Annotated in this window: 49 protein-coding genes and 1 pseudogene (1 of these 50 running past the window's edge); 25 read left to right on the top strand and 25 right to left on the bottom strand. The window is 73.3% G+C overall.

Features of this window, described 5'->3' with window-relative positions; translation table 11 throughout:
- On the top strand, positions 1–119 hold the 3' portion of the coding sequence (locus tag ACIBKX_RS34965) for a sigma-70 family RNA polymerase sigma factor (RefSeq protein ID WP_363274800.1). The gene continues 481 nt to the left of window position 1, outside the view; the window shows 119 of its 600 coding nt (coding positions 482–600); the start codon falls outside the window, past its left edge; its stop codon occupies positions 117–119.
- A 40-nt stretch (positions 120–159) separates the two neighbouring features.
- Here the strand turns inward: ACIBKX_RS34965 and ACIBKX_RS34960 are convergent, their stop codons facing one another.
- Positions 160–2,064, bottom strand: coding sequence for a BTAD domain-containing putative transcriptional regulator (locus tag ACIBKX_RS34960; RefSeq protein WP_363274799.1), 1,905 nt, complete (start codon positions 2,062–2,064; stop codon positions 160–162).
- A gap of 222 nt (positions 2,065–2,286) precedes the next feature.
- Between ACIBKX_RS34960 and ACIBKX_RS34955 the strand changes: the two genes are divergently transcribed.
- Complete coding sequence (locus tag ACIBKX_RS34955) at positions 2,287–2,865, top strand: hypothetical protein (RefSeq protein WP_363274798.1); 579 nt, start codon at positions 2,287–2,289, stop codon at positions 2,863–2,865.
- Here ACIBKX_RS34955 and ACIBKX_RS34950 read toward each other — a convergent pair.
- On the bottom strand, positions 2,819–3,727 hold the full coding sequence (locus ACIBKX_RS34950; protein ID WP_363274796.1) for a MarR family transcriptional regulator: 909 nt from the start codon (positions 3,725–3,727) through the stop codon (positions 2,819–2,821). The genes ACIBKX_RS34955 and ACIBKX_RS34950 overlap by 47 nt on opposite strands.
- A 258-nt stretch (positions 3,728–3,985) precedes the next feature.
- On the opposite strand from ACIBKX_RS34950, the gene ACIBKX_RS34945 reads away from it, so the two are divergent.
- Positions 3,986–4,834 (top strand): ABC transporter ATP-binding protein, encoded by an 849-nt coding sequence (locus ACIBKX_RS34945; RefSeq protein ID WP_363274893.1) that lies wholly within the window; start codon positions 3,986–3,988, stop codon positions 4,832–4,834.
- A complete protein-coding gene (locus tag ACIBKX_RS34940) occupies positions 4,831–5,715 on the top strand; it encodes an ABC transporter permease (RefSeq protein WP_363274795.1) in 885 nt (294 codons plus the stop codon). The genes ACIBKX_RS34945 and ACIBKX_RS34940 overlap by 4 nt, the downstream gene beginning before the upstream one ends.
- A 272-nt stretch (positions 5,716–5,987) precedes the next feature.
- Here ACIBKX_RS34940 and ACIBKX_RS34935 read toward each other — a convergent pair whose 3' ends face one another.
- Both ACIBKX_RS34935 and ACIBKX_RS34930 read right to left on the bottom strand, forming a co-directional pair.
- The gene (locus ACIBKX_RS34935; protein WP_363274794.1) at positions 5,988–6,395 is read right to left on the bottom strand and encodes a CoA-binding protein; all 408 of its coding nucleotides are present in this window, start codon (positions 6,393–6,395) and stop codon (positions 5,988–5,990) included.
- A gap of 35 nt (positions 6,396–6,430) precedes the next feature.
- Entirely contained in the window at positions 6,431–7,006 is a 576-nt protein-coding gene (locus tag ACIBKX_RS34930) for a TerD family protein (protein WP_363274793.1), read from the bottom strand.
- A 228-nt stretch (positions 7,007–7,234) separates the two neighbouring features.
- Between ACIBKX_RS34930 and ACIBKX_RS34925 the strand changes: the two genes are divergently transcribed.
- On the top strand, positions 7,235–7,663 hold the full coding sequence (locus ACIBKX_RS34925) for a BlaI/MecI/CopY family transcriptional regulator (RefSeq protein ID WP_363274792.1): 429 nt from the start codon (positions 7,235–7,237) through the stop codon (positions 7,661–7,663).
- A 7-nt stretch (positions 7,664–7,670) separates the two neighbouring features.
- On the top strand, positions 7,671–8,639 hold the full coding sequence (locus ACIBKX_RS34920) for a M56 family metallopeptidase (protein WP_363274791.1): 969 nt from the start codon (positions 7,671–7,673) through the stop codon (positions 8,637–8,639).
- A 10-nt stretch (positions 8,640–8,649) separates the two neighbouring features.
- Here the strand turns inward: ACIBKX_RS34920 and ACIBKX_RS34915 are convergent, their stop codons facing one another.
- Positions 8,650–9,105: a TerB family tellurite resistance protein gene (locus tag ACIBKX_RS34915; RefSeq protein ID WP_363274790.1), complete on the bottom strand. Its 456-nt coding sequence runs from the start codon at positions 9,103–9,105 to the stop codon at positions 8,650–8,652.
- A 124-nt stretch (positions 9,106–9,229) separates the two neighbouring features.
- On the opposite strand from ACIBKX_RS34915, the gene ACIBKX_RS34910 reads away from it, so the two are divergent.
- Together ACIBKX_RS34910 and ACIBKX_RS34905 are read left to right on the top strand one after the other, a co-directional pair.
- Positions 9,230–9,919: a transcriptional regulator gene (locus ACIBKX_RS34910; RefSeq protein ID WP_363274789.1), complete on the top strand. Its 690-nt coding sequence runs from the start codon at positions 9,230–9,232 to the stop codon at positions 9,917–9,919.
- Between the two features lie 218 nt (positions 9,920–10,137).
- Complete coding sequence (locus ACIBKX_RS34905) at positions 10,138–11,787, top strand: amidohydrolase (protein WP_363274787.1); 1,650 nt, start codon at positions 10,138–10,140, stop codon at positions 11,785–11,787.
- On the opposite strand, the gene ACIBKX_RS34900 is transcribed toward ACIBKX_RS34905, so the two are convergent.
- Positions 11,765–12,469: a 4'-phosphopantetheinyl transferase superfamily protein gene (locus ACIBKX_RS34900; RefSeq protein WP_363274786.1), complete on the bottom strand. Its 705-nt coding sequence runs from the start codon at positions 12,467–12,469 to the stop codon at positions 11,765–11,767. The two genes, ACIBKX_RS34905 and ACIBKX_RS34900, sit on opposite strands and share 23 nt — an antisense overlap.
- A 142-nt stretch (positions 12,470–12,611) precedes the next feature.
- Here ACIBKX_RS34900 and ACIBKX_RS34895 point away from each other — a divergent pair, with 142 nt between their 5' ends.
- The 4 genes from ACIBKX_RS34895 to ACIBKX_RS34880 are packed head-to-tail and all read left to right on the top strand — an operon-like array spanning position 12,612 to position 17,308.
- Positions 12,612–13,238: a YigZ family protein gene (locus ACIBKX_RS34895; protein ID WP_363274785.1), complete on the top strand. Its 627-nt coding sequence runs from the start codon at positions 12,612–12,614 to the stop codon at positions 13,236–13,238.
- Positions 13,239–13,266: 28 nt separating this feature from the next.
- Entirely contained in the window at positions 13,267–15,627 is a 2,361-nt protein-coding gene (locus tag ACIBKX_RS34890; RefSeq protein ID WP_363274783.1) for an FHA domain-containing protein, read from the top strand.
- 14 nt (positions 15,628–15,641) lie between these two features.
- Complete coding sequence (locus tag ACIBKX_RS34885; protein ID WP_363274781.1) at positions 15,642–16,292, top strand: hypothetical protein; 651 nt, start codon at positions 15,642–15,644, stop codon at positions 16,290–16,292.
- A complete protein-coding gene (locus tag ACIBKX_RS34880) occupies positions 16,292–17,308 on the top strand; it encodes a serine/threonine-protein kinase (RefSeq protein WP_363274780.1) in 1,017 nt (338 codons plus the stop codon). Before ACIBKX_RS34885 ends, ACIBKX_RS34880 begins: the two co-directional genes overlap by 1 nt.
- A gap of 111 nt (positions 17,309–17,419) precedes the next feature.
- On the opposite strand, the gene ACIBKX_RS34875 is transcribed toward ACIBKX_RS34880, so the two are convergent.
- A complete protein-coding gene (locus ACIBKX_RS34875; protein WP_363274779.1) occupies positions 17,420–18,706 on the bottom strand; it encodes a streptophobe family protein in 1,287 nt (428 codons plus the stop codon).
- A gap of 175 nt (positions 18,707–18,881) precedes the next feature.
- Here ACIBKX_RS34875 and ACIBKX_RS34870 point away from each other — a divergent pair, with 175 nt between their 5' ends.
- The 3 genes from ACIBKX_RS34870 (at position 18,882) to ACIBKX_RS34860 (ending at position 24,487) form a co-directional block, all read left to right on the top strand.
- Positions 18,882–20,171 carry a DUF6777 domain-containing protein gene (locus tag ACIBKX_RS34870; protein ID WP_363274778.1) on the top strand — a complete coding sequence of 430 codons (1,290 nt, stop codon included), beginning with the start codon at positions 18,882–18,884 and terminating at the stop codon, positions 20,169–20,171.
- 117 nt (positions 20,172–20,288) lie between these two features.
- On the top strand, positions 20,289–21,452 hold the full coding sequence (locus ACIBKX_RS34865; protein ID WP_363274777.1) for an exonuclease SbcCD subunit D: 1,164 nt from the start codon (positions 20,289–20,291) through the stop codon (positions 21,450–21,452).
- Complete coding sequence (locus ACIBKX_RS34860) at positions 21,449–24,487, top strand: SMC family ATPase (protein WP_363274776.1); 3,039 nt, start codon at positions 21,449–21,451, stop codon at positions 24,485–24,487. Before ACIBKX_RS34865 ends, ACIBKX_RS34860 begins: the two co-directional genes overlap by 4 nt.
- A 16-nt stretch (positions 24,488–24,503) precedes the next feature.
- Here ACIBKX_RS34860 and ACIBKX_RS34855 read toward each other — a convergent pair whose 3' ends face one another.
- Positions 24,504–24,950, bottom strand: coding sequence for an Lrp/AsnC family transcriptional regulator (locus ACIBKX_RS34855; RefSeq protein WP_363274775.1), 447 nt, complete (start codon positions 24,948–24,950; stop codon positions 24,504–24,506).
- Between the two features lie 185 nt (positions 24,951–25,135).
- Between ACIBKX_RS34855 and ACIBKX_RS34850 the strand changes: the two genes are divergently transcribed.
- Complete coding sequence (locus tag ACIBKX_RS34850) at positions 25,136–25,660, top strand: rhodanese-like domain-containing protein (RefSeq protein WP_363274774.1); 525 nt, start codon at positions 25,136–25,138, stop codon at positions 25,658–25,660.
- A 98-nt stretch (positions 25,661–25,758) separates the two neighbouring features.
- Positions 25,759–26,604, top strand: coding sequence for an SDR family oxidoreductase (locus ACIBKX_RS34845; protein ID WP_363274773.1), 846 nt, complete (start codon positions 25,759–25,761; stop codon positions 26,602–26,604).
- 19 nt (positions 26,605–26,623) lie between these two features.
- Here ACIBKX_RS34845 and ACIBKX_RS34840 read toward each other — a convergent pair whose 3' ends face one another.
- The gene (locus ACIBKX_RS34840; RefSeq protein WP_363274772.1) at positions 26,624–28,327 is read right to left on the bottom strand and encodes a DUF885 domain-containing protein; all 1,704 of its coding nucleotides are present in this window, start codon (positions 28,325–28,327) and stop codon (positions 26,624–26,626) included.
- Between the two features lie 35 nt (positions 28,328–28,362).
- Entirely contained in the window at positions 28,363–28,875 is a 513-nt protein-coding gene (locus ACIBKX_RS34835) for an Lrp/AsnC family transcriptional regulator (protein WP_363274771.1), read from the bottom strand.
- Between the two features lie 60 nt (positions 28,876–28,935).
- Here ACIBKX_RS34835 and ACIBKX_RS34830 point away from each other — a divergent pair, with 60 nt between their 5' ends.
- Complete coding sequence (locus ACIBKX_RS34830) at positions 28,936–30,258, top strand: PLP-dependent transferase (protein ID WP_363274770.1); 1,323 nt, start codon at positions 28,936–28,938, stop codon at positions 30,256–30,258.
- On the opposite strand, the gene ACIBKX_RS34825 is transcribed toward ACIBKX_RS34830, so the two are convergent.
- Positions 30,230–31,705, bottom strand: coding sequence for a GNAT family N-acetyltransferase (locus ACIBKX_RS34825; RefSeq protein WP_363274769.1), 1,476 nt, complete (start codon positions 31,703–31,705; stop codon positions 30,230–30,232). The two genes, ACIBKX_RS34830 and ACIBKX_RS34825, sit on opposite strands and share 29 nt — an antisense overlap.
- Before the next feature lie 153 nt (positions 31,706–31,858).
- A complete protein-coding gene (locus ACIBKX_RS34820) occupies positions 31,859–33,442 on the bottom strand; it encodes an alkaline phosphatase D family protein (protein WP_363274768.1) in 1,584 nt (527 codons plus the stop codon).
- A gap of 282 nt (positions 33,443–33,724) precedes the next feature.
- On the opposite strand from ACIBKX_RS34820, the gene ACIBKX_RS34815 reads away from it, so the two are divergent.
- A complete protein-coding gene (locus ACIBKX_RS34815; protein ID WP_363274767.1) occupies positions 33,725–34,135 on the top strand; it encodes a VOC family protein in 411 nt (136 codons plus the stop codon).
- A gap of 35 nt (positions 34,136–34,170) precedes the next feature.
- On the opposite strand, the gene ACIBKX_RS34810 is transcribed toward ACIBKX_RS34815, so the two are convergent.
- Positions 34,171–35,574: a PLP-dependent aminotransferase family protein gene (locus ACIBKX_RS34810; RefSeq protein WP_363274766.1), complete on the bottom strand. Its 1,404-nt coding sequence runs from the start codon at positions 35,572–35,574 to the stop codon at positions 34,171–34,173.
- Between the two features lie 156 nt (positions 35,575–35,730).
- Between ACIBKX_RS34810 and ACIBKX_RS34805 the strand changes: the two are divergent.
- Positions 35,731–36,567, top strand: a pseudogene (locus tag ACIBKX_RS34805) (EamA family transporter); the annotation flags it as partial.
- A gap of 24 nt (positions 36,568–36,591) precedes the next feature.
- Here the strand turns inward: ACIBKX_RS34805 and ACIBKX_RS34800 are convergent.
- Positions 36,592–37,437, bottom strand: a complete 846-nt coding sequence (locus ACIBKX_RS34800; protein WP_363274765.1) for an alpha/beta fold hydrolase — start codon at positions 37,435–37,437, stop codon at positions 36,592–36,594.
- A 194-nt stretch (positions 37,438–37,631) separates the two neighbouring features.
- Here ACIBKX_RS34800 and sigJ point away from each other — a divergent pair, with 194 nt between their 5' ends.
- Both sigJ and ACIBKX_RS34790 read left to right on the top strand, forming a co-directional pair.
- Positions 37,632–38,519: an RNA polymerase sigma factor SigJ gene (gene sigJ / locus ACIBKX_RS34795; RefSeq protein ID WP_363274764.1), complete on the top strand. Its 888-nt coding sequence runs from the start codon at positions 37,632–37,634 to the stop codon at positions 38,517–38,519.
- 266 nt (positions 38,520–38,785) lie between these two features.
- Entirely contained in the window at positions 38,786–39,547 is a 762-nt protein-coding gene (locus tag ACIBKX_RS34790; protein WP_363274763.1) for a GntR family transcriptional regulator, read from the top strand.
- A gap of 430 nt (positions 39,548–39,977) precedes the next feature.
- Here the strand turns inward: ACIBKX_RS34790 and ACIBKX_RS34785 are convergent, their stop codons facing one another.
- From ACIBKX_RS34785 to ACIBKX_RS34775, 3 genes are all read right to left on the bottom strand, one after another.
- Positions 39,978–41,135 carry an ROK family transcriptional regulator gene (locus ACIBKX_RS34785; RefSeq protein WP_363274762.1) on the bottom strand — a complete coding sequence of 386 codons (1,158 nt, stop codon included), beginning with the start codon at positions 41,133–41,135 and terminating at the stop codon, positions 39,978–39,980.
- Positions 41,136–41,241: 106 nt separating this feature from the next.
- On the bottom strand, positions 41,242–41,904 hold the full coding sequence (locus ACIBKX_RS34780; RefSeq protein WP_363274761.1) for a response regulator transcription factor: 663 nt from the start codon (positions 41,902–41,904) through the stop codon (positions 41,242–41,244).
- Between the two features lie 14 nt (positions 41,905–41,918).
- Positions 41,919–43,133 (bottom strand): histidine kinase, encoded by a 1,215-nt coding sequence (locus ACIBKX_RS34775; protein ID WP_363274760.1) that lies wholly within the window; start codon positions 43,131–43,133, stop codon positions 41,919–41,921.
- A 108-nt stretch (positions 43,134–43,241) separates the two neighbouring features.
- Between ACIBKX_RS34775 and ACIBKX_RS34770 the strand changes: the two genes are divergently transcribed.
- From ACIBKX_RS34770 to ACIBKX_RS34760, 3 genes are all read left to right on the top strand, one after another.
- Positions 43,242–44,174: an ATP-binding cassette domain-containing protein gene (locus ACIBKX_RS34770; RefSeq protein ID WP_363274759.1), complete on the top strand. Its 933-nt coding sequence runs from the start codon at positions 43,242–43,244 to the stop codon at positions 44,172–44,174.
- A gap of 2 nt (positions 44,175–44,176) precedes the next feature.
- Positions 44,177–44,914, top strand: coding sequence for an ABC transporter permease (locus ACIBKX_RS34765; RefSeq protein ID WP_363274758.1), 738 nt, complete (start codon positions 44,177–44,179; stop codon positions 44,912–44,914).
- Positions 44,915–44,990: 76 nt separating this feature from the next.
- Complete coding sequence (locus ACIBKX_RS34760; RefSeq protein WP_363274757.1) at positions 44,991–45,461, top strand: hypothetical protein; 471 nt, start codon at positions 44,991–44,993, stop codon at positions 45,459–45,461.
- Here the strand turns inward: ACIBKX_RS34760 and ACIBKX_RS34755 are convergent.
- The 8 genes from ACIBKX_RS34755 to kdpB form a co-directional block, all read right to left on the bottom strand.
- Entirely contained in the window at positions 45,439–45,984 is a 546-nt protein-coding gene (locus ACIBKX_RS34755; protein ID WP_363274756.1) for a GNAT family N-acetyltransferase, read from the bottom strand. The two genes, ACIBKX_RS34760 and ACIBKX_RS34755, sit on opposite strands and share 23 nt — an antisense overlap.
- On the bottom strand, positions 45,981–47,087 hold the full coding sequence (locus tag ACIBKX_RS34750) for an enoyl-CoA hydratase/isomerase family protein (protein ID WP_363274755.1): 1,107 nt from the start codon (positions 47,085–47,087) through the stop codon (positions 45,981–45,983). Before ACIBKX_RS34750 ends, ACIBKX_RS34755 begins: the two co-directional genes overlap by 4 nt.
- A gap of 133 nt (positions 47,088–47,220) precedes the next feature.
- The gene (meaB, locus tag ACIBKX_RS34745) at positions 47,221–48,234 is read right to left on the bottom strand and encodes a methylmalonyl Co-A mutase-associated GTPase MeaB (RefSeq protein ID WP_363274754.1); all 1,014 of its coding nucleotides are present in this window, start codon (positions 48,232–48,234) and stop codon (positions 47,221–47,223) included.
- Between the two features lie 13 nt (positions 48,235–48,247).
- The gene (scpA, locus tag ACIBKX_RS34740; protein ID WP_363274753.1) at positions 48,248–50,455 is read right to left on the bottom strand and encodes a methylmalonyl-CoA mutase; all 2,208 of its coding nucleotides are present in this window, start codon (positions 50,453–50,455) and stop codon (positions 48,248–48,250) included.
- Positions 50,455–52,305 (bottom strand): methylmalonyl-CoA mutase small subunit, encoded by a 1,851-nt coding sequence (gene mutA, locus ACIBKX_RS34735; RefSeq protein ID WP_363274752.1) that lies wholly within the window; start codon positions 52,303–52,305, stop codon positions 50,455–50,457. Before mutA ends, scpA begins: the two co-directional genes overlap by 1 nt.
- A gap of 97 nt (positions 52,306–52,402) precedes the next feature.
- Entirely contained in the window at positions 52,403–53,056 is a 654-nt protein-coding gene (locus tag ACIBKX_RS34730; RefSeq protein ID WP_363274751.1) for a hypothetical protein, read from the bottom strand.
- A 111-nt stretch (positions 53,057–53,167) separates the two neighbouring features.
- Positions 53,168–53,980: an SDR family NAD(P)-dependent oxidoreductase gene (locus tag ACIBKX_RS34725; RefSeq protein WP_363274750.1), complete on the bottom strand. Its 813-nt coding sequence runs from the start codon at positions 53,978–53,980 to the stop codon at positions 53,168–53,170.
- 170 nt (positions 53,981–54,150) lie between these two features.
- Positions 54,151–56,316: a potassium-transporting ATPase subunit KdpB gene (kdpB, locus tag ACIBKX_RS34720; protein ID WP_363274749.1), complete on the bottom strand. Its 2,166-nt coding sequence runs from the start codon at positions 56,314–56,316 to the stop codon at positions 54,151–54,153.
- Positions 56,317–56,468: the final 152 nt, after the last annotated feature.

Below are 56,468 nucleotides of genomic sequence, written 5' to 3'. Positions count from 1 at the left end.
CGCTGCGCACCGGCTGCCCGGTGGGCACCGTCCGCTCACGGGTGGCGCGGGCCCGGCTGTCGCTGATCGAGCGGCTGCGGGACGCCGAACGCCCCGCGCTGGCGGGCGCGGCGGCCTGAGGGCGGCGACGGCCGCCGGGCACCCGCTGCCCGGCGGCCGTCAGCCCGCGTGCCGTGCGGCCAGCTCGGCGCGGGCCGTCCGCACCTCGTCGACCGCCTGCCGGTGGCCGCCCTCGTGGGCGCACCGCTCGGCGCGGTCGAGGAGGGCGCGGGCCCGGTCCGGATCGGCCGCGGCCCGCACCCGGGCGAGCGCCGTCAGCGCGAAGGCGAGCACGGTCCCGCCGAACGGCTCGGCGAGCCCGACGGCCGCGCCCGCCAGCTGCTCGGCCTTGTTCGCCTCGCCGAGCAGCAGATGCAGCTCGGCGAGATTGGCGCGCTCGAAGGCGGTCGCCGTGGGCCGCCCGGCCTGCTCGGCGAGGGCGAGGGCCCGCCGCCCGTGCTCCAGCGCCTTGCGGTGCTGCCCCGCGCGACGGGCGTTCTCGCGCAGCACGGAGAGGACGTTGGCGAGCAGCGCCGGGTCCCCGGACTCCTCGGCCGGCGCGAGCGCCTGCTCGGCGGGCGCGATGGCTTCTTCGTGGCGGCCCAACAGCCCATGGCAGGCGGCCTGTTGGGCGAGGGACCGGGCGAGCAGGGCGGCGTGCTCGGTGTGTTGGGCGGGGTTGTCGGCGTGCGGGGCGGGGTTGTCGGTCGGGTGCGGGGGTGGTGGTGAGGCTTCGGCCGTGTGGGGATCGTTGGCTGTGCGGGGATCTTCGACCGTGCGGGCTTCCACGGCCGTCGGGGACTTCTCGGCGGTCGGCGACTTCCCGGTCGCCGGAGACTCCGCCGCCCTCAGGGACTCCCCGGCCCTCAGCAAGCCCTCCGCCCTCAGCGATTCCTCCGTCCTTAGCAATTCCTCCGTCCTCAGCAATTCCTCCGCCTCGCGCGCAGCCGACAGGCCGTCCTCGTACGCGCCCGCGTTGAAGAGGATCACCGACTCGGCCATGCGGTGTGCGGCGTGTACCTCCGGGGCGGCGTTCGGGCGTGGGGGATGGGCGACGAGGGCCGTGCGGGCCTTCTCGGGTGTCGTTGTGCGTGAGAGGACTTCCGCCAGCCGCGCGGCCGTCAATGTGCAGGCGTCGGGGCTGTGCTGGAGCTCGTACGACGCGAGTGCCTCTCGCAGGACGTGGATCGCGTCGGTGTAACGCCCCGAGCGCTCCAGGGTTCTGGCCAGCGTCACCCGGACCCGTGCCGCGTCCGCCTCCGGCTCCGGCTCCGCGGGGCGGCCGAGCGCCAGGCGGGTCGTCTCCGGGGCGGGGCGTGCGCCGGGCTCGGCGTCGTCGAGGGCCGTCGCGCAGCGCTCGTACTGACGGGCCGCCTCGCCGCGCATCCCCTGCCGTAGATACGCCCCGATCAGCACACGGTGGGCCCGCTCGTCGGCGGGGTTCGACTCCAGGAGAAGTCGCGCGGTCGCCGCCGCTTCCTCCGCGTCGCCCGCCTCGAGCCGGGCCTGCGCGAGGGCGAGCGCCACTCGGGACCGCAGCTCGGCCAGGCGGGTGCGGTGCGGCTCGGTCCAGGGCGCGTAGCGGTCCTCGGGGAGCAGCTCGCCGGTGAACGAGCCCAGCGCTGCGGCCAGTTGGGCCGGGTCGCCGTCCGAAAGGGCGCGCTCCGCGAGGGCGGCGGCCAGGTCCGTGTCGATCAGGACGCTCCCGGGGGCCAGGCGCAGCAACGCCCCGTCGGTCACGACGTACGACGATGCGGCGCGCGGAGTGAGTTCGGGCTCCAGGGCGTGGCGCGCGGCGTGCAGGGCCACCCGCAGACTCCGCTGGGCGGCCGGGAGTTCGGCGTGCGGCCAGCACTGCGCCATCAGGTGCTCGCGGTGCAACTGGTGCCCCGGCGCGAGGGCGAGCAGCTTGACGACGGTCCTGGCGCTCGGCCGCTGCCACCGCTCGGCGGGCGGCACCCCGGCGGCCCGTTCCGTGCGGAATCCGCCGAGCAGGCTGATGCGGAGAGTCGGAGGGGCGCCCATGAGAGCAGCACTGTAACCGCTTGCCCCCACCGGCCTGTTACCGGTGGATTACTGGCCGGAACTCGCCCCTCGTCGCGGCACGTCACACGCGTGCCCCGCGTGTGATCGCGTCGACTTCGCGGCAGTCTCCCAGAGCCCGCCGCACCGCGTTGACCTGCGCAGAAGGCCTCCTGAAGATATCTCCGAGCACCCCGCCGACCCGTGTCCCCCGCAGGAGGAAACATGAAGCGTTCCCGAGCCCTCGTCGTGGGCATCGCGCTGCTGCTCTCGGGCAGTGCCGCCGTGGCGGCCAACGCCGCCGACAGCCCCGCCGCGCCCGCCGTAACGCGGCAGTCCGCCGACGCCAAGTGGTGCGAGGAACAAGGAGGCGCCGCGCAGAAGCAGGTCCCGTACTACACCAAGACCGGAACCCAGATCGTGCAGCTCGGCGGCGAGCGGGAGATGTGCGTGTTCACCGGCGAGGACGGCACGAAGATCACGATCGGCGCCGACACACTCGCCGCCGACAAGCCCACGCTGGCCGCGCTCGCCTACGTCCACAAGCCCGCCGACCCGGGCGGCCACCCCGGCAACCCGTCCATCGGCTACTGCAAGTCCATCAACGGCACGGCCATGTACGGCCCGAAGGCGACGGACGGTGGCGGCTGGGGCAAGAAGGGCGAGACCAGCCCCGAGAAGACCGTCGCCGCCTGCATGTTCGGCGACGGATCGGTGATCGACGCGTGGGGCCTCAAGTACCACACGGGCGGCGTGATCAGGGGCGCCGACCTGACGAAGAAGTTCCGCGCGGACATCCCGTAGCGGCGGCCCGCCCCAAGGCATCGAGCTGCGCCGGATCGAGCCGGTCCGGTCCGGCGCGGCGCAGGGCTCCGGCGACGCGGTCCGGGGGCCAGCCGAGGGCGGCGGCCAGCTGAGGCTCCGTGAGAGCCGCGCCCGCGTGCCGCAGCGCGGCGAGGACGGTCAGCGCGTCGTCGACGGCTTCCGTGCCGCCGCCGCTCATGTCGTCGCTGAGGGTCGCGAAGAACCGGCTCATCTGGGCGAGCCGGGCCCCCGCGGGCGTCGCCGCGTCGAGCACGTCGACACCCCGCTGCGCGATGTCCGCCCACATCGCGTGCTGCTGGGCGCTCGTCAGCCAGGCCTGGAGCCAGACGTCGTCGTCGATGACGTACCGCTCGCGCCGCCGGCCGGGCGGCCGTACGCGGCGGATCACCTCCAGCGTCTCCAGATAGCCCACGGCCTTGGACACCGACGCGGGACTGACCCCCAGCCGCCGCACGAGGTCCGCGGCGGTGAGGCTCCCGGAGTCGTCGGTGATCAGCCCGGCGAGGACGCGCGCCGCCATCCGCGGGACGCCGGTCTCGACCATCAGCGCGGCGAGCCGCTCGGCGAAGTCGCGCACGACCTCGGGCGCCCGCCCGTATGCGTCGGGAGCGGCAGGGGGCTTTGCGGCCGGACGCGGCGCGCGCCGCCTCGCCCGCCGTTCGGTGGCGAGGTGCGCGTGGTCCACCCGGTACGCGGCGGGCCCGCCGTTGCGGGACACCTCCCGGCTGACGGTGGACGTCGGCCGGCCGAGCCGCCGTGCGATCTCGGCGTATCCGAGTCCCTCGGCGAGGCCCGCGCCGATGTCGCGCCGGTCCTGATGGGTCAGTCTGCCGCCGGGCACCCGCACCACCTCTCCTTGCGTTTCCCGGCAATCCCATTGCAATGATGTCCGAGAATCCCTTGTTGGAACAGCCTACTTGGCCACTTTTACGTTGAAGGAGCAGTGAACGCAACATAGCTTCGCCGGTGTCCACAGAGATCTGGGGTCCACAGCGATCCGGGGTCCACAGAGACCCAGGGTCCACAGCGATCCGGCGAGGAGTTGAAGCAAGTGACCACGAACGGGGAGGACGTCGTGCTCGACGTCCAGGGGCTGCGCATGCGGTACGGCCCCACGGACGTCCTGCACGACGTGACGTTCCGGGCGCACCACGGCGAGGTGGTGGCGCTGCTCGGCCCGAACGGCGCGGGCAAGAGCACCACCATCGAGATCCTGGAGGGCTTCCGGATCCGCTCGGCGGGCCGGGTCGCGGTGCTCGGCACCGACCCGGCACACGGCTCCGAGGCGTGGCGCGCCCGGATCGGGGTCGTCCTGCAGTCCTGGCGGGACCACGGCAAGTGGCGGGTGCGCGAGCTGCTCGCCCACCTCGGCACGTACTACGCCCCCTACTCCACCGCCGCGCGCCGCCGCCCGTGGGACACCGACGACCTCGTGGCCGCCGTCGGCCTCACCGCGCACGCGGGCAAGAAGATCAAGACGCTGTCCGGCGGGCAGCGGCGCAGGCTCGACGTGGCGATCGGCATCGTGGGCCGCCCCGAACTGCTCTTCCTGGACGAGCCGACGGCGGGCTTCGACCCGCAGGCCCGCCAGGAGTTCCACGCTCTCGTGCACCGCCTCGCGGCCGACCACGCCACGACGATCCTGCTCACCACGCACGACCTCACCGAGGCGGAGAAGCTCGCCGACCGCATCATGATCCTGTCCGGCGGACGGATCATCGCGGACGGCTCCGCGGACCAGCTCGCCCGCCGGATCGCGGGTGAGGACGAGGTGCGCTGGACGCGCGACGGGCGGCGGTTCGCGGCGGCCACGCCCCAGTCCACGGCGTTCGTCCGCGAACTCCTCGGCCGGTACGGCGAGTCCATCGGCGAACTGGAGGTCCGCAGGGCCTCGTTGGAGGACACGTATCTCTCGCTGGTGCGCGAGGGAGAGGCGGCGGCCCGATGAGCGCGTCGAGTGTCCTGAAGGCGGCCGCCGTCCCGCGACCGACGGGCGTGGTGCTGCGGGCCGGCCTGACCCGTGGCCTCATCGAGCTGCGGCAGTCGTTCACCAACGGCGCCGACCTGCTGTCCCATCTGCTCTGGCCGGTCCTGATGCTCGTCGTCATGTTCTTCATGCGGGACACGGCATTCGGTACGAGCGGACTGCTGCTCGGCACCCTCGCCCTGCCCAGCATCCTGGGCATGAACGCCGCGATGGGCATGGTCAGCATGAGCCAGGCGCTGACCGCGGAGCGCGAGGACGGCACCCTGCTGCGGGCCAGGTCCACCCCGAACGGGATGCGCGGCTACCTCGTCGGCAAGGTCGTCTCCGTGGCGGGCGGACTCCTCGCCGACCTCGCGATCCTGCTCGTCCCCGGCCTGCTGCTCATCGACGGACTCGCGGTCGGCGGCGCGGGCTCCTGGCTGACGCTGGCCTGGGTGCTCGTCCTCGGGATGCTGGCGACGCTGCCCATCGGCGCCGTACTCGGCTCGGTCTTCACCAGTACGCGCAGTCAGGGGCTGATCCAGCTGCCGGTCCTCGGCCTGATCGCGATCTCCGGGATCTTCTATCCGGTCACCGCGCTGCCGCAGTGGGTGGAGTGGACCGCCCAGGTGTTCCCTGTCTACTGGCTGGGACTCGGCATGCGGTCGGCGCTGCTGCCGGACGGCGCGGCCGACGTGGAGATCGACGCGGCGTGGCGGCACTGGGAGACCGCGGGCGTGCTCGGCGGCTGGGCCGTACTGGGCCTGCTGGTCGCGCCGGTGGTGCTGCGCCGGATGGCCCGCAGGGAGTCGGGGTCAAGCGTGGCCGAGCGGCGGGAGCGGGCGCTGCGGCGGGTGGGGTAGCCGACCGGGGGGGAGCGTCGGGCCCCGCCCCGGTGGACCGGGACTGGGGCGGGGCCCGAACCCCTAGGACTGTCCGGCGGATCTTGCCCGGGACGCGGCGGCCTGGGCACGCGCATCTGCGGCGTTGTCGTCAGTCACCATCGCTGTCGTCCATCGCCGTCGCTCCGCGATGCCTCGATCCTCCGCCTTGCGGCTGCACGCACCAGACCACCGCTCACCGGCACAGACAAGGCACCGCCCACAGGCAGTCGGCCAGATCCGCCGGACAGGCCCTAGCGCAGCATGGGCAGTTCGATCGCCGGGCAGCGGTCCATCACCATCTCCAGGCCCGCCGCCCGCGTCCGCTCGAACGCGGGCTCGTCGACGACCCCCAGCTGGAACCAGACCCCACGGGCGCCTATCTCAACGGCCTCGTCGGCGGCTTTCCCCGCGAGGCCGCTGTTGAGGAACACGTCGACCACGTCGATCTTGAACGGCACGGCGGACAGCGACGGATAGCCCTGTTCGCCGTGGACCGTCTCCGCCTTCGGGTGGATGGGGACGATGCGCTTGCCGTACCGCTGCAGGACGCCCGCGACCCCGTACGCGGCCCGTTCCTGGTTGGAGGAGAGGCCCACGACCGCCCAGGTGTCCCCGAGTTCCGTGAGAATCTTGCGCACTGTTGCCGGATCGCCGTACACGCCCTGCTCCTTAAGTCCGTCGGGTCGCGGCCGCGTCAGACGTTCACGCCGAAGTCCGACGCGATGCCCCGCAGCCCACTGGCATAACCCTGGCCGACCGCGCGGAATTTCCACTCCGCGCCGTGGCGGTAGAGCTCGCCGAAGACCATGGCGGTCTCGGTGGAGGCGTCCTCGGACAGGTCGTAGCGGGCGATCTCCACGTTGTCCGCCTGGTTGACCACGCGGATGAACGCGTTGCGGACCTGGCCGAAGCTCTGGCCACGGTTCTCGGCGTCGTGGATGGAGACCGGGAAGACGATCTTCGTGATGGAGGCGGGTACCTGCGCGAGGTTCACCTTCACGGCCTCGTCGTCGCCCTCGCCCTCACCGGTGAGGTTGTCGCCGGTGTGCTCGACGGAACCGTCCGGGCTCGTGAGGTTGTTGTAGAAGACGAAGTGCTGGTCGGAGGCGACCTTGCCCGACGCGTCGCAGAGCAGTGCGCTGGCGTCCAGGTCGTAGTCCGTGCCGGTGGTCGTGCGCACGTCCCACCCGAGGCCGACCAGGACGGCGGTGAGGCCGGGCGCCTCCTTGCTGAGCGAGACGTTGCCGCCCTTGGCCAGGGAAACTCCCACGATGTCCTCCTGAGTCCTGAGGTGTAGTACCGACCGGCCGTGGTCAGGGCCGGGGGGAGTAAAATCTACAGCACTGTAGAAGTGTTGCGGGGTGCGGGGTGCGGTGCCGGCTGGGTACCGACACCACGTCCCGTTACGATGTGGCGCCCCGCGAGGGGCCGTCAAGAGAGCACGTCAAGAGAGCACGTCGAGAGAGCACGTCGAGAGAGCACGGGAAAGGAGACGGGCATGGCCCAGCAGGAACGCGGGGAGCGGCGGCCCCGTCTCCGGCGGCGCGCGCAGGGCGAGTTGGAGGCCCAGGTGCTCGCCGCGCTGCACGGCGCGCAGGGTCCCGTCAGCGCGGCCTGGGTCCAGGAGCGGATCGGCGGCGACCTCGCCTACACCACGGTGATGACGATCCTCACCCGGCTCCTCGCCAAGAACACGGTGACCCGCGAACGCGCGGGCCGCTCCTTCGCCTGGAAGTCGGCTGCGGACGAGGCGGGGCTCGCGGCGCTGCGGATGCGCAAGGTCCTCGACGGCGAGCGCGACCGCGAGGCCGTGCTCGCCAGCTTCGTCACCACGCTGTCGGCCGACGACGAGCAGCTGCTGCGCGACCTCCTGCGGTCCACGGGGGCGGATCCCGCCGGGCCGGACGCGACCGGAGCGGGGGCCTGACCCCGCGATGGGCGTCTTCGTCTTCCTGCCGCTGGTCCTGCCGCTCACCGCGTGGCCGATCGCCCGGCTCGCCGAGCAGCGGCTGCATCCGCGCGCCGCGACCCGGCTGCTCGGCGCCGTCGCGGGCGTGATGGCGGTGTGCAGCACGCTCTGCCTTGCCCTCCTGATGGTCGTCGGCACGGCCCAACTGCCGGGCAATCCACTGCCGGACGGCTGGTCCGACCCCGAGGTGCGGGCGGCCGTGCCCTACGACGAGTTCGCGGGGAAGGCGGCGATCCCCGCGCTGATCGCGGTGTGCGTGGCCTGCGCGCGGGTGCTCCTCAACCACGTCCGGGTGCGCCGCCGGAGCCTGCGGGCGCTGGACGGGCTGCCGGACTCGCCGGTGGCGGTCCTGACGGACGACGCCCCGTACGCCTATGCCCTGCCCGGAAGGGGCGGGAGCGGGCCGCGCGGCCGGGGCCGGATCGTCGTCAGCACCGGGCTCCTCGCCGGTCTCCGACCCGCCGAGCGGCGCGCCCTGTTCGCCCACGAGCGGGCCCATCTCGCCGCCCGGCACCACCGCTTCCTGCTGGTCGCGCAGCTCGCCGCGCGGGCCAACCCCTTCCTGCGGCCGCTGCGTACGGCGCTGACGTACACGACGGAACGCTGGGCCGACGAGGACGCGGCGCGTGCCGTGCGGGACCGCCGCGTCGTCGCGCGTGCGATCGGCAGGGCCGCGCTGGCGGCCAAGGCCGGGCCGGGTCCGGGGGCCGCTCCCGCGCCGACGTTCGCGGGCCTCGCCGCGCCGGGTCCCGTGCCGCGCCGGGTGGCCGCGCTCCTGGAGCCGGCGCCCGCCGCCCGCATCCGGCCCTCCATGTTCACCGCGGTGGGCCTCGCCGTGTGGTGCGCCGCCGCCGGAACCGCCGTCTCCGCGATGTCCTCCGCGAACTCCGCCGTCACGATGGTCCTGATCCTGCGGGCGGCGACGCCCCTGTAACCGGGCCCGCTCAGAGGTCGAACTCGTGCGGCGGCAGGTCGAGTGCGAAGCACGCCTCCCGCACGACGGCCTGCTCCGTCTTGTCGAAGTCGCCGTCGGCGCCGCCGATCACGATGCCGATCTGGATCACGGCACGGGCCTCCGCGGGCTTCTTCTTCGCCTTGGCCACCTCCTGCATCACGCTGACCTTGCCGAAGGCGAAGTCCGCCGTCAGCTTGGCGATGTTCTCGTCGAAGCGGCGGCGCAGATCGTCGGCGTCGAAGTTCTGCAGCACCTCGTTCGTGGCGATCAGCTGGGCGACGCGCTGCCGCTCGGCCGGATCGATGGAACCGTCGGCCGCCGCCACGAGGGCGCACATCGCCATGCTGGAGTCGCGGAAGGCGCCGCTCTTGAGGTCGTTCTTCTTCGCCATCAGCTGGGTCTGCATCGTCGATGCCGATTCCTTGACGCGGTCCCACAGGGCCATCGGAACTCCATACGTTGTGATACGTCGTTGTACGTCGGTGCAGCCGCCGTACGTTTACTTCTACAGCAATGTAGAAACTAGCAGAGCGCCCGAGAAGTTCCGCCGAACCCGAGGAGGCCGGACGATGACACGGACCGCACAGGAACTGCTCGACTCCGTACGGGCGGAGCTCGCACCCGATCCGTCCGCCAACCCGCTGGTCCCGAGACTCGCCGACGGCACCGCGGACCGTTCCGCCATCACCGCTCTCGCTCTGGAGCAGCGCTCCGTGATCCCGGCGGACCGCCGCTCCTTCGCCCACCTCGCCACCCGCTCGATCGCCGCCGGCGAACCGGAGTGCGCCGCGTTCTTCCGCACCCTCGCCGAGGGCGAGACCCTCGCCCAGGACCGGCTCGGCGCGCTCCTCGCGGCCTGCGGCGTCGACAAGGCCGAGGCGGAGGCGTACCGACCGACGGCGGGCTGCCAGGCCTATCCCGCCTACGTCGCCTGGCTCGCCCTGAACGGCGAACCCGCCGACGTGGTCCTCGCCCTGACCGCCAACTTCGCCGCCTGGGGCGGCTATTGCGGAACGCTCGCCCGCGCCCTGCCCGCCCATTACGGCTTCACCGCCGAAGCCTGCGCGTTCTTCGCCTTCTTCGCCGAGCCCGCGCCCGAACTGGACCGGCAGTCGCTGGCCGCCGTTCGGGCGGGTCTGGACCGCGGCCGCGGCTCGGAGCGGGACGCGCTGCACCACGGGCGGCTGCTCCAGCACTACGAGGCGATGTTCTGGCAGACCCTCGCCGCGCCGGCGGGCGGCGGGCGGGGCCGCGCGTGACCGAACCCGCCCCCGAGCCAGCCGCGATCTCCTGACGGGCGCTTCGGGCAGCGTCAACGCGGCGTTGATCGCCCCGCTGCCCGTGCTCTTCGCGGCGGGTGCGACGCTGGCCCTGCGGATCAGGCGACGGGATCCGGCAGCGTACGAACGACTGACGACGGTGGACGCGGAGAGCGTGTGAGGCACACGTGCGGCGCGTGAGGGAGGACGGCGGAGAGATGACGGACGCGGCGGCCACACGGGTGTTCCAGGAAGCAGCGACCCAGGTGTTCCTCGGAACGGTCCGTACCGGAAGCGACACCCACGGGGACACCACCGCGCTCGCCGTGCGCGACGGCCGCGTGCTCGCCCTCGGCGACGAGGCCCGCGCACTGGCCGAAGGGGCCGACGAGGTCGTCGAGTTGGGCGACGGGCTGCTGCTCGCCGTCTTCGGAGACGGCCACGCGCATCCGCTCTTCGGCGGCCTGGAGAGCTTCGGCCCGCAGATCAAGGAGCTCACCTCGGTCGACTCGATCGTCGCGGAGGTGGGGAGCTGGGCCGCGGCGCACCCGGACGCGGAGTGGATCGTCGGCGCCTCCTACGACCCCGCGCTCGCCCCCGACGGGGAGTTCGACGCACGCTGGCTGGACGCGGCGGTCCCCGACCGGCCCGTCGTGCTGCGCGCCCACGACTACCACACCGTGTGGTGCAACACGGAGGCCCTGCGCCGGGCCGGCGTGACCGACGCGACGCCCGATCCGCGGCTCGGCTGGATCGTCCGGCGCCCGGACGGCACCGCCCTGGGTACCCTGCGCGAATGGCACGCCTGCGACCTGGTGCTCGACCAGGTGCCGGCCCGCGCCGAGGACGAGCTGGTCGAGGCGGTGCGCCGGGCGGCACAGGCGTACGCCCGCGCGGGCATCACCTGGGTCCAGGACGCCTGGGTCGAACCGGAGATGGTGGACGCCTACCTCGCGGCGGCCCGGCGCGGCGCCCTGAGCGTCCGCGTCGACCTGGCCCAGCGCGCCGACCCCGACCGCTGGCGCGAACAGCTGGGCGCCTTCGGCAAGGCACGCGCGCGGGTGGCCGCCGAGGGCGGCGCGCTGCTCTCCGCCCGCACCGTGAAGTTCTTCGGCGACGGAGTGGTGGAGGGCGGCACGGCCGCCATGCTCGCCCCCTATCTGGACGCGCCGCACAGCTGCGGCATGCCCGTGTGGGAGCCGGGCCAACTGGCCGACGCGGTGCGCGCGTTCGACGCCGAGGGCTTCCAGACGCACATCCACGCCATCGGCGACGCGGGCGTAAGGGCGGCGCTCGACGCGATCGAGTCGGCGCGAGCGGCCAACCCGGCCTGGGACCGGCGGCCGGTGATCACCCACGTCCAGATCGTCGACCCGGCCGACCTGCCGCGCTTCGCCGAACTCGGCGTCATCGCCAACTTCGAACCCCTGTGGGCCCAGCCGGACTCGCTGCAGACCGAGTTGTCGCTGCCGAGGATCGGCGTCGCACGCTCCGATCTGCAGTATCCGATGGGGCAGCTCGCGCGTGACGGAGTGCGGCTCTCCTTCGGCAGCGACTGGCCCGTCAGCTCGTACGAACCCCTGGAGGGCATCCAAGTCGCCGTCACCAGGCGTACGTTCGACGGGATGCCGGAAGGCGGCTGGACCCCGCACCAGCGGCTCACCGTCGAGCAGGCGCTGACGGCCGCCACCAGCGGCGTCGCCCACCAGGCGGGCGCCGACGACCGGCTCGCCCTGGAACCCGGAGCGCCCGCCGACCTGGTCCACCTCTGCGCCGATCCGCGCACCGTCGACCCGATGGCCCTGCGGCACATCCGGGTGCTGGGCACCTGGCTGGGCGGGACGCCTACGTACCGGGCGGGGGAGTGACGGGCAGGACGATGGCCGTGACGGCGATCCCGTCACGGATCAGCCAGCGCCCGGAGAAACCGCCGAGCCGCTCACCGGCGACCGTGGGCCCCGGAACGAGAAGCTCCGCGGTGAACGTGCCGTCCGGCGCGAGGTCGAGGCGCGCCTCCTCGAAGCCGAGCCACAGCCCGGTCAGCGGGAACCACGTCTTGTAGACGGACTCCTTGGCGCTGAACAGCAGCCGGTCCCACGGGACGTGCGGATGCCGCTCGCCGAGGGCGGCCAGGGCCGTGCGCTCCGACTCGTGCGAGATCAGCGGCAGCACGCCGGGGTCGGAGATAGGGGCGGCCGGTTCCGCGTCGATGCCGATCGACACGACCGCCGCGTCACGGGCCACCGCCGCCGCGCGGTAGCCCGCGCAGTGCGTCATGCTGCCGACGAAGCCGGCCGGCCAGCGCGGCGCCCCCTTGTCGCCCGGCACGATCGGCGCGGGCGGCACCCCGAGCGTGCCCAGCGCGGTACGGGCGCAGTGCCGGACCGTGGCGAACTCGCGGCGCCGCTGGTCCACGGCGTTCGCCACGGCGGCCGCCTCCTCCGGGAACAGGAAGGGATCGGCGGAGTCCGCACGGGTCTCCACGACGGTGACGGGCGCCGCCGCGAGCAGCTCCCCCAACACGTCCGTACCGCCCGGGACTTCGCGCACGGGATGCGTAGATGACGTCACAACGGATCACCGTACCGGGGGCGGGGCGAACGGGGGTGCGGTTTTTGGGGGCGAGGCGCGGGCCGCGTCCCGGGCAGGCCTCCCCGTCGGCTCCGCCCGGCCGACCGCCTACCCTGGCACGATGCAGGACGAGTACCGCACAGTGGCCCATGAGGCCGTGCACGAGACCGAGGTCAACCGCTCGCGCTTCCTGTGCGCCCTCGCCCCCGCGGCCACCGAGGAGGAGGCCCAGGAGTTCATCGCGCGGATCCGCAAGGAGCACCCGTCGGCGACCCACAACTGCTTCGCGTACGTCATCGGGGCCGACGCCGGCGTGCAGAAGGCGAGCGACGACGGGGAGCCAGGCGGTACCGCGGGGGTGCCGATGCTGCAGATGCTGCTGCGCCGGGACATGCGGTACGTCGTCGCCGTCGTGACCCGCTACTACGGCGGGGTCAAGCTGGGCGCGGGCGGCCTGATCAGGGCGTACGGAGGAGCCGTGGGCGAGGCCCTGGACGCGGTCGGCACGCTTACCCGCAGGCGGTTCAGGCTCGCCACCGTCACCGTCGACCATCAGCGCGCGGGCAAGATCCAGAACGATCTGCGGTCGGCGGGGCGCGAGGTGCGGGACGTGCGCTACGGCGACGCGGTCACCATCGAGATCGGCCTGCCCGAGTCGGACGTCGAGAGCTTCGAGGCCTGGCTGGCGGACGCCACGGCGGGCAGCGCCGCCTTCGAGCTCGGGGGAGAGGCGTACGGGGACGCGTGAATGGGGGTGAATAGGTAGAATTCGGGGCATGGGAGAGCGGTCCGCCGTGCCGACTGCGCCCGAACTCGTCCTCGAGACCGACACCGGCTCCACGGTGATGAGTCCGGGCCACGACTACCACGTGGGGCGGGACCCGCTCAGCGACATCGTCATCGACGACGCCCGCGTCTCCTGGCACCACGCGGTCCTGCACGCCGACCGCGACCACTGGACCATCGAGGACGAGCACAGCACGAACGGCACGTACGCCGACGGGCGCCGCATCCACGAGTGGGGCGTCGGACCCGGCAGCGTCATCCGCTTCGGCAACCTCACCGACGGCCCGCGCGCGGTCCTCGTCGGCCGCGAGCCACCCCCGCCCGCCGCTCCCGAACGCCCGTCCGCCGTCCGCACCCCGTCGGCCACCGGCACCTTCCGGCAGCCCACCACCGTACGGCCGCTGCCCACCCGCACCGTCCGCATCGGCCGCGCCCACGACAACGACCTGGTCATCGACGACCTGGTGGTATCCCGCCGCCACGCCGAGCTGCGGTTCCTGCCGGAGGGCGGATACGAGATCGTCGACCTCGGCAGCCACAACGGCACCTACCTCAACGGCCAGCCCGTCGCCCGCGCCCCGGTCGCCCCCGGCGACATCATCGGCGTCGGCCACAGCGCGTACTGCCTCATCGGCGACGAACTCCAGGAGTACGTCGACACCGGCGAGGTCTCCCTCGACGTACAGGAGCTGACGGTCGACGTGGACCGGGGCCGCAAGCGGCTCCTCGACGGGATCTCGTTCCCCGTCGGCGAGAAGTGCCTGCTCGCCGTCGTCGGCCCGAGCGGCGCCGGGAAGTCCACCCTGCTCAACGCCCTCACCGGACTGCGCCCCGCCGACGGCGGCACCGTCCTCTACGACGGCCGCGACCTCTACCGCGACTACGCCGAGCTGCGCCGACGCATCGGGCTCGTGCCGCAGGACGACATCCTGCACGCCCAGCTCACCGTCCGCAGGGCCCTCGGCTACGCCGCCGAACTGCGCTTCCCCGAGGACACCGAGAAGGCGGAACGCCGGGCCAGGGTCGACGAGGTGATCCGCGAACTCGGCCTGGAACAGCGCGTGGACCAGCCCATCCACAGCCTCTCCGGAGGACAGCGCAAACGCGTCAGCGTCGCCCTCGAACTCCTCACCAAACCGTCCCTGCTCTTCCTCGACGAGCCCACCTCCGGGCTCGACCCCGGCATGGACCGCTCCGTCATGCACATGCTGCGAGGCCTCGCCGACGACGGCCGTACCGTCATCGTCGTCACGCACAGCGTGCTCAGCCTCGACGTCTGCGACCGGCTCCTGGTGCTCGCGGCGGGCGGCCGGATCGCCTACTACGGGCCGCCGCAGGACTCGCTGCCGTTCTTCGGCTTCGAGGAGTGGCCGGAGGCGTTCGAGGCCTTCGAGGGGGACCACGACCGGGACTGGGCGGCGGAGTACCGGACCTCGCCCTTCCACCAGCAGTACATCGTCAACTCCGCCACGCAGCCGTACCTGCCCCAAGGCGCCGTCGCCGCCCCGGCGGCCGGATACGTCGCGCCGCCGAAGGCCCGCAGCCGGCGCTCCCAACTGGGCACCCTGGTGCGGCGGTACGCGGCCGCGCTCGGCGCCGACCGGACCTTCCTCGCGATCATGATCGCGCTGCCCTTCGTGATGGGCGCGATGGCCCGCGCGCTGGCCGGCGGCAGACTGACGCAGGAGACGGCGATGAACGCGCTGCTCATCCTCTGCGTCGGCGGAGTCCTGACCGGCGCGGCCAACGCCGTACGCGAGTTGGTCAAGGAACGCGTCATCTACCGGCGCGAACGTGCCGTCGGGCTCTCCAGATCGGCGTACCTGATGTCCAAGGTCGTCGTGCTCGGCACCATCACGGTCCTCCAGGCCGTCGTGCTGACCCTCGTCGCGCTGCTCGGCGTCGACCTCAACGCGCCGGGTGGCGAAGGCGTGTTGATGCCGCCGCTCGTGGAGATCACCGCGGCCGTCGCCCTGCTGGCGTTCACGGCGATGATGCTCGGCCTGCTCGTCTCGGCGCTGGTGCGCAAGGAGGAGGTGACGATGCCGCTCCTGGTGCTCCTCGCCATCGTCCAGGTCGTGTTCTGCGGCGCCCTCCTGAAACTGCACGGCGTACCCGGCATCGAACAGCTCGCCTGGCTCGTGCCGTCCCGCTGGGCGCTCGGCGCGATGGCGGGCACCATCGGCCTCGGCCGGATCGTCCCCGGCGAACTGACCGCCGATCCGCTGTTCCGGCACTCCGCGGGCATGTGGCTGATCAACATGGGGATGCTGCTCGTCCTCTCCGCCGTCTTCGGATTCGTCGTCGCCAGGCTGCTGCGCCGCCACGAGCCCGCCGTCATGCGGAAGTAGAAGGAGTACGTCCGATGACATCCGCACCCGTGGACTTCCGCCCCACCCACGTCGTCCCCCAGGACGGGATGGCCGCCTGGGAGACCCCCGACGTGAATCGGCCCACGGCACCGCTCGACGCCCTGCTGCCCGTCCAGCTCGTCGACCGGCTCGGCGACTGGGGGCAGATCGTCTGCGCCAACGGCTGGTCGGCCTGGGTCGACGGCCGGCTCCTGATCGCCGTACCGGGCGACCCCCCGGCGGCCGGCCACGCCCTGTCCCGCACGGCGGACCCCCGGCCGCTGCTCGCCCGCGCCGAGGAGGCGCTGGGCCGCTACCGGCGTGCGGCGGAGGAACTCGCGGACGGCGGCGACGGCGAGACCTTCCGGCAGCGCACGCACGGGCTGCGCGTGGGCATGGTCGTCGACGGCGAGGCGGTCTGGCTCTACGACGCGGAACACGAGCGGTGGGTGTACTGCGACGGCACCCGGCTGAGCACGTACGCGGCGGGGGAGGGGCCGAGCGCGCGGTCCGGGGACGGCGGCGGGGCGGCGGGTCCGGAGCCCACGCGGGTGGTGGCCGGTCCGGAGCCCACGCGGGTGGTGGATCCGGTGCCGGACGCGGAAGCCACCCAGCTGGTCCCGCCCGTCGACGCCGACGCCCTGCGACGGCCCGGTGACGCCTGATGGCACCCGGACCGAGCGAGGCGGGCCGGAGCGTGCACTCCGGGCGGCCGTCCGACCTCATCGGCCGGCAGATCGCGGGCTACCGCGTCGAGCGGGAGATCGGCCGCGGCGGCATGGCCGTCGTCTACCGCGCCAAGGACCTGCGCCTCGACCGCACCGTCGCCCTCAAGCTGCTCGCCCCCGAACTCGCCCGCAACGACACCTTCCGCAACCGCTTCACGCACGAGTCGCGCGTCGCCGCGTCCATCGAGCACCCGCACATCGTGCCGGTCTTCGAGGCGGGCGAGACCGACGGCGTCCTGTACATCGCCATGCGGTACGTTCCCGGGCTCGACCTGCGTCATCTGCTCGACCGCTCGGGCCCGCTGCCCGTCGGCACGGCCCTGCGCATCGCCGTGCAGGTCGCGTCGGCGCTGGACGCGGCGCACGACCACGGCCTGGTCCACCGGGACGTGAAACCGGGCAACATCCTCGTCGCCAAGGGCACCGACAGCGACCATCCCGAGCATGTGTACCTCACGGACTTCGGCCTCACGAAGAAGTCGCTCTCGCTGACCGGGTTCACGACCGTGGGCCAGTTCGTCGGGACGCTGGACTATGTCGCCCCGGAGCAGATCTCCGGACGTCCGGTGGACGGGCGGTGCGACGTCTACAGCCTGGCCTGCGTCGTCCACGAGACGATGGCCGGAGGGCCGCCGTTCCGGCGGGACGACGACATGGCGCTGCTGTGGGCCCACCAGTACGACCAGCCGCCTCCCCTCACGGAGCTGCGGCCGGATCTCGCCGGCGGCGTGGACGCGGTGCTGGCCAGAGCGCTGGCGAAGAGTCCTGAGGAGCGGTACGGGTCCTGCCTGGAGTTCGTCGCGGCGTTGCGTGGCGCGGCTTCTGGCGTGGGCGCCGGGGGCGGGGAGGGGCACCCGGCGACTCGGGTGGATGTCCCGGGGGTGGCGGACCCCGGGGTGCCGCCGTCGCCGCCCGCGTGGGCGCGGCCGGTCTTTCGGCGGCTTCCGGGGTGAGGGGCCGGGGTTCGTTGCCGCCTGCGGGCGGTCTGTGGCTTGTCGCGCAGTTCCCCGCGCCCCTTACGGGGCGCTTGACCGGGCGCTCCTGACGGGGCGCAGCCTTGTTGGTTACTCCACTTCGCCCCGTCTGCGGACCCGCCGTGCCAGGAAGCCGCCGATGAAGCCCGAGACCAGGCCCCACCCCACCGCCAACCCCAGCCCGGTCCACAGGCGTGGCCGCAGCTGGACCTGGCCCGACAAGTCGCCGCCCAGGTCTCCGATGCCCAGGAGGGAGAGGCCGTAATGGGCCGAGACGCGGGAGAGGAGGCTGATGGTGAGGACCGTGAGGGTCAGGGCCACCGCCATGTGTACGGCGTGCTGCCAGGCCCGCATCCGGGCCGGTGAGCGCGCCGCCATCAGGAAGGCGGCCCCGAGCACGAGGACCGCGGCGAGCGGCAGCAGCCACCACACCCGGCCATCGTGCTCGGCGAGGGTGCTCAGGTTGAGCGTGGAGTCCTCCGGGGTGCGCAGCACGTCGTCGAGGACCTGCGGCATCGGAAGGCCGAACGGGCCCTCCACGTGGCCCTCCCAGGACGCGCCGAGCCCGAGGGTGAAGGCCGGCCAGACGAGGTTCGGCAGGCCGAGCAGCAGCACCGCGACCGTCTCGGCGGCGTGCCCCCGCGTGGCCGTCACGACCAGACCGGCCACCAGGCCCAGCGCGACGTACGAAAGGAGCAGGACCACCATCGCGAAGGCGGCGGGCCGCACCGACTCCTGGAAGCGCAGCAGCCCGGCCGGCAGCGGCGCCCCGCGCGAGACGAGCAGCGCCACGGCCAGGACGCCCGCGAGCCACAGCAGTCCGTAGAGCAGGGTCAGCGGCACGTCCGTCTCGAAGCCCACCTTCGGGGAGGCGTCAAGGAGTTCACCGATGTCGGCGGCGGCCCCCTCGCCGAGCGAGATCTCGAAGCGGTGCCGGGCCAGCAGTCCGACGCCGATCAGGAGCAGCGCCCACAGGACCGCGATCCGGGCCGCCCAGCCGGCCAGTTCGCTCGCTCCCGCGACCGCCCGGTGCCGCAGTGGCCCGAGGAATCCCGCGGCGGCGACCAGGGCACCGGCGAGGCTGACGGAGAGCGGGAGGACGGAGAGGTCCGCGTTCGTCGCGGCGATGCCGCCCGCGTCCCCGGCGATGTCGACCGAGCCGCCCACCGCCATCACGACCACGGCCGCGACGACGTTCGGGAACGCCCCGTCCGGCAGATCGGCGGCGCCCGCGGCCCACAGGCCGAGCGCGGCGACCACGGCCATCACCAGGAAAGGGGCGAGCACCGCGAGGACGGCATGCGGCCAGCCGTGCGGGGCCCGCCGGTCCTGTGCGGGCCCGGCGTCCTTCGGTCCCCGCGGTGTCTGCTCGCTCACGCTGTCACGCTAAGCAGCCGCACGCCGGTCCGCCCTTCGGGAAGGGCCGACCGCGTCAGCACGCGGGCGTCCGCTTGCGGGCCTCCCGGAACCGGGGCACAAAATAGGCGCGTACGGGTACAAAGCGTCATCCATCGCCGTACGTCGTAGATCCCTCCGCAGGGAAGAAGTGTCCGTGAGCGTCGAACCGCCGTCTTCCGGCCGCCCCACCGGCCCCCCGTCAGGCCCGCTCTCCGGGCCCACGCAGCCGGGCGCCACCCGGCCCGGCGCGAGCACACCGCCGCCCGGCGACCGGCCTTCGGGCCCGCCGAGCGGCCCGCCGGGCGGTCCGCCCAGCGGCGGCGGGAGCCGGGGCGGGGGACCGGGCGGCGACTCCGGCGAGGGTCCCGGCGGTAAGCCCGAACGGCCCTGGTGGCGGTCCGCGCCGCGGGTCGCGGCGATCGCCGCCGTGGTCGTCGCCGCGGTCGTCCTGACCGTCGTCCTCACCCGGCCCGACGGAACGTCCGACACCGCGGGTGAGGTGCTCCTCCAGCCGGCGGGCAAGGCGGGGCCCGACCCCTTCACCGAGTCGACGGCCCGGAAGGACTCCGACGGCCCGTCCCCCTCGCCGACCGCACTGCCCGGCCAGTCGGCGTCGGCGAACGTGACGCGCGGCGTCGACGGATCGGCGCCCGGCCTCTACGGAGGGACGCGGAACGTCGCGAGCTGCGACGTGGAGAAGCAGGTCGCGGCGTTGCGGAAGGACCCGGCGAAGAACAAGGCGTTCGCCTCCGTCCAGGACATCGACCCGTCCGCCGTCCCCGCCTACCTGCGGTCGCTCACCCCCGTACAGCTGCGCATCGACACCCGAGTCACCAACCACGGCTACCGCGACGGCGCGCCCACCGCCTACCAGGCCGTCCTCCAGGCCGGGACCGCCGTCCTCGTCGACGACCGGGGCGTCCCCCGCGTGCGCTGCGCCTGCGGAAATCCGCTGCTGCCGCCGGTCGCCCAGCAGGGCACCCCGAAGCGGACGGGCGAGGCGTGGCCCGGATACCGCGCGTCGAACGTCGTGGTCGTGGCGCCGTCCGTGCAGGTGGTGAACGTATTCGTGATGTTCGACCCGCGCAGCGGCGACTGGTTCGAGCGTGACAAGGGCGACACCGGAGCCGGGGACGAGCCGACCGCGCCGCCGACGGACGAGCCGACGCCGACCGCCTCCGTGTCCCTGTCGCCCCCGCCGTCCGAGGGCGAATCGGACAGCCCTGCGCCGTGCGTGTCGGCGCCCGCCGACGGCTCCCCCTCGCCCCAGACCTCGCCCGGCGGCTCGGCCAGCCCCTGCCCGTCGACGTCCCCGCCGTCGTCCGCCCCGGCCACCGAGGCCTCCTCGGCCGAGCCGCAGCCGCCCTCCTCCGAACCGGAGCAGCCGCCCGCCTCCGATGCCCCCGTGCCGGAGTCGGCGCCGGTGACGGATGGCGGTTCGTGATCGAGCAGGTGCCCGCAGGCGCTAGCGTGGTGGGTGCTGTCGGCGAGGCCGCCCGTGCAGGGGCGGTGCGGGCTCCGGCGGCATAGGAGGGGAATCCATGCGGGCCGGAGCGGCGTCTTGAGAATTCTGCATACGTCCGACTGGCACCTGGGCCGGGCGTTCCACCGGGTGAACATGCTCGGGGCCCAGGCCGACTTCATCGGGCACCTCGTCGCCACCGTGCGCGAGCGCGAGGTGGACGTCGTGGTGGTCTCCGGCGACGTGTACGACAGGGCGGTGCCGCCGCTCGCCGCCGTCGAGCTCTTCGACGACGCGCTGCACCGGCTCGCCGGCCTCGGCGTGCCGACCGTGATGATCTCCGGGAACCACGACTCGGCGCGCCGCCTCGGCGTCGGCGCCGGTCTCATCGGCCGGGCCGGCATCCATCTGCGCACCTCGCCCGCCGCCTGCCACGAACCGGTGGTCCTCGCCGACGACCACGGCGACGTGGCGTTCTACGGCCTGCCCTATCTCGAACCCGCCCTGGTGAAGGACGAGTTCGGGGTGGCGAAGGCCGGTCACGAGGCGGTCATCGGGGCAGCCATGGAGCGGGTGCGGGCCGATCTCGCCGAGCGCGCCCCGGGCACCCGCTCCGTCGTCCTCGCCCATGCCTTCGTCACCGGCGGCGAAGCCAGCGACAGCGAGCGGGACATCACCATCGGCGGGGTCGCCGCTGTGCCCGCCGGGGTCTTCGACGGTGTCGACTACGCCGCACTCGGCCATCTGCACGGCAGCCAGGCGATCAGCGACCGGGTGCGCTACTCGGGCTCCCCGCTGCCGTACTCCTTCTCGGAGTCCGCCCACCGCAAGACCATGTGGCTGATCGGCCTCGGAGCGGCCGGGGAGATCGACGCCGAGCGGATCGACTGCCCCGTGCCGCGCCCGCTCGCCCGTGTCCGGGGACGGCTCACGGAGCTGCTCGCCGACCCGGACCTCGCCCGGCACGAGGAGTCCTGGGTCGAGGCGACGCTCACCGATCCGGTGCGCCCCGACGACCCCATGGCCCGGCTCTGCGAACGCTTCCCGCACACCCTCAGCCTCGTCTTCGACCCGGAGCGGGCCCCCGAGGACCCGGATGTGTCGTACGCGCAGCGCCTGCGGGGCCGCAGCGACCACGAGATCGCGGACGACTTCGTGACCCATGTGCGCGGCGCGGGGCCGGACGAGGCCGAACGGGCGGTCCTCGGGGCCGCGTTCGACGCCGTCCGCACCGATGACACCCTGCGGGAGGTCGCCCGATGAGGCTGCACCGGCTCCGGATCACCGCGTTCGGCCCCTTCGGCACCACCCAGGACATCGACTTCGACGCGCTCTCCTCGGCGGGCCTCTTCCTGCTGCACGGCCCGACCGGCGCCGGGAAGACCTCCGTCCTGGACGCCGTCTGCTACGGCCTGTACGGCTCGGTGCCGGGGCCCCGGCAGGGCGGCGGCCAGGGCGTGACCCTGCGCAGCGACCATGCGCAGTCCGGCGCCAGGACCGAGGTCTGCCTCGAACTCACCGTCGCGGGGCGCCGGTTGGAGATCACCCGGCAGCCGCCCTGGGAGCGCCCGAAGAAGCGCGGCACCGGCACGACCATGGAGAAGGCGCAGAGCTGGCTGCGGGAGTACGAGCCTGGTGACGGCGGCGGCTGGAAGGACCTCAGCCGCTCCCACCAGGAGATCGGCGAGGAGATCAGCCAGCTCCTCGGCATGAGCAAGGAACAGTTCTGCCAGGTCGTCCTGTTGCCCCAGGGAGATTTCGCGCGCTTCCTGCGGGCCGACGCGGAGGCCCGCGGCAAGCTCCTCGGGCGGCTCTTCGACACCCGTAGGTTCGCCGCGGTCGAGCAGCGCCTGGGCGAGCAGCGGCGCGCGGCCGAGGGCGCGGTGCGCGAGGGCGACGCGGCGCTGCTCGCCGACGCGCACCGGATGCAGCAGGCGGCGGGAAGCGACGCCGGGGAGCTGCCCCTGCCTGATCTGGCGCCCGGTGACCCGGGGCTCGCCGAGTCCGTCCTGACCTGGGCCGCCGTGGCCCGCACCGGGGCCCGCGAGCGGCGTGTCGTCGCCGGGTGCGCGCTCGCCGCCGCCGAGTCCGCGCAGGCCGCCGCGGGGCGCCGCCTCGACGACGTACGCGAACTGGACCGGCTGCAGGGGCGGTTCGCGCAGGCCGAGGAGCGGTCCCGGCGGCTCCAGGAGCACGCGGCGGAGCACCGGCGGCACACGGACCGGATGGACCGGGCCCGCAAGGCCGAGACGGTCGCCCCCGCGCTCGGGCTGCGCCGTGCCGCCGAGGAGGAGCACCGGCGCGCCACCGCCGACGAGGCACGCGCGCGTGGCGTGCTGCCCGCCACGTTCGCCGACTCCGGAGCGGCCGGTCTCGCCGCCGCCGCACGCAAGGCGGCCGAAGAGCTCGGCGGCCTCGAATCGGCCCGGCGCGCCGAGCGGCGGCTCGGTGAACTCGGCACGGAACGCGGCCTGTTGGAGCGCGAGGAGCGCGCCGACGACGAGCTGCTGCGGGAGGCGGCGGGCTGGCTCGACGGGTGGGAGACGACCCGTGCCGGGCTCCAGGCCCGTATCGAGTCCGCCCAGGAAGCGGCCACCCGCGCGGAACACGTCGCGGGCCGACTGGAGCCTGCCCGCAGCCGGTTGGAGGCGGCGCGGCGCCGCGACCGGCTCGCCCGTGAAGCGGCCGGCGCGCGCGAGGAGGCCCTCGCCGCCGGGGAGCGTGCCGGTGCCGCGCACGAACACTGGCTCGCCCTGAAGGAACAGCGGCTCAACGGCATCGCCGCCGAGCTGGCCGCCGGGCTCACCGACGGCACCCCGTGTGCCGTCTGCGGCTCGGCCGAACACCCGGCCCCCGCGCCGAAGTCCGCGGGCCACGTCGACCGCGCCACGGAGGAGGCCGCCCTCGCCGCCTACCGGCAGGCGGACGACCTGCGCACACGGGCCGACGGGCGCCTCGCCGAGCTGCGGGAGGCGCTGGCGGGGGAGGCGGCCACCGCCTCCGGGACCACGGCCGCGCCGGACGCCGGACAGGGCCCCTCCGTCGAGGAACTCGCCGCGGCCGTCGAGCAGTTGCGGGCGCAACACGCCGAGGCGCACGGCCGCGCCTCCGACCTGCACGCGGCCAGGGAAGCCCTCGCGCTGGCCGAGCGCGAGCACGACCGCAGGGTCGCCGCCCGGCACGAGGCCGCGCTCAGGGCCTCGTCCCGCGCCACGCGCCGCGAGGCGCTCGACCGCGAACAGCAGGGCCTGGAGGCCGAGTTGGCGCGGGCGCGCGGAGTCAGCTCCAGTGTCGCCGCCCGCGCCGGGCAGCTGGCGCGGCAGGCGGAGCTCCTGACCGCCGCCGCCGACGCCGCCCGCGCCGCCGACGAGACCGCCCAGCGGCTCAAGGACTCCGACGCGCGACTCGCCGACGCCGCGTTCCGCGCCGGGTTCGACACGCCGGGGGACGCGGCCGAAGCGCTCCTCGACGACGCGCGCCACCGCGAACTGCAGCACCGGATCGACGCATGGCGCAGCGAGGAGGCGGCCGTGCGGTCCCTGCTCGCCGAAGCGGACACGGCCGCCGCCGCACAGCAGCCGCCCGCCGACGTCCGCACCGCCCAGGACGCCGCCGACCGGGCGGACGCGCGGGCACGCGCGGCGGCCTCCGCGCTCGACGCGGCGGACCGCCGCTGCGGCGAACTCGACCGGCTCTCCCGCCAGTCGGCGGCGGGCGCACGGCGGCTCGCGCCGCTGCGCGCGGACTACGACCGCGTGGCGCGGCTCGCCGGACTCGCGGCGGGCACGTCGGCGGAGAACGAACGCAAGATGCGCCTGGAGTCCTACGTCCTGGCCGCCCGGCTCGAACAGGTCGCGGCCGCCGCGACCGCGCGGCTGCTGCGCATGTCGTCGGGCCGCTACACCCTCGTCCACTCCGCCGACCGCACCGGACGCGGCCGGTCCGGGCTCGGACTGCACGTCGTGGACGCCTGGACCGGCCGCGAGCGCGACACGTCGACGCTCTCCGGCGGCGAGACGTTCTTCGCCTCGCTCGCGCTGGCGCTCGGCCTCGCCGACGTCGTCACCGACGAGGCAGGCGGCGTACGCCTGGACACGCTCTTCATCGACGAGGGCTTCGGCAGCCTTGACGACCAGACGCTGGACGAGGTCCTCGACGTACTGGACTCGCTGCGCGAACGGGACCGCAGCGTCGGCATCGTCAGCCATGTCGCCGATCTGCGACGCCGCGTCCACGCGCAGCTGGAGGTCGAGAAGGGGCGTGCCGGGTCGGTCGTACGGCAGCGGGGCGGGGGCTGAGGGACCGGTTCAGGGCTCAGCGGCCCAGCGGGCGCCTGGGCAGGGGCGAGGAGTAGACGACGCTGGTGGTCACCGAGCCCAGCGCGCCGATCCGCCCGGCGACCTCCTCCAGGTGGTTCATCGAACGCGCCGCGACCTTGATCACGAAGCAGTCGTCGCCCGTGACGTGGTGCGCCTCCAGGATCTCGGGGGTCACCTCGATCAGATCGTGGAACGGCTTGTAGTTGCCGTTCGGATAGCGCAGCCGGACGAACGCGAGGATGGGCAGGCCGAGCCGCTCCTGGTCCACCACGGCCGCGTACCCCTGGATGACGCCCGCCTCCTCCAGGCGCCGGACCCGTTCGGTGACGGCGCTCGGGGACATGGAGACGGCGCGCGCCAGCTCGGCAAAGCTGGACCGGCCCTCCCGCTGGAGGACGTCGAGGATGCGCCAGTCGGTGGCGTCGGTGGAATAACCCGTCATGGCTGAGAGGTAACAGGGGATTCCCCGGCGGATCAAGGGGTTGACAGGGGATCGGACCGGTGCGTGTGCCGCGCGGGGCAATCCCCGGTCCAGCCCGCCGACCGCCGGGAAATCCCCGGCCGATCGGGCGTGACGCCGGGGAACGGACCTTCAGGGTGATCCGGATCGACCGTAGATTTCTTGCCATGAGCACTACGACGCAGACCCCGCCCCCGGCCACTTCCGCCGCTCCGGCCCAGGCCGCCGCCCCGAACCCCGTGCTGCGCGTGCCGCCCGCAGCCCCGGCCGCCGCGGCGGCGTACTTCGGCGCGAGCCTCGCCTTCCATGCCGACGTGTCCGACGTCGCCGCCGCGCTCGCCGCCGACGGCGACCCCGGGTTCACCGTCATCGACACCCGCTCGACCGCGTCCTGGGACCAGGGGCACGTCCCCGGCGCGATCCACCTCCCGACCGCGCTCATCCCCGAGCAGGCCGGGCAACTCCTCGACAAGGCCGTCCCCGTGGTCACCTACTGCTGGGGTCCCGCCTGCAACGGCGCGACCCGCGCCGCCCTCGCCCTCGCCGAACTGGGCTTCCAGGTCAAGGAGATGCTGGGCGGCTTCGAGTACTGGGCGCGCGAGGGCTTCGAGTTCGAGACCTGGGAGGGCCGCGAGCGGCGTACGCGCGATCCGCTGACCGCGCCGGTGGACGCGGAGGACTGCGGCTGCTGAGGCAGGGGGGGGCACGGCGCCGAGCGGGAAGGACGGCCGGGGCGCGCCCGCGTCAATTCCCGTGCGCCCGGGCCCATGAGGACCCATGATGATCTGTCATGCCCCTACTCCCGCCCCCAGCCCCCGAAGCCCTGCGCCGCGACCCCCTGCCGCTGCGCGGACGCACCGCCCTGGTCACCGGGGCCAGCAGACGGGGCGGCATCGGATATGCCGTGGCCCGGCGGCTCGCCGCGTACGGCGCGAGTCTCTATCTGCATCACCACGTACCGCACGACGCCGCGATGCCCTGGGGCGCCGACCGGACCGCCGACGTCGTCTCCGGCGTACGCGAGGCACTCGGTGATCCGGCGGCGCGGGTGCACGAAGGGCCCGGCGATCTCGCCGATCCCGCGGCGCCCGGCGAGCTGATCGGCGCGGCGGCCGACGCGCTCGGCGGGCGGATCGACATCCTCGTCGCCAATCACGCCGTCAGCGGCGAGGACGGCACCCTCGACGATGTCGACGCCGCCATGCTCGACACCCACTGGGCGGTGGACACCCGCTCGGTCATCCTGCTCGTGCAGGCCTACGCCCGGCTGCGGGCCGCGCTGCCGCCGCGTACGCCCGGTGGCCGCGTCGTCATGATGACGTCCGGCCAGGACATCGCGGGCGGCATGCCGGGCGAGATCGCCTACAGCCTGCAGAAGGGAGCCCTCGCCTCCGCGACGCGCTCCCTGGCGACCACGCTCGCCGACCTCGCCGTGACCGTGAACGCGGTCAACCCCGGCCCCGTGGACACGGATTACCTCACGGGCGAGGACTACGCTGCGGTCGCCGCGCGCTTTCCCGGCGGACGCTGGGGCATGCCCGATGATCCGGCCCGGCTCATCGCGTGGCTGGCCACGGACGAAGCCGAGTGGATCACCGGGCAGGTGATCGACTCGGAGGGCGGGTTCCGGCGCTGACCGCCGGAGCCCACCCCGCTCAGAGCGCGGACAGCTCGTCCACCAGATCGTCCAGGCCCAGCGAACCCTGCGACAGCGCGGCCATGTGCCACGCCTTCGCGTCGAACGCGTCGCCGTGCCGCCGGCGCGCGTTCTCCCGGCCGAGCAGCCAGGCACGCTCGCCCAGCTTGTAGCCGATGGCCTGGCCGGGGATGGAGAGATAGCGGGTCATCTCGCTGGCCACGTACTCCGAGGGGCGGCTGCAGTGCGCGTCGTAGAACTCCTCGGCCAGGTCCGGGGTCCAGCGCTCGCCCGGCCGGAAGGGCGAGTCCGCCGGGATCTCCAGCTCCAGGTGCATGCCGATGTCGACGATGACCCGCAGCGCGCGCATCATCTGGGCGTCCAGATAGCCGAGCCTGCGCTCGGGTTCGGTCAGGAAGCCGAGCTCGTCCATCAGCCGCTCCGCGTACAGCGCCCAGCCCTCCGCGTTGGCGCTGACGATGCCGACCGTCGCCTGGTAGCGGGAGAGGTCCGAGGCGACGTGCGCCCACTGGGCGAGCTGGAGATGATGGCCCGGCACGCCCTCGTGGTACCAGGTCGAGACCAGGTCGTAGACCGGGAACCGGGTCTCGCCCATCGTCGGCAGCCAGGTGCGGCCGGGGCGCGAGAAGTCCTCGGACGGTCCCGTGTAGTAGGGGGCCGCGGCGCCGCCGGGCGGGGCGATGCGGGACTCCACCTTCCGTACCCGCTCGGCGAGTTCGAAGTGCGTGCCGTCCAGCGCCTCGATCGCCTCGTCCATCAGCTCCTGCAGCCAGACCCGGACCTCGTCCACGCCCTCGATGTGCGCGCCGTGCTCGTCGAGGTGCGCGAGCGCCACCCACGGCGTGGCCGCGCCGGGCAGGATCTTCTCGGCCTCGGCCTTCATCTCGCCGAGCAGCCGGTGGAACTCGGACCAGCCGTACGCGTACGCCTCGTCCAGATCGAGGTCGGTGCCGTTGAAGTAGCGGGACCAGCGGGCGTACCGCTCCCGGCCCACGGTGTCGGGGGCGCCCTCGATCGCGGGCGCGTACACGTCCCGCATCCAGTCCCGCAGCTCCACGACGGCTCCGGTCGCGGCACGCGCCGCGGCGTCGAGCTCGGCACGGAGCGCGTCGGGGCCGTCCGCCGCGAACTCCTCGAACCAGCCGCGTCCCGCGCCGCCGGACTCGGCCCACTCGCCGAGCTGCCCGATGAACGTGTCGGTCGGCCGGGGCGCCGCGAACAGCTTGCGCTCCAGGCCGAGTTCGAGCGACGCACGGTATCCGGCGTACGCGGCCGGGACCGCCCGCAGCCGTTCGGCGATCGCCGCCCAGTCCTCCTCCGTGTCCGTCGGCGTCACGGTGAAGATCTCCCGTACGGCGTGCGGGAAGTGGTGCAGATTGCCGACCTCGCGCAGCCCCTCGTCCGCGTCGTGCACGGCGAGTTCCGCGGTGAGCCGCTCCCGCAGCAGACGCGCGCAGCGCCGCTCGACGTCGCTGTCGGCGCCCGGCGCGCGCTCGGCCTCGTCGAGCCGGGCGAGCGTGGTGCGGGCCAGTTCGGCGACGGCCTCCAGACCGGCGGGGGAGGCGTCAGGGAGCTTGCTGTGGCTCGCTTTGACGCCGAGATAGGTGCCCTCGATGGGGTTGAGGGCGATGAACTCGTCCACGTACGCGTCGGCGATCTCGCGGGGCAGCGGGCTGTGGGGCGGGAGCGTTGTCTCTGACATGCGCACATACTCGTACGCGGGACGTGCCCGCGTCATCACGATTCACTGGCGGCTTCGCCCGAGAGGCCGGCGTCCGGGCCCGGCGGAAGCAGCGGCCCGCACTCCCACTGCTGGAAGATCAACCTCGTCTCCACCCGCGCGACTTCGCGCCGCGACGTGAACTCGTCCAGGACGAGCCGCTGCAGATCGGCGGTGTCGGCGACCGCCACATGCACCAGATAGTCGTCCGGGCCCGTCAGATGGAAGACTGAGCGGGACTCGGGCAGCGCCCGGATCCGCTCCACGAACGGACCGACCAGCTCCCGGCGGTGCGGCCGGACCTGCACGGACAGCAGCGCCTGAAGGCCACGGCCGAGTTTCGCCGGGTCGAGCCGCAGCTGATGGCCCAGGATCACCCCGGCGCGCCGCAGCCGGGACACCCGGTCAAGGCAGGTCGACGGCGCGACGCCGACCTGCGCCGCGAGATCCCGGTAGGTGGTCCGGGCATCGTTCTGCAACAGCCGCAGTATGCGGAGATCCACCGCGTCCAGTACGACAGATTCGGCCACCTGCCGAACGTAGCACGGGATTCAACGATCGGTCATCGGCCGCTGTTCAGGATCTGCGGCATGGACACGAACACGCAGCACCCCGCCGGATCCGGCCACCCAGACCCGTCCGCGGCGCGTGCCCTGGCCACCGAGGCGGTGCACGCCGGCCGCGACGACCTCGCGGGACTCGGTCTGCACGCCGCACCGATCGATCTGTCCACCACCTATCCCTCGTACGACACCAGGGGCGAGGCCGCACGGCTCGACGCGTTCGCCGCCGACGGCGTCCTGGACGACGCCCCGCCCGTCTACGCCCGCCTCGGCAACCCGACCGTGGCGCGTTTCGAGACGGCGCTCGCCCGGCTCGAAGGCACCGAGAGCGCGGTCGCCTTCGCGAGCGGCATGGCGGCGCTCACCGCGGTCCTGCTCGTACGGGGAGCGGCCGGTCTGCGTCATGTCGTCGCCGTCCGCCCGCTGTACGGCTGCAGCGACCACCTCCTGACGGCGGGGCTCCTCGGCTCCGAGGTGACCTGGGTCGACCGAAGGGGCCTCCCCTGCTCGAACGAAGCTGAGAGCTTGGGGAAGGGGATCGCGGAGGCCATCCGCCCCGACACGGGCCTGGTGATGGTGGAGTCGCCCGCGAACCCGACCCTCGCCGAGCTGGACCTGCGCGCGGTGGCGCACGCCTGCGGGACCGTGCCGCTGCTCGCGGACAACACCTTCGCCACGCCCGTCCTGCAGCGCCCGGCGGAGAGCGGCGCCCGGCTCGTGCTGCACAGCGCCACCAAGTACCTCGGCGGCCACGGCGACGTCCTGGGCGGAGTGGTCGCCTGCGACGAGGAGTTCGCCCGGCAGCTGCGCCAGGTCCGCTTCGCCACCGGCGGTGTGCTGCACCCGCTGGCCGGCTATCTGCTGCTGCGGGGCCTTGCCACGCTGCCGGTCCGGGTCCGGGCCGCCTCCGCGACGGCGGCGGAGCTGGCGCGCCGGCTTGCCGCCGACCCGCGCGTGGAGCGCGTGCACTACCCGAGCATCGGCGGCGCCATGGTCGCCTTCGAGGTGCGCGGCGATCCGCACGCGGTGACCGCAGGGGTGCGCCTCATCACCCCGGCGGTGAGTCTCGGCAGCGTCGACACGCTCATCCAGCATCCGGCGTCCATCAGCCACCGCGTCGTGGACGCGGCGGACCGCCGCTCGTCGGGCGTGAGCGACGGCCTGCTGCGGCTGTCGGCCGGCCTCGAGGACGTCGAGGACCTGTGGCGGGACCTCGACGGGGCGCTGGGCCCCGTCGAGTCCGCGGCGAAGGAAGGTGCGACGACGGGTACGAGGGCGGGTGTGGCGGTCGGTGCCTCGGCCAGCGGTGCCTCGGCCGGTGCTACTCGCCCTGCCGCCGCCCGCAGTTGACGTCCTGCCACTGCTGGTCGTACGGCGGCCGTGAGACCACCTCAGTCGCCTCCAGGCGGGCCGTGATCACCAGCGTGCCCTCCTCGATCTGGTAGTCGAGCGGAAGCCCGAGCCCGCGCATCGCGGCGACCATGCCGGTGTTGGACGCCTGCGTCACCGCGTACACGCTCTCGCAGCCCGCCTCGACGGCCAGGCCCACCAGGCGGCGCAGCAGTTCGGTGCCGATGCCGCGGCGCTGCCAGTCGTCCTCGACGAGCAGCGCGATCTCCGTCTCGTCGCCGTCCCACAGGAGGTGGCCGATGCCGACGACGCGGCCGGAGGCGGTCTGCACCGCCAGGGTGCGGCCGAAGCGCGGGCTGAGCAGGTGGTTGAGGTAGCGGTCGGCGTCCTGCACGGGGCCGTGGTAGCGCATGCTCAGGGTGCGCTGCGAGCAGCGGTCGTGCATGGCCTTCGCGGCGTCGGCGTCGTCCGTGTCCGCTCGCCGTACGGTGATGGAGTTGCCCTCGGCGAGCGTCAGGACGTCCTGGCTGCGCGGGATGCGCGGGCCGAGCCGGGTGTCGAGCTCCACCAGGGCGCGGGCCCGGGCGAACTCGGTGGGCGTGAACGGCAGATAGGGCCGCTCGACCGTGATCACCTCGCCCTCCGGGGCGCGCAGCCGCAGCACGGTCCCTTCGAGGACGCCCTCGACCGGAGCGCCGTCGGCGGTCGAGGGCGCGTCCTCGGCGGGCGCGGGCCGCGCGCCGGCGGGCAGCGAGCGGATGGTGCAGCGGCCCAGCAACTGACGCAGCGCGAGCGGAAGTTCGGCGGCGTCGAGGGCGGTGCGGGTGGCGAGGCCGAGGATCCGGGTGGGGGCGTCCACCAGGTCGTGGGCGTCGGCCCGCTCGATCCAGGTGCCCGAGCCGCCGGCCCGCGCGATGCTCCGGGTGATCTCGGCCGCGGTGAGTTCCCCGGGTGCGCGCAGCAGGAACTCGTCGACCGTACCCTCGGCCAGCGGGTGTGCCTGGAGGCTCAGGATGTCGACCCGGCCGTGCGCCAGGGCCGTGCACAGCGCGGCGAGCGAGCCCGGTGCGTCCCGCACGGTGGTGCGCATCCGCCACAGCGTGGTCGCTCCGGTGGCCTCTTCGTCGGCGGTCTCTTCGCCGGTGTCCGTGGTGGTCCCGGCCGTCCGCGCGGTGACGGTCGGCCGGGCGCCGGTATCGGGCGCCGCCGGTGGGGCATGCGTGTGGCGCCGTGCCCACCATGTGTGGAACCCGGCCGTGGCGATCAGCACCACGGCCGAGATCACGAGCAGGGCGGGGCCGTCGGGGCCGTGCCCGATCAGGTTCGCCACCGCGTCGGCCACGGCCACGGCCGTGAAGAGGGCGGCGAGCTCCACCAGGTCCCGCCGCCAGTGGTGGACGGGCCGGCCGTGCCTCGTCCGTGTCACATCAGTCATCTCAGCGCTCATACGGCCACTGTGAAGGAAGGGTGTTGCGTGATCACGAACGTTCTGTGACTGATGGGTTAAGACGCCCTTTGTCCTTTTGATGACTTTTCTCCCCCGCTTTGTGTCCGGACCTGACGTCTTGGGTGACGCCGGCTGACCGTCCGCGGGTTGCGCTCAGTCCTGTCCCACCCGCCCCGGCCGCAGCACCTTGCTGAACAGCACCTCGCCGCCCTCCTGCCGCAGCCGCACCGTCAGCTCACCGCTCCCGCCGTCGATGTCGACCTCACCGAAGTACTGCGGGGTCTCGGCCGGCGAGGTGTTCGCCCGGTTCGGCGCCTTCAGGAACCGCTGCTCGGGACCGAACGTACCGTCGAGCTTCAGCGCCTGGAAACCGCCCGCGGCCAGCGGCCCCGAGACGAACTCCCAGAACGGCGCGAAGTCCTGGAACGCGGCACGCGAGGGGTCGTAGTGCTGCGCCGAGGTGTAGTGCACGTCGGCCGTCAGCCAGAGCGTGCCCGTGATCCCGCGGTGCTTGATGTGCCGCAGCAGCTCGGCGATCTGCAGCTCGCGCCCCAGCGGCGCGCCCGGATCGCCCTGCGCCACCGCCTCGAAGTTCACCCTGCCGTCCGGCACCACGAGGCCCAGCGGCATGTCGGAGGCGATCACCTTCCACACGGCGCGCGAGCGCGACAACTCCCGCTTCAGCCAGCGCAGCTGCTCGGCGCCGAGGATGCCCGTGGTGTCGTCGGGCTGCCTGCCGGGCGAGTTGGCGCCCCGGTACGAACGCATGTCGAGCACGAACACGTCCAGGAGCGGACCGTGCCGCAGCACCCGGTACACCCGCCCGTCCTTGTCGCCCGTCGGCAGCGTGGAGATCGGGAAGTACTCGCTGAACGCGCGCAGCGAGCGACCCGCGAGCACGTCCACGTTCTTCTCGGTGTAGCGGGCGTCGTCCAGGATCTGGCCGGGGTACCAGTTGTTGCGCACCTCGTGGTCGTCCCACTGCACGATGGAGGGCACCTGCGCGTTGAAGCGGCGCACGTTCTCGTCGAGCAGGTTGTAGCGGAAGGCGCCCCGGAACTCCTTGAGCGTCTCGGCGACCTTCGACTTCTCCTCCGTGGTCACGTTCCGCCACACCCTGCCGTCGGGCAGCGTCACGCTCGGCAGGATGGGCCCGTCCGCGTAGATGTTGTCGCCGCTGCACAGGAAGAAGTCGGGGTTCCTGGCGCGCATGTCCTCGAAGACGCGGAAGCCGCCCCGGTCCGGGTTGATGCCCCAGCCCTGGCCCGCGATGTCACCCGACCACAGGAAGCGCACACCCTCCTTGCGCCCCTTCGGTGACGTACGGAAGGTGCCGGTGACCGGCTCGCCCGTCCGTCTCGGGTCGTCGGGGTCGGCGAGCAGCACGCGGTAGTGGATCTGCTCGCCCGCGGGCAGCCCGCGCAGTCGCGTCGTCCCCGTGAAGTCCGTGTCCGGGCCGAGCACCGGGCCGTGCCAGCGGGTGGGGTTGCGGAACGACTCGGTGGCGGACGTCTCGACGATCATGCGGGCCGGGCGGTCGGACCGCACCCACACCAGGCCCGCGTGCGCGGTCACGTCACCGGCCTGCACACCCCAGTCGGCCCGCGGGCGTCCCGACAGGGAGAGCGCGGGAGCGGCGCCGGCCAGGCCGGGCACGGCGAGCGCCGCGGGCACGGCGAGCGAACCGCGCAGCACGCTGCGGCGGCGGGGGGACGGGCTCGGCAGCGGGTGTGACATGAATGCGCCTCCAGTGACAGGTCCGACCAGTGTGCAGGGCCACAACTAACGGTGCGCCGCGGCGCACACGCAAACCACAAGTGAACAACTGCCCATGGGGACAAGGGAACCGGTGTGCGAACACCGTATGGCTTAGGCCTTGCGGCGTAGGCCCCCGGAGCGCGGTCGTACATCCCCGGACGACGGGCCGAGGGCGAACGGCCGATGGCCGCAAGATCGACCGCTGCCTAGGCTCGGGAGCACGGTGCGCGGCCGAGGGTGCCGCGCCGAAGGGGGAGTCCCATGCCCGTCAACGGCCAGAGCCATCTCCGCGTCGCCCGCCCGTCCCGCGATCTCGCGGCGGCGGAGCGCTTCTGGGTGGGCGGCCTCGGCCTCGGCGTCGTCTACCGCACGGAGGGCGGAAACGTCCCCGGCGAGCACGATCTGCTGATGGTGGGCTGGCCGGACGCCTCCTGGCACCTGGAACTCGTCCACGAGGCGGCCCGGCCCGTCCTGCCGCAGCCCACGGAGGAGGACCTGCTCGTCGTGTACGTCGACGGGCCCGTCCCTGAGGAACTGGTGGCCCGCCTGGAGGAGCACGGCGGCAAGCGGGTCCTGTCGCCCAACCCCTACTGGAACGAGTGGGGCGTCACGATCGAGGACCCCGACGGCTACCGCCTGGTGCTGTGCACGCGCGCGTGGTCCAACTCCTGATCAGGGCCGGCTCAGGCATCGGCTCAGGGGTCCGCTCAGTCTTCGGCTTCGGCCAGGAGCCGTACACCCTCGGCGATCCGGGCCGGGGACAGATGGGCGTACCCGAGGACGAGCGCCACGCCTGAGCCGTCCGCCGGAGCCTCGGCATCCGCCTCGTACGCGCTCAGCGGCCGGACGGCGACGCCCGCCGCCGCGGCCCGGCGCAGGAAGGCCTCCTGCGGTCCGCAGCGGCCGGGCAGCCGGGCGATGACGTGCAGCCCCGCGGCGATTCCGCTCACCTCGGTGCCGGGAAAGTGCCGGTCGAGCGCGGCGGCCAGGGCGTCGCGCCGCTCCCGGTAGGCGCGCTGGCAGCGGCGCAGCTGCCGGTCGTAGTCCCCGCGCTCGACGAACCGCGCGAACACCGCCTGGTCGAGCACGGGATTGCCGAGGTCCATCATGCGCTTGCGGGCGACGACCTCCTCGGTCATGCCGTCCGGCACGATCAGCCAGCCGAGCCGCAGTCCCGGAGCGAGCGACTTGCTGACCGACCCCGCGTACGCGACGCGTCCGGGGTCGAGCCCCTGCAAGGCGCCCACCGGAGTGCGGTCGTACCGGAAGTCACCGTCATAGTCGTCCTCCACCACCAGGCCGTCCACGCTCCGGGCCCAGTCGAGGAGTTCGGCACGCCGCCGCGCCGAGTATCCGATGCCCAGCGGGAATTGATGCGCGGGTGTGGTGACCACCGCGCGCACATCCCGATCGCGCAGTACGTCGGTGACGACGCCCTCCGCGTCGAGCGGCACCGGCACCGTGTCGACGCCCGCCGACGCGAACAGCTCGTCGTGCTGCGGGCTTCCGGGGGACTCGACACCGAGGACGCGCACCCCGCGCGCGTGCAGCACGAAACCGAGCAGCGCCATCGCCTGCGCCACTCCGGAGCACACCACGACGCTCTCCGGGTCCGCGACCACGCCCCTGCGGCGCGTGAGGAGTTCGGCGAGCGCCGTACGCAGCCGGGGCAGCCCGCGCGGGTCCGGGTAGCCGAGCTGCTCGTGCTCCAGGTCGGCCAGGACGGCCCGGTGCGCGCTGGACCAGGCGGCGCGCGGGAAGAGCGAGAGGTCGGGGGTCCCGGCGATGAAGTCCACGCGCGCGTGCACGGGACGCGGCGCCAGATCGCGGGCGCCGCGCGCCGCGGACCGCGCCGCACCGCCCACCCAGGTCCCCGAGCCGCGGTCGCTGCGCAGATAGCCCTCGGCCGTCAACTGCTCGTACGCCTCCGTGACGAGCCCTCGCGAGACGCCGAGGTCCCCGGCGAGCGCGCGGCTCGACGGCAGCCGGGTCCCCGGAGCCAGCCGCCCGGACCTGACCGCCTCGCGCAGTGCCGCCTGGAGGCTGCGGCCACGGCTGCGGGCGGGGGCGGCGGCCACGGGCAGCAGCAGCTCCCAGGCTCCCGACGTCATGGGACAAGCACCTCCGGAGAGCGTCTGCGAACAGTGGTCCACCAGGAGGGGCCCGCGAAAGGAGGACCGCGAAAGGCGGTCCGCGAAAAGTGGTCCCCCAACAGGCCCCGGAAGTGGACCTTAAACCGGTCCGCGTCCGTTCCTAGCGTCAGGGGCATGAACGCGAACCACACCCGCGGCTCCCTGCTCGCCGCCCTGGCCTGCCTCCTCGTGGGCGGCTCCTTTACCGCCAACAGCCTGCTCGGCGACTATCCGTACGCTGGCGGCCAGTTCCTCCGCTACGGCCTCGCCTGTCTGCTGCTCCTGCCGCTGCTGGGGCGCGGCGGGACCCGGCCGCTGCGCCGCCTCACGCGCCGCCAGTGGGGGCGCGTCGCGCTCCTCGCCGCCGTCGGCATGGTCGGCTTCAACCTGGCGATCCTGGCCGCCGAACGGACGGCGGAACCGGCCGTACCGGGTGTCTTCGTAGGATGCGCCCCGGTCGTCGTGGCGGTCGTCGTCCCGCTCCTGGAGGGCCGTCGGCCGCAACGGGCCGTCATGTACGGCGCGCTGACCGTCGCCGTCGGGGCTTTCGCCGTACAGGGCTGGGGCCGCACCGACGCCCTGGGCATCGCCTTCTCGGTGTGCGCGCTCGCGGGCGAGGTGGGCTTCGCGGTGCTCGCCGTCCCCGTGCTGCGCCCGCTCGGCCCCAAGCTGCTCTCCGCGGTGGCGTGCGGGATCGCCGCCGTCGAGTCCGCGCTCATCGGAGTCGTGAGCGGCGGAGGGGAGTGGCTGCGGATGCCGGACACCACCGAGACCGCCGCGCTGCTGTGGCAGGCGGTGATCGTCACCGTCGTCGGCTTCGTCTTCTGGTACTCGGGCATCCAGCGCATCGGCGCCGAGCGGGCCACCCTCTTCTCCGGGCTCATCCCGGTGGCGGCGGCCGCGACGGCGCCCCTGGTCGGCACCGGCGCCTACGGCGTCCCGCAGGCCGTGGGCAGCGCGCTCGTCGGCGCCGGTGTCGCCGTCGGCTCCGGGGTGCTACGCCGCCGCGGTGCGCCGGCAGGTGTCGGCGATGACGCGGGCGACCAGCGCCGGGTCGTCGTTCATCGGGACGTGCCCGCAGCCGGGCAGCCGCACGAGCCGGGCGTCCGGCACGGCGTGCTTGGCCCGGATGCCCTGGCGGCGCAGCAGGATCCGGTCCTTGGAGCCCCAGGCGACGGTGACCGGAAGTCCGGGGACGTCGTCCGCGAATAGCACGTCGCGACCGGCGGCCAGGGTCTCCTCGAACCCGGCGGCGTCGCGCAGCGCGAGCGTCTCGGCGACCACGGCGTCGGGTGAACGGCGCCCGGGCCGGGCGTAGATGGTGCTGGTGAGCGCCGCACGCCCGGCCGCGCTCCCGGCGAGCCGCTCGATCGCGGGCAGCGGAAGCAGCCGCGCCCCGCGCCGCATCGCGAGCAGCGTGGTGAACGCGTACCGCCGCTCCGCCTGGTTCCAGAACCCGGCGGGCGACAGCGCGGTGACCGAGCGCACCAGCTTCTCCCGGCCCAGCTCCATGGCGAGCAGACCGCCCAGGGAGTTGCCGGCCACGTGCGGGCGTTCGATCTCCAGGGCCTCGCACAGCGCGCCGAGCACGGACACCACGGTCTCGATGTTGTACGGCAGGCCGTCCGGCAGCGGGTCGGAGGCGCCGAAGCCCGGCAGGTCGACCGCCGTCACGTCGTACTCGGTGGCGAGGATCTCGAACACCGGGTGCCAGGCCTGGAGATGGTGGCCGATGCCGTGCAGCAGGAGCAGCGGCTCTCCCGTGCCCGCGCGTTCGTGGGCGACGGACAGCCGCCGGGGGCCGTCGGGGGTTTCGACGCTGAAGGACACCTCTGCGGCCATTGCTGCTCCTGTCCCCGCCGCCGGACGACGGTCCCTGACACACCTCGTAGACACCTTGTCAGCAACAATTACCGCTCAGTAGCTCCCAGTTCAAGGGGTGGGGCGCAGGCCCTGCGCGGCGGGCTGTTCCGGTGTGTGCCGCGCCGCACCGATTTCGCCTGGACACACGGGGCTCCGTCGGCTGGGATGGAGGGGTGGCAACGGACACCGCGACCAGCGTCTTCGAAGAACACCGCCCCGTCCTGATGGGTGTGGCCTACCGCATGCTCGGCCGGGTGGTCGACGCGGAGGACGTCGTGCAGGACGCCTGGCTGCGCTGGTCGACGACCGAGCACGGCCAAGTGCGCGAACCGCGCGCCTACTTGGTGCGGGTCACGACCCGGCTCGCCATCGACCGGCTGCGGCACGTGCAGTCCCGGCGCGAGTCGTACGTCGGGCCGTGGCTGCCCGAGCCGATGGTCACGGACTTCGGGCCGACCGTGCCCGACACCGCCGAGCAGGCGGTCCTCGCCGACTCCGTGTCGCTCGCGGTGCTGGTCGTCCTGGAGTCCCTCTCGCCCCTGGAGCGCGCGGTGTTCGTGCTCCGGGAGGCCTTCGGGTTCCCGTTCTCGGAGATCGCCGCCACGCTGGACCGCGCCGAACCCGCCGTACGGCAGCTGGCCGCGCGGGCCCGCAAGCACGTCGACGAGAAGCGGCCGCGCTACGAGGTCGACCCGGACGAGCGCCGGGACCTGACGGAGCGGTTCCTGGCCGCGGCGGTGGACGGCGACCTGGACGGCCTGATGACCCTCCTCGCCCCGGACGTCCGCCTGGTGGGCGACAGCGGCGGCAAGACCAAGGCGCCGCTGCGGATCATCGAGACGGCCGCCAAGGTGGGCCGCTTCCTCGACGGCGTCTCCCGCAAGGGCGTGCCGGGCGAGGAGAAGGAGTTCCGCCGCATCGAGGTCAACGGCGGCGCGGGGCTGCTCTTCCTGGTCGACGGGAAGCCGGACAGCGTCTTCCAGCTGGACGTCGCCGACGGACAGATCAGAAGCGTGTACATCATCCGCAACCCGGACAAGCTCGTGGGACTCGCCTCATAGTTACCGGAAGATGACCGTCCAGCGGACATTCGGCCAACCCCCGTCCTCCTGGGACGGGGGTTTTGTCTTGTTCGCGACATCCGCGTGACCTGGTGCCAACAGTGCGTGAATGCTCTGTGGCATCACCCCTGTGCGGGCTGTAACGGATCGAGGATTGGTCTTGACCAAGGGTGGGTGCGGCCCTATCGTCGCAGAGATAGTGCAGGAACCTTTAATAAACAAGGGCGCTTAAACGCCGCCGGGACACGGCGATTGCGGAGGACAGGGTGGGGACCACGCAGTTGGAGACGGCGCCGGAGCCGAAGTACTGGCACCTGAAGACGGTGCTCAGCGAGGCACTCGACTCCGAGTTCGCCGTGGGCGAGATCCTGCCGAACGAGCGTGACCTGGCCGCCCGCTTCGGAGTCGCGCGCGCCACGCTCCGCCAGGCGCTCGAGCAACTGGAACTGGAAGGCAGGCTGCAGCGCCGCCGCGGGGTCGGAACGACCGTCGCCCCGCCGCGGATGGGCGTGGCCGTCGGATCGGCGCAGGGCACGTGGCCGGGCGCGGTCGGCGACGCCTGGCAGCCCGCGGACTGCGCGCCGGCGGTCCCGCCCGCCGACGTGGCACGCGTGCTGGCCTGTGACCCCGACGAGCAGGTGCACGTGGTGCGCCGCACCCGCGTCTCGCACGGCCAGCCCGTCGCCGCGGAACTGCTCTACGTACCGATGAGCTCCGTCCCCGAACTCTCCGCCATCGACGCCCCTTCGGGACCGTCACGCGCGCGTGCCGTACTGCGCGAGCTGCAGCGGCTCGGCTTCGAGGGGCAGGACCGCGCCGTCGAGCTCGGCTCGGCCCGCGCGGACGACGCCAAGGCGCTCGACCGCCTCCCCGGCGCTCCCGTCCTCGTCGTGACGACCCGCTTCTTCAGCGAGGGCCGCACCGCCGCCGTCTCCGTCGCGACCTACCGCGCGGACACCTGCCGCCTCACCTTCGGCGACACCGGCGGCGTAGAAATCCACCACGGCCCGGAACGCCGCGCTTCCTGAACGACTTCATCGCCGCGCCCGCAGAACTCCGCACCGCCCGGCTCCGGTTGATCGGGGGCCGGGCGCTCGCGTTCCCGCTGCCCTGAGCGCCGCGCCTCTTGAGCCCCGCACCGCTCGGCTCCGGTTGCTCCGGGGCCGGCGGCCGAGGTCCCCGTGTTCATCGCCACGCCTCCTGAACACCCCGCCGCCCGGCTCTGGTTGCTCCGGGGCCGGGCGTTCGCGTTCACCCCGGGCTCAGTGCCGCGCCCGCTGACCACCCCGGCCGCAGCGTCGCGCCCGCTGAACATGCCAGCCGCAGCGTCGCGCCCGCAGAACTCCGCACCGCCCGGCTCCGGTTGCTCCGGGGCCGGGCGTTCGCGTTCACCCCGGGCTCAGTGCCGCGCCCGCTGAACACGCCAGCCGCAGCGTCCGCCCGCTGACCACCCCGGCCTCAGCGTCGTGCCGTCACCGTGCCCTCCACCGCGAACAGTTGCTCCTCGACATGGTCGAGGGCGAGGCGTAGGGCGCCCGTTGACACGGCGGCTTCGCCGAGCACCGAGAGGGCCACCTTGGGCGGCCGCAGGCAGTAGCGGGCCAACTCGCGGCGCAGTGGCTCCAGGACGCCGTCCAGGCCGGCCGCCCAGCCGCCCACGACGACCAGCTCGGGGTCGAGGGCGAGGACCAGTGCCGCCACGTCGTGCACCAGCCGCTGGATGAACCGCTCCACGGCCGCCTGTGCCCGCTCGTCGCCGCCCCGCGCGTGCGCGAAGACCTCGGCGACCGCCTGCTCGTCCAGCGGGTGCAGCGGTTCGTCCGTCGTCGAGAGGAGCGTCTCCGGCGTCACGTCACGGCCCAGGAGGTGCAGGGCGCCGATCTCGCCGGCCGCGCCTCCATAGCCACGGTGCAGCCGTCCGCCGATCAGCGCGCCGGCGCCCGGACTCAGCCCGGCGAGGACGAACACCACGTCGTCCGACTCGGTCGCCGCACCCTTCCAGTGCTCGGCCACCGCCGCCGCGTTCGCGTCGTTCTCCACCAGCACCGGGCACTTGAACGACCGCCGCAGGCGTTCGCCCAGCGGCAGGCCCGTCCACTCCGGCAGGGCGGTGCCGAGCCGGACCGTGCCGTCCGCCTCCACGATGCCGGGACTGCCCACGCCGACCGCGCGCAGCGAACTGCGGGCGATGCCGCCGCGCCGCAGCAGCTCGGCGACCGCGGCGCGCAGCCGGTCGATGCGCTCGTCGGCGGACGCCGTCTCGGCCACGTCCCTGGCCGCTGTGCCCATCATCCGGCCGTCGAGGTCCGACAGGACGGCCGCCACCCGGTGCGGGCCGATCTCCAGGCCGAGCAGATGCCCCGCCTCCGCGCGGAAGCGGAACCTCCGCGCGGGCCGCCCCTGGCGCCGGGCAGCGCCCTCCTCGGCCGCGGTCTCCACCACGAGCCCGGCCTCGATGAGCCCTTCGACGACCCCCTCGACGGTGGGCCTGGACAGGCCGGTCACCCGGGTGATCTCGGTGAGTGTCGCGAAGTCCGCCGCACGCAGCGCGTGCAGCACCACCGCGGAGTTGATCCGCCGCAGCAGAGAGGGATCCCCGCCGGTCAGCCGCCCCAACGTCCGTCCTCCCAGCTCGTGCGCGTGATGGGCGGATCGTACTCGCCGGGGCGCACCCCTGCGAGTGCCGGGCCCGCCCGTGACGCAGAGTTCATCTCGGCCGCGCTCAGCCCGGCGCGACGAAACCGGATTCGTACGCGGCGATCACGGCCTGCGTCCGGTCCCGCGCCCCCAGCTTCGCGAGCACGGCGCTCACATGCGATTTGACCGTCTCGGCGCCGACGATCAGCTCCGCGGCGATCTCCGCGTTCGACAGGCCCCGCGTCATCAGCCGCAGCACGTCCTCCTCGCGCTCGGTCAGCGCGGCCCGGTCCAGCGCCTCCCGCGCCGCCGCGTTGCCGGGCCGCCGCCCGTACTCGCCCGCGAGCTGCCGCACCGCCGCCGGGAACAGCAGCGACTCGCCCTCCGCGACGAGCCGGACGGCGTTGACGATCTCGGCGGGCCTCGCGCGCTTCAGCAGGAAACCGTCCGCGCCCGCGCGCAGCGCCTCGTACACGTACTCGTCGTTCTCGAAGGTCGTCACCACGACGATCTTCGGCGGATCCTGCACCGTACGCAGCACCGCGCGCGTGGCCTCGATGCCGTCGAGGAGCGGCATGCGTACGTCCATCGCGACCACGTCGGGCCGCAGCTGCCGCACCAGCGGGATCACCGCCGCGCCGTCCGCGGCCTCGCCGACCACCTCGATGTCGGGCTGTGCCTCCAACACGGCGCGCAGGCCCGTGCGTACGAGGGGTTCGTCGTCGACCAGGAGGACTGTGACCGGCATCCGGTCAGCCTAGATCACCCCAGCGGCAGTTCTACGTGCACCTGCCACTCGCCCTCGCAGGGACCCGTGACGGCCCGCCCGCCCAGCAGCGTGGCCCGTTCGCGGATGCCGCGCAGTCCGCTGCCGCCCCGGCCGGTGGCCGATGTCCCGTCGGGCAGCGCGTTGCGCACCTCCATGCCGAGCACCCCGTCGTCCACCGAGATCCGCACCCGCACCGGGACGGGCCCGGAGTGCCGCAGGACGTTGGTGAGGGACTCCTGGAGCATGCGATAGCCCTCGCGGGAGACCGGTCCGGGCACGCTGTCCAGCGGCCCCGTCACCTCTGTGTCGACCTTCGCCCCCGACGCCCGCGCGGACTCCAGGAGCCGGTCGGCGTCGGCGAGCGTGGGCCGCCGGCTCGCGGGCCGCTCGTCCTCGCGCAGCACCCGGAGCACCCGCTCCAGGTCTTCGAGCGCGGCCCGGCCCGTCTCCTCGATCGCGTCCAGGGCGCGGTCGGTGAACTCCGCGTCACCGGCGGCCCGCGCGGCACCCGCCTGCACCACCGCGACGGTCAGCGCGTGACCGATGGAGTCGTGCAGCTCCCGCGCGATACGCGTGCGCTCAAGCAGCTGCTCGGTACGCTCCTCCAGGGCGGCGAGCCGCTCGGAGGGCGAGGGTCCCAGCAGCCTGCGGGCGGCGGCGGTCATCATCCGGCCCGCCACCACGACCACCGCCATCAGCACCATCAGCGGGACCGGCACGAGCAGGGCGTTGGTCCAGCTCTGGCCGGGGATCGGCACGAGCAGGCCCGAGGTCTCCGGAGGTTCGCCGGACGCCCCCAGCAGGCCCAGCGAGGTCCCCATGCACTGGACGGTCACGAAACAGGCCGCGCAGCCCGCCTCAAGGCGCAGCACCAGCCACAGCGCCGTCCTGCCCCGGTCGCTCCACGAGACGGAAGGCGTCACGGAGATGCCGCTGTCCTCGCCGTCGTCCCGCACGCGCGCGTGCTGCCCCGGAATGAGCATCAGCCGCGCCTGCAGCCCCTCCGCCCTGCGCATCGCGGGCAGCAGCGCCGCCGCGGCGACCAGCGGCACGGGCAGCGTCACGATCACCATCCAGTCCCTGAACGAGGGCTCGTCCAGGCCCGGATAGGCGAACGCGGAGATCACCGCGACGCTCGCGCCCATGAGCATGTGCAGCCACCGGGTGTAGGTGACCGCGCGCGTGAGAGGCCTGAGGAAGCTGGGCATTGCGTCATCGTGCCAGGTGAGCGCCGCCGACCGGCTCCCCCTTGCGGGGGAGGGACAGCCCCCTGGCGGGGGAAGCCCCGCCACCGGTCCGCCCGCGAGGCTTGCCCCATGACCAGCATCGACGTCCGACAGCTCACCAAGGAGTACGGCACCACCCGCGCGGTCGACGGACTGACGTTCGGCGTCCGGCCCGGCCGGGTCACCGGATTCCTCGGCCCCAACGGAGCCGGCAAGTCCACCACCATGCGGCTCGTCCTCGGCCTCGACCGGCCCACCTCCGGGACCGCGACGGTGGGCGGCCGGCCCTACGCCTCCCTCGACGAACCCCTGCGCCACGTGGGCGCGCTGCTCGACGCCCAGGCGGCCCACGGCTCACGCACCGCCCGCAACCACCTGCTCGCCCTCGCCGTCAGCAACCGCATCGCCGTACGCCGTGTCGACGAGGTCCTGGAGGAGACGGGGCTCGCCGCGGTCGCCGGACGCCGCGTCAAGACGTACTCCCTGGGCATGCGCCAGCGCCTGGGCATCGCGGCGGCGCTGCTCGGCGACCCGCGCGTCGTCATGCTGGACGAACCGTCCAACGGCCTCGACCCCGAAGGCATCATCTGGATCCGCGAACTGCTGCGCAGGCTCGCATCGGAGGGCCGCACCGTGCTGGTCTCCAGCCATCTGATGAACGAGACGGCCACCTTCGCCGACGACCTGGTCGTCCTCGGCAGGGGACGGCTCCTCGCCGACACCCCGATGCGGGACTTCATCGCGGCGCACAGCACCCCCCGCGTCCGCCTGCGCACACCGGAGCAGGACCGCCTGCGGGACATCCTCGCGGGCAAGGGGTACGCGCTCGTGGCGGGCGACGACGGCCGCTGGACCGTGGACGGGGCGCAGGCCGGGGAGATCGGGTCCCTCGCCGCGGGACACGGCATCCCGCTCCTCGAACTCTCCGACGAACAGGCCTCCCTGGAGCAGGCCTATCTCGCCCTCACGGCCGACGACACCGAGTTCGCGGCCACCGCGCCCAAGCCCCGCCAGGAGGCCTGACCATGTCGACGACCGCCGTGCTCCACTCGGAGTGGATCAAGATCAAGTCGGTGCGGGCCAGCCTCGGTTCGCTGATCTCCGTCTTCGTCGCCACCGTCGCCATCACGGTCCTCGCGTTCGCCGCCGTCGGCGAGGCGGAATCGGACAACGCCGACTTCGAACCGCTCTTCGGGGCGTTCTACGCGCTCAACTTCGGCCAGATCGCGGCCATCAGCTTCGGTACGACGGCCATGTCGTCGGAGTACGTGAACGGCGCCCTGCGGATCTCCCTGGCCGCGGTCCCCAAGCGCGGCCTGTTCTACGGCGCGAAGGTCGCCGTGGTGGGCGCGGCGGCGCTCGTGACCGGGCTCGCCACCAGCTTCGCGGCGTTCCTGTCCGGGCAGGCGTTCATGGGGGACGCGGCCATCGGGCTCGGCCACGAGGGCGCCGTACGCGCCTGTGTCGGCGGCGGGATCTACCTGACCCTCATGGCGCTGCTCGCGGCGGGCCTGACCATGGTGCTGCGCAGCGGAGTCGCCGTCCTGAGCATCCTCATCCCCTTCACGCTCATCGTGTCCTTCGTGGTCGGCGACGTGGCGAGCGGAGCCGCCGCGTTCCTGCCCGACAAGGCGGGACAGCAGGTGCTGCACCAGGACCCCACCGGAGCGCTCGGCCCCTGGGCGGGACTCGCCGTGTCGGCGGCGTGGGCGGCGGCCGCGCTGCTCGCGGGCTGGTGGGCGGTGCGGCGCAGGGACGCGTGAGGCGGGGCGTCCGGATCGCGACCCCCGAGGCCTGACGGTGGACCAGTTGTCAGTGCCGGCCGGTTTACTGGACGGCATGAGTACCGCAGAGCATCTCGCCACGATCGACCTGCTGTGCTCCCGGGAGTTCGCCGCGGAGCACAGCAGGTCGATCGCGGTCTCCGGCGGTCCCGGCTATCACATCGCCGAGTTGCTCACGAGCGAGGAGTTCTGGGAGGACGACGGCTCGCGCCGGGAGGCGGTCGAGGAGCAGTACGAGGCCGAGCGTGACGGCCTCTCCGTGCTCCTGACGGCCCGCTGGGGCGCACCCGACGTGTTCAGCCTCTCCGGCGTCTTCCAGCGGATGCTGACCGACTGGGACGAGGAGACCGGGGAGGAGATTCCGGGGGAGGAGATACCGGAGCCGTGGAGCTCGCTGAGCTCCGCGGCCCCGGATCTGCACCTGTGGCGGACCGCCGGGCGATGGGTGGCGCTCGGCGTCGCCCAGTGGGACAAGGAGCTGCCGTTCCAGCTCCTGGCCGTCGTCACGGAGATCGATCCGCCCTAGCGGACGCGTCGACGGCGTGGATGCGCAGCGGGCGCCCGCAGTGCGGGTCGTAGGTGGCGCGCTCGACGTGCATGCCGAGCTTGTTCATGACGCGCTCCGAGGCGTCGTTGCCCACCTGGACGATGCTGACGATCCGCTCCAGGCCGCGGACGGTCAGGCCGAAGTCGAGGGCGGCGCGCGCCGCCTCGGTGGCCAGGCCCTGCCCCCAGAAGCGGCGCCCGAGCCGCCAGCCGATCTCCACGGCGGGCAGCACCTCGGGCAGGTAGTGCGGCACGGAAAGGCCCGTGAACCCGGCGAGTTCGCCGGTGGCGCGGACCTCCACCGCGAAGAGCCCGAAGCCCTCGGTCTGCCATCCGTGCTCCCACAGGGCCATGGTGGACCGGGTCTGCTCCTGCCCGTCGTGGACGGAGCCGTCGCCGATCCAGCGCATCACCTCGGGGTCGGAGTTGATGCTGGTCATGGGGGCGACGTCCGCCGCGCGCCAGCGCCGCAGGACGAGGCGGGGCGTGTGCAGGGTGGTCATCGCGGGTCCGCCGCGTCGGCGTCCGCATCCGCGTCGGCGTCCGCGGGCACGAGGCCGAGGCCCGCGTCGTCGCGCCGCGTGAAGTGGCGGGTCACCTCCGCGTCGGTCACCTGCGTGAGTTCGACGGGCGACCACCGCGGACTGCGGTCCTTGTCGACGACCTGGGCGCGGATGCCCTCCACCATGTCCGGCGCGGTGATCGCCGTACGGACCACGCGGTACTCCTGCTCGAGGACCTGCTCCAGGGTGTCGAGCGCACGGGCCCGGCGCAGGGCGGCGAGGGTGATCTTCAGGGAGGTGGGGGACTTGGCGAGGATGGTCTCGGCCGTCTCCTTCGCCGCCTGGTCGCCGGAGTTGTACAGCCGGTCGACGATCTCCTCCACGGAGTCGGCGGCGTAGCAGGCGTCGATCCACTCGCGGTGGGCGGCGAGTTCGCCGTCGGGGGCGGTGGTGGCATAGCGCCCGATCACCTCGTCCACGTCGGAGTCGGCCAGCGCCCGCGTGAACTCCGGCAGCCGCTCCGACGGCACGTAATGGTCGGCGAGGCCCAACAGCAGCGCGTCGCCCGCGCCCACCGCCGCCCCGGTCAGCGCGAGGTGGGTGCCGAGTTCGCCGGGCGTCCGCGTCAGGAGGTAGGTGCCGCCGACGTCCGGCACGAAGCCGATTCCCGTCTCCGGCATGCCGATCCTGGACCGCTCGGTGGCGATCCGCACCCCGCCGTGCGCGGAGAGACCGACTCCGCCGCCCATCACGATGCCGTCCATGACCGCGACGTACGGCTTCGGGCAGCGGGCGATCCGGGCGTTGAGGCGGTACTCGTCCCGCCAGAAGTCCACCGTCGCGGCGCCGCCGGTCGCGCGGATGTCGTCGTGGAACCAGCGGATGTCGGCGCCGGCACACAGGCCCCGCTCACCGGCTCCGGTGAGCACCAGGGTCCGTACGGAGTCGTCCCGCTCCCAGTCGTTGAGCGCGCCGTCCACGAGCCGCACCATGGCGTGGGTGAGGGCGTTGATTGCACGCGGCCGGTTGAGGGTGATGTGTCCCGCGTGGCCCTCGCGGTGCAGCAGAACCGGGGCGGCGGCGTCGACGGAGTCGGGCGTCATGAGGTGCGGGGGCTCCTTCGCTGAGCGTTGGGGGGTGCCGGCACGCGTGCGGGCGGTCGGCACCGCCCGAGCCTAAGCGCCCCGCAGGGGCGCGGGGAACTGCGCGACCAGCCACGACGCGCCCGCAGTCGGGCTACTCGGCTGAAGCCTGTCCCGTCCCTTCGAGCCCCTGGAACGCCTCCAGGATCCGTTCCGCCGCCGACGTGGCCGTCAACGTCCCTTCCCGCACCCGCTGTTCGAGGCCAGGGGCCAGACCCCGTACCGCCGCGTGTCCCCGCAGCCGGTCCAACAGCTCGTCCCGGACCATCGTCCACGTCCAGTCGACCTGCTGGTCGCGCCGCTTGGCGGCCAGGCGGCCCGTGGAGTCCAGGAGCGTGCGGTGCTGTTCCAGGCGGTCCCACACCTCGTCCAGGCCGCTGGACTCACGGGCGCTGCAGCTCAGCACCGGGGGAGTCCACGCGGCGTCGGCAGGATGCATCAGCCGCAGCGCGCCCGCGAGTTCACGGGCCGCCGAGCGCGCGTCCCGCTCGTGCGGGCCGTCCGCCTTGTTGATCGCGAGGACGTCCGCAAGTTCCAGGACGCCCTTCTTGATGCCCTGGAGCTGGTCGCCGGTGCGGGCGAGGGAGAGCAGGAGGAAGGAGTCGACCATGTTCGCGACCGCCGTCTCGGACTGGCCGACGCCCACGGTCTCCACCAGGACCACGTCGTACCCCGCCGCCTCCATCACCACGATGGACTCCCGCGTCGCCTTCGCGACCCCGCCCAGCGTGCCGGCGGTGGGGGAAGGACGTACGAATGCGGCAGGATCGACCGAAAGGCGCTCCATGCGGGTCTTGTCGCCCAGGATGGAGCCGCCCGTCCGCGTCGACGACGGGTCGACGGCCAGGACCGCGACCCGGTACCCGAGCCCCGTCAGCATCGTGCCGAGCGCGTCGATGAACGTGGACTTGCCCACGCCCGGCACCCCGCTGATGCCGATCCGCCGCGCCCGCCCGCTGTGCGGGAGCAGCTGGGTCAGCAGCTCCTGCGCGAGCGCCCGGTGCGCGGGCCGGGTGGACTCGACGAGGGTGATGGCGCGCGCGATCTGCGCGCGCTTCCCGTCGAGCACACCCTTGACGTACGAGTCGATGTCGATCGTCGGCGCCATCCGCGTCACCGGCTCACAGCTCGTGGCCGAGGTCGGCCGCCAGTCGCTTCACCAGGTCGTACGCGGCGTCCGGGATCACCGTGCCGGGCGGGAAGACGGCCGCGGCGCCCATCTCCAGGAGCGTCGGCACGTCCTGCGGCGGGATCACGCCGCCCACCACGATCATGATGTCCTCGCGCCCCTCGGCGGCCAGTTCCGCGCGCAGCGCCGGTACGAGGGTCAGGTGCCCGGCCGCCAGCGACGAGACGCCGACGATGTGCACGTCCGCCTCGACGGCCTGGCGCGCGACCTCCGCCGGGGTCTGGAAGAGCGGGCCGACGTCCACGTCGAAGCCGAGGTCGGCGAAGGCGGTCGCGATGACCTTCTGGCCGCGGTCGTGGCCGTCCTGGCCCATCTTGGCGACCAGGATGCGCGGACGGCGGCCCTCCGCGTCCTCGAAGGACTCGACGAGGGTGCGGGTGCGCTCCACGGACGGGGACGATCCTGCTTCGGTGCGGTACACACCGGAGATCGTACGGATCTGTCCCGCGTGCCGGCCGTACGAGGCCTCCAGGGCGTCCGAGATCTCGCCGACCGTCGCCTTCGCGCGGGCCGCGTTCACCGCGAGCGCGAGGAGATTGCCGTCCAGGCCCGGACCCGGATCGCGCTCGGCCGCCGCGGTCAGCGCCCGCAACGCGTCCTGGCAGGCCGCCTCGTCGCGCTCGGCGCGCAGCCGCTCCAGCTTGGCGATCTGCTGGGCGCGCACGGAGGAGTTGTCGACCTTGAGTACGTCGATCTGCTCGTCGTTCTCGACGCGGTACTTGTTGACGCCGATGACCGGCTGGCGCCCGGAGTCGATCCGGGCCTGGGTGCGGGCCGCGGCCTCCTCGACGCGCAGCTTCGGGATGCCCGCGTCGATGGCCTTGGCCATGCCGCCGGCCGCCTCGACCTCCTCGATGTGCTGCCAGGCGCGGCGCGCCAGGTCGTGCGTCAGCTTCTCGACGTACGCGCTGCCGCCCCACGGGTCGATGACCCGCGTCGTGCCCGACTCCTGCTGGATGAGCAGCTGGGTGTTGCGGGCGATGCGCGCGGAGAAGTCCGTCGGCAGGGCGAGCGCCTCGTCCAGGGCGTTGGTGTGCAGCGACTGGGTGTGGCCCTGCGTCGCCGCCATCGCCTCGACGCATGTCCGCGTGACGTTGTTGAACACGTCCTGCGCGGTCAGCGACCAGCCCGAGGTCTGCGAATGGGTGCGCAGGGAGAGGGACTTGGCGTTCTTCGGATCGAACTGTTTGACAAGTTTCGCCCAAAGGAGGCGCGCCGCGCGGAGCTTGGCGACCTCCATGAAGAAGTTCATGCCGATCGCCCAGAAGAACGAGAGCCGGGGCGCGAACGCGTCGACGTCCAGGCCCGCCTCCTGACCCGCCCGCAGATACTCGACGCCGTCGGCGAGGGTGTACGCCAGCTCCAAGTCGGCCGTCGCGCCCGCCTCTTGGATGTGATAGCCGGAGATCGAGATGGAGTTGTAGCGCGGCATCTTCTGCGAGGTGTACGCGAAGATGTCGGAGATGATCCGCATCGAGGGCTTGGGCGGATAGATGTAGGTGTTGCGGACCATGAACTCCTTGAGGATGTCGTTCTGGATGGTCCCGGCCAACTTCTCGGGCGGTACGCCCTGTTCCTCCGCCGCCACGATGTACAGCGCGAGCACGGGCAGCACCGCGCCGTTCATCGTCATCGACACCGTCATCTTGTCCAGCGGGATGCCGTCGAAGAGCTGACGCATGTCGTAGATGGAGTCGATCGCCACGCCCGCCATGCCGACGTCGCCCGTCACGCGCGGGTGGTCACTGTCGTAACCGCGGTGCGTGGGAAGGTCGAAGGCGACGGAGAGGCCCTTCTGGCCCGCCGCCAGGTTGCGGCGGTAGAAGGCGTTGGACTCCTCGGCCGTGGAGAATCCCGCGTACTGCCGGATCGTCCAGGGCTGGTTGACGTACATCGTCGGGTACGGCCCGCGCAGATAGGGCGCGACTCCGGGATACGTCCCCAGGAAGTCCAGGCCCTCCAGGTCGGCGCCCGTGTAGAGCGGCTTGACCGCGATGCCTTCCGGGGTCTCCCACAGCAGGTCGTCGTCGGCCTTGCCGGTGGACTCCTTGACGGCCGTACGCCACTGGTCGGCGGAGGCCGAGGCGGCGTCGGGGGCATCGGACGTCAGGCCGACGCCGGAGAAGTCGGGGATCCGCATTACGCCACTCCCATCTGGTCGAGGGTGGAGGAGAGCACGGCCACGGCGTCGCAGCCCGCGAAGACATACGCGTCGACGTCGGTGTGCTCACCGGGGCGACCCGCGAGGAACACCCGCTCGGCACCTGCCGACTTGAGGGCCTTGGCGACCTCGGCGGCCTGCTCCGCGTAGAGCGCGTCGCTGGAGCAGAGGCACGCCACCGTGGCGCCGCTCGCCCGGAATGCCTCGGCGGCCGTCGAAGCGTCCACCGACGCCGGGTCGTGGACGGCCTCGATGCCGCCGGCCTGGAAGAGGTTCGCGGCGAAGGAGGCCCGCGCCGTGTGCGCGGCGGCGGGGCCGAGCGCGGCGAGGAACACGCGGGGACGCGCGCCGGTCGCCGCGAGGTGCGCGTCTGAGCGGACCCGCAGCGTTTCGTACGCCTCGTCGCGGCGCACCCGCGGCAGACCGCCCGTCGGCTCGGCGGGGGACGCCTCGCGCTCGACCGGACGCTCCGTCAGATTCGGGAACTCACTGACCCCGGTGATGGGTTCACGCCGCTTGGCGAGCTTCGCGCTGCGCTCGGCCCAGGTGGCGGCGAGCCGCTCGCCGGTCATCCCCGAACGCAGGGCCGCGGCCTGGCCGCCCGCGCGCTCGATCTCCTGGAAGAACTCCCAGCCCGCGTGGGCCAGTTCGTCCGTGAGCCGCTCCACGTACCAGGAGCCGCCCGCCGGGTCGATGACCCGGGCGAGGTGCGACTCGTCGAGCAGGATCGTGGACGTGTTGCGGGCGATACGGCGCGCGAACGCGTCCGGCAGGCCCAGCGAGTGGTCGAACGGAAGGACCGTGACGGCGTCCGCGCCGCCCACGCCCGCGCTGAGGCACGCCACCGTGGTGCGCAGCATGTTCACCCACGGGTCGCGGCGCGACATCATCACCGGCGAGGTCACGGCGTGCTGCCGCTGGGCCCCGGCCGCGGGGGCGCCGCAGACCTCGGCGACGCGGGCCCAGAGGCGGCGGGCCGCGCGCAGCTTGGCGATGGTCAGGAACTGGTCGGCGGTGGCCGCGTAGCGGAACTCCAGCTGGGCGCAGGCCGCGTCGACCGAAAGCCCCGTCTCGGTCAGCTCACGCAGATAAGCGACCGCGGTGGCCAGCGAGGCGCCGAGCTCCTGCGCGGCCGAGCCGCCCGCCTCGTGGTACGGCAGGGCGTCCACGGTCAGCGCGCGGAGGTTCGGGTACCGCTCGGCGCACTTGCGGGCCAGCTCCACCGCGGCGGCGGGGTCGAGCCGCTCGCCGGTACGGGCCTCGTGGCCGAGCGGGTCGGCGCCGAGGGTGCCGTGCGCCGCGTCCTTCGGGACACCGCGCTCCTCGTACAGACGGAACAACGCGGCGGCGGCGGGCCCGAATTCGGCACCGGCGTCCAGGGCGACGGGGGCCAGGTCGAGGTAGACGCCGTCGAGCGCCCGGGCGATTGCGGACACCGGCAGTCGGCCGGGGCCGACGCCGAGCCAGAGCGACGTGACGCCGTTCTCCAGGTCCGCGAGCACTGTCTCGTTGGTGAGCGCGGGATCGGCGGTCGCGTGCCGCTGCCGTACGTCCCAGCCGGACGGGGCGGTGCCCGCGGCGGTGCCGCCCCTGACAAAGGGGGCGAAACCCGGGTATCCGGCGTCGGGCGCGGCTTCTCGGGCGGTGTACAGCGGGCGGGTGCTGAGCCCGTCCTCGAGCGCGGTGGACAGCGCTTCTTCGGCGGCCGAGCCCGATACGTCCTTACCCGACTTGCGCAGCACGCCTTCCACAAGGCGCTGCCACTGCTCATGGGTCGCATCAGGGAACTCGGCGGCCAGCGAAAGCCCGTCGTCAGGCTGGACCGTCATGCCCCTGATGCTAGGGCGGAACCCGTGGCACTCGGTGCCGGATAGGGCTGTGACCTTGACCTCTTCCGAACGCTATTGATCTCAAACGAGCGGACGGCTAGGGCGAAGGGGGCGCTGACCGGCGCGAACGTGCCGTTCGGCGGCGGCTGGGGCAGTCATGGCCGTCGGGCAGCGATGGCTGGTCGAGCCCCGACACCCGGAAGACCTCCTCCGCCGTCTCGCGGTCGATCCGTTCGGCGAGCCGGCGCAGCGCCGTCGCACCGCACAGCAGCGATCCGCGCTCGACGGAGGTGCGGGCGCCGTCGCTCACCTGACGCCACAGCGGGGGATTGACGGCCAGGACGTCGGGGTCCAGGAGGACCTGGCCGCCGGCCGCGTCCCGCAGCACCAGGCGCGGCGCGATGCCGTCGGACCTGCGGACCGCGACCAGCTGATCGAGCCGCACGGAGCGCCGCCGGAAGAGGCCGCGCGAGACGAGAGTCCCCGCGCGGGCCGTGACGCGCGGCGGCGTCAGCACGCCCCACAGCAGCAGGCCGAGCCCCAGCCACAGCAGCGCACCCGGCGCGTCGAGCCGCCCGGTCGCCGCGTCCAGCGCGAGCAGCAGCCCGAAGAGCAGCGCGGCGCAGCCCGCCGCCGAGCGGGCGTCTTGGGCCCAGGTGAGGTCGTGCGCCCAGGGGCCGTCCCCCGTGGTGCGCGGCGTGCCGTGGTCGCCGGGTGTGCGCCGTGCGGGGCGCGTCATGCGTCGGGCCATGCGGGCGACGCTAGGCATCTGCGGGGCGCCGGAGCCGGGCCGCGCCGAATGTTGACGGCTCGCTGACGCGGCGCGCGGCGGCCTTGACGGACGTCTGACGCGCCGCCGGGCTCAGCCCTGGCCGACCAGCAGGCCGGCGAGCTTGTTGAGCCGCTTGACCGTGCGGTCCTCCATCGCCGCCACGGCCGGTTCGACCCGATCGGCACGGTCGTAGTGCGCGCCGTTGACGATCTCCGTGGCCGGGTCGCAGAGCCGGGCCACATGGGCCGCGCCGTGCGCCGCCGAGCCGCCCTCGTCGGCGTACAGCGAGAGCAGGGCCGTGTCACAGACGCCGGGGTGCACCGAGACCGCCGTGACGCGCGGGTCGGCGGCGAAGACGGTGAGCGCGAGCTGCGACTGGGCGTAGGCGGCGAGCCGGGAGTAACGGCGGGAGCGGTTGGGGTCGTTCCACTGGATGGACGCCGTGCGGTGCAGCGAGGACGAGACGTTGACGACGCGGCCGCCGGGCTCGCTGGTGAGCGCGGGCTCAAGAAGTCCTGTCAGGAGGTAGTGCGCCAGGAAGTTCACCTGGAAGGCGATCTCGTTGCCGTCCGCCGTGACCGTGTGCCGCTCGGGCGCGGCCACGGCCGCGTTGTTCACCAGGACGTCGAGCCGCGGGTGCTCGGTGACCACGCGGTGGGCGAGCCGCTCCACCTCGTCGAGGTGGGTGAAGTCGGCGGCGAACGGGCGGAGTCGGCCGGCGTCGATGCCCGCGGTGGCGATCAGCCGGCCGGTCGCGGCCCGTGCCTCCTCGGCGGTGCGGCCGTGCACCAGCACGGTGGCCCCGCGCTCGGCGAGCAGCCGCGCGGTCTCGTGACCGATGCCGGAGGTGGCTCCGGTGATCAGGGCGGTGCGTCCGGACAGCGGCAGGGGTGCTGAAGACATGGTGGTATCCCGGTTTCATGGTTCGGTTCGGAGCACGCCGAGCGGCCCCTCGCGGGGGCGGCGGACGTGCGGTGGTGAGGTGGGCGCGCGGGGCGCCGCTCAGAGGTGCGGCGGCGGGCAGGCCCTCAAGAGGGCGCCGCGGTCCTTGACGGTGCCCTGATGAGGACGGTTCAGCCGAGCCCCGGAACCGTCGAGATCACCAGGTCGATCAGCTTGATGCCGACGAACGGCAGGACGAGCCCCCCGAGGCCGTACAGCGCGAGGTTGCGGCGCAGCAGGTCGTGCGCCGACGCGGGCGTGTACCGCACGCCCCGCAGCGCCAGCGGGATCAGCGCCACGATGATCAGGGCGTTGAAGATGATCGCCGAGGTGATGGCCGACGTGGGGCTGTGCAGCCCCATGATGTTCAGCGCCTCCAGGCCGGGATACGCGCCCGTGAACATCGCCGGGATGATCGCGAAGTACTTCGCCACGTCGTTCGTGATCGAGAAGGTCGTCAACGCGCCCCGTGTGATGAGGAGTTGCTTGCCGATCTCCACGATCTCGATGAGCTTGGTCGGGTTGGAGTCCAGGTCCACCATGTTCCCGGCCTCCTTGGCGGCCGAGGTCCCCGTGTTCATCGCCACGCCGACATCCGCCTGCGCGAGCGCGGGCGCGTCGTTCGTGCCGTCGCCGGTCATCGCGACGAGCTTGCCGTCCGCCTGCTCGCGCTTGATCAGGCCGAGCTTGTCCTCGGGCGTGGCCTCGGCGAGGAAGTCGTCCACGCCCGCCTCCGCGGCGATCGCCCGCGCCGTCAGCGGATTGTCGCCGGTGATCATGACGGTGCGGATGCCCATCCGGCGCAGTTCGGCGAACCGCTCCCTGATCCCGTCCTTGACGACGTCCTTGAGATGGATCAGGCCGAGCACGCGCGGCCCGTCCCAGTCGTGCGCCGCGACGAGCAGCGGCGTACCGCCGGATGCCGCGATCGAGTCGGCGAACAGCCGTGCCTCGTGCGGCACTTGACCGCCGCGCAGCTCCACCCAGGCGATCACCTGGGCCGCGGCGCCCTTGCGGATGGCGCAGCCCGCGCCGTTGTCCCAGCGCAGGTCGACGCCGCTCATCCGGCTCCGCGCGCTGAACTCGACGAACGTGGCGTTGGCCAGCTCCCCCTGGACCGGCTCGCGCAGGCCGTACCGGTTCTTGGCGAGTACGACGACGGAGCGCCCCTCGGGCGTCTCGTCGGCCAGTGAGGACAGCTGGGCCGCGTCGGCGAGGTGGAGTTCGTCCTGCCCCGGCAGCGGCACGAACGCGGTCGCCTCGCGGTTGCCGAGGGTGATGGTGCCGGTCTTGTCGAGCAGCAGCGTGTTCACGTCGCCCGCCGCCTCCACCGCCCGGCCGGACATCGCGAGGACGTTGCGCTGCACGAGCCGGTCCATGCCCGCGATGCCGATGGCCGAGAGCAGGGCGCCGATCGTGGTCGGGATGAGGGTGACCAGCAGGGCGACCAGTACGGTCGTGGACTGCGCCGCATCGGCGTACGAGGCCATCGGCTGGAGCGCGACGACGACCAGGACGAAGACGATGGTGAGCGCGGACAACAGGATGTTCAGCGCTATCTCGTTCGGCGTCTTCTGCCGCGCCGCGCCCTCGACCAGCGCGATCATCCGGTCCAGGAAGGAGTCGCCGGCCCGTGAGGTCACCCGCACCACGATGCGGTCGGAGAGGACCGTCGTACCGCCCGTGACGCCACTGCGGTCGCCGCCGGACTCGCGGATCACGGGCGCCGACTCACCGGTGACGGCGGACTCGTCGACGGCCGCGACACCGTCGACGACATCGCCGTCGGCCGGGATCAGCTCACCCGCCTCGACCAGGACGAAGTCGAAGGGCCTGAGGTCGGTGGCGGCCACCGCCTCGGTCCGCGCGTCCGCGAGGTCCGTCCCCACCCGCCAGTTGTCTCGCAGTCGCAGCGCCACCGTGTCCGTTCGCGTCTTGCGCAGGGCGCGCGCCTGGGCCTTGCCGCGGCCCTCGGCCACCGCCTCCGCGAGATTCGCGAAGACGACCGTCAGCCAGAGCCAGCCGCTGATCACCCAGGCGAAGACGGACGGGTCGAGCAGGGCGGACAGCGTGGTGAGGAGGGATCCGCAGGCGACGACGGCCAGCACGGGCTTCCTGACGAGCGCCCGCGGACGCAGCTTGTGCAGCGCCTCCGGGAACGACCTCATCACCTGTACGGGGTCGACGCGCGCCCCGGAGCGGACACGTCTGCGCCCGGCGGCCGGGGACGCCGGACCACGTTCGGACGGCGGCTGCGTGGGCGGTGGCGGAGCCTGCTGCGGAGCGGCGGGAAGCATGGGGGAGGACCTTCTGGTCGGAACGCGGTGGTCGTGGGGCCCGGGGGGGGCCCCGGGGCCCCCGCCCGGCCCCCCCCCCCCCCCCCCCCCCCCCCCCCCCCCCCCCCCCCCCCGCGCCCCCCCCCGGCCCCCCCGCTAAAAACACCCCCCCC

Source organism: Streptomyces sp. NPDC050658 (assembly GCF_044457025.1).
In the GTDB taxonomy this organism is placed as follows: domain Bacteria; phylum Actinomycetota; class Actinomycetes; order Streptomycetales; family Streptomycetaceae; genus Streptomyces.
The sequence above is the reverse complement of the archived record's forward strand: the minus strand, read 5'-3'. Positions and strand labels throughout refer to the sequence as shown.

Coding starts and splice junctions, on each gene's coding strand:
- ACIBKX_RS34960 (WP_363274799.1), bottom strand. CDS start 2,064: ATGGGCGCCCCTCCGACTCTCCGCATCAGCCTGCTCGGCGGATTCCGC.
- ACIBKX_RS34955 (WP_363274798.1), top strand. CDS start 2,287: ATGAAGCGTTCCCGAGCCCTCGTCGTGGGCATCGCGCTGCTGCTCTCG.
- ACIBKX_RS34945 (WP_363274893.1), top strand. CDS start 3,986: ATGCGGTACGGCCCCACGGACGTCCTGCACGACGTGACGTTCCGGGCG.
- ACIBKX_RS34940 (WP_363274795.1), top strand. CDS start 4,831: ATGAGCGCGTCGAGTGTCCTGAAGGCGGCCGCCGTCCCGCGACCGACG.
- ACIBKX_RS34925 (WP_363274792.1), top strand. CDS start 7,235: ATGGCCCAGCAGGAACGCGGGGAGCGGCGGCCCCGTCTCCGGCGGCGC.
- ACIBKX_RS34920 (WP_363274791.1), top strand. CDS start 7,671: ATGGGCGTCTTCGTCTTCCTGCCGCTGGTCCTGCCGCTCACCGCGTGG.
- ACIBKX_RS34915 (WP_363274790.1), bottom strand. CDS start 9,105: ATGGCCCTGTGGGACCGCGTCAAGGAATCGGCATCGACGATGCAGACC.
- ACIBKX_RS34910 (WP_363274789.1), top strand. CDS start 9,230: ATGACACGGACCGCACAGGAACTGCTCGACTCCGTACGGGCGGAGCTC.
- ACIBKX_RS34905 (WP_363274787.1), top strand. CDS start 10,138: ATGACGGACGCGGCGGCCACACGGGTGTTCCAGGAAGCAGCGACCCAG.
- ACIBKX_RS34895 (WP_363274785.1), top strand. CDS start 12,612: ATGCAGGACGAGTACCGCACAGTGGCCCATGAGGCCGTGCACGAGACC.
- ACIBKX_RS34890 (WP_363274783.1), top strand. CDS start 13,267: ATGGGAGAGCGGTCCGCCGTGCCGACTGCGCCCGAACTCGTCCTCGAG.
- ACIBKX_RS34885 (WP_363274781.1), top strand. CDS start 15,642: ATGACATCCGCACCCGTGGACTTCCGCCCCACCCACGTCGTCCCCCAG.
- ACIBKX_RS34880 (WP_363274780.1), top strand. CDS start 16,292: ATGGCACCCGGACCGAGCGAGGCGGGCCGGAGCGTGCACTCCGGGCGG.
- ACIBKX_RS34860 (WP_363274776.1), top strand. CDS start 21,449: ATGAGGCTGCACCGGCTCCGGATCACCGCGTTCGGCCCCTTCGGCACC.
- ACIBKX_RS34855 (WP_363274775.1), bottom strand. CDS start 24,950: ATGACGGGTTATTCCACCGACGCCACCGACTGGCGCATCCTCGACGTC.
- ACIBKX_RS34850 (WP_363274774.1), top strand. CDS start 25,136: ATGAGCACTACGACGCAGACCCCGCCCCCGGCCACTTCCGCCGCTCCG.
- ACIBKX_RS34845 (WP_363274773.1), top strand. CDS start 25,759: ATGCCCCTACTCCCGCCCCCAGCCCCCGAAGCCCTGCGCCGCGACCCC.
- ACIBKX_RS34840 (WP_363274772.1), bottom strand. CDS start 28,327: ATGTCAGAGACAACGCTCCCGCCCCACAGCCCGCTGCCCCGCGAGATC.
- ACIBKX_RS34830 (WP_363274770.1), top strand. CDS start 28,936: ATGGACACGAACACGCAGCACCCCGCCGGATCCGGCCACCCAGACCCG.
- ACIBKX_RS34825 (WP_363274769.1), bottom strand. CDS start 31,705: ATGAGCGCTGAGATGACTGATGTGACACGGACGAGGCACGGCCGGCCC.
- ACIBKX_RS34820 (WP_363274768.1), bottom strand. CDS start 33,442: ATGTCACACCCGCTGCCGAGCCCGTCCCCCCGCCGCCGCAGCGTGCTG.
- ACIBKX_RS34815 (WP_363274767.1), top strand. CDS start 33,725: ATGCCCGTCAACGGCCAGAGCCATCTCCGCGTCGCCCGCCCGTCCCGC.
- ACIBKX_RS34810 (WP_363274766.1), bottom strand. CDS start 35,574: ATGACGTCGGGAGCCTGGGAGCTGCTGCTGCCCGTGGCCGCCGCCCCC.
- ACIBKX_RS34800 (WP_363274765.1), bottom strand. CDS start 37,437: ATGGCCGCAGAGGTGTCCTTCAGCGTCGAAACCCCCGACGGCCCCCGG.
- ACIBKX_RS34780 (WP_363274761.1), bottom strand. CDS start 41,904: ATGCCGGTCACAGTCCTCCTGGTCGACGACGAACCCCTCGTACGCACG.
- ACIBKX_RS34775 (WP_363274760.1), bottom strand. CDS start 43,133: ATGCCCAGCTTCCTCAGGCCTCTCACGCGCGCGGTCACCTACACCCGG.
- ACIBKX_RS34770 (WP_363274759.1), top strand. CDS start 43,242: ATGACCAGCATCGACGTCCGACAGCTCACCAAGGAGTACGGCACCACC.
- ACIBKX_RS34765 (WP_363274758.1), top strand. CDS start 44,177: ATGTCGACGACCGCCGTGCTCCACTCGGAGTGGATCAAGATCAAGTCG.
- ACIBKX_RS34760 (WP_363274757.1), top strand. CDS start 44,991: ATGAGTACCGCAGAGCATCTCGCCACGATCGACCTGCTGTGCTCCCGG.
- ACIBKX_RS34755 (WP_363274756.1), bottom strand. CDS start 45,984: ATGACCACCCTGCACACGCCCCGCCTCGTCCTGCGGCGCTGGCGCGCG.
- ACIBKX_RS34750 (WP_363274755.1), bottom strand. CDS start 47,087: ATGACGCCCGACTCCGTCGACGCCGCCGCCCCGGTTCTGCTGCACCGC.
- meaB (WP_363274754.1), bottom strand. CDS start 48,234: ATGGCGCCGACGATCGACATCGACTCGTACGTCAAGGGTGTGCTCGAC.
- scpA (WP_363274753.1), bottom strand. CDS start 50,455: ATGCGGATCCCCGACTTCTCCGGCGTCGGCCTGACGTCCGATGCCCCC.
- mutA (WP_363274752.1), bottom strand. CDS start 52,305: ATGACGGTCCAGCCTGACGACGGGCTTTCGCTGGCCGCCGAGTTCCCT.
- ACIBKX_RS34730 (WP_363274751.1), bottom strand. CDS start 53,056: ATGGCCCGACGCATGACGCGCCCCGCACGGCGCACACCCGGCGACCAC.
- ACIBKX_RS34725 (WP_363274750.1), bottom strand. CDS start 53,980: ATGTCTTCAGCACCCCTGCCGCTGTCCGGACGCACCGCCCTGATCACC.
- kdpB (WP_363274749.1), bottom strand. CDS start 56,316: ATGCTTCCCGCCGCTCCGCAGCAGGCTCCGCCACCGCCCACGCAGCCG.